This window comes from Paenibacillus sp. 32352 (assembly GCF_002042965.1).
GTDB lineage: Bacteria > Bacillota > Bacilli > Paenibacillales > NBRC-103111 > Paenibacillus_S > Paenibacillus_S vulneris.
Genome location: NZ_MZNT01000009.1, coordinates 173,015 through 230,685, shown reverse-complemented (window position 1 = coordinate 230,685; position 57,671 = coordinate 173,015). Strand labels below are relative to the sequence as shown.

51 protein-coding genes, 1 tRNA gene and 1 pseudogene (2 of these 53 running past the window's edge) are annotated in these 57,671 nt (G+C 50.2%); 13 read left to right on the top strand and 40 right to left on the bottom strand.

The annotated features are described in order from the left end of the window. The 6 genes from B1728_RS21495 to rpmG all read right to left on the bottom strand — a co-directional run. Nucleotides 1-866 carry the beginning of a VWA domain-containing protein gene (locus B1728_RS21495; RefSeq protein ID WP_079912450.1) on the bottom strand. 1,135 nt of this gene lie to the left of the window's left edge, so 866 of the gene's 2,001 nt are visible here — the first part of the coding sequence; it begins with the start codon at nucleotides 864-866; its stop codon lies off the left edge, out of view. Further along, nucleotides 856-1,785 (bottom strand): magnesium chelatase ATPase subunit I, encoded by a 930-nt coding sequence (locus B1728_RS21490; RefSeq protein ID WP_079912449.1) that lies wholly within the window; start codon nucleotides 1,783-1,785, stop codon nucleotides 856-858. The genes B1728_RS21495 and B1728_RS21490 overlap by 11 nt, the downstream gene beginning before the upstream one ends. A 32-nt stretch (nucleotides 1,786-1,817) precedes the next feature. Further along, nucleotides 1,818-2,657, bottom strand: a complete 840-nt coding sequence (locus tag B1728_RS21485) for an ABC transporter ATP-binding protein (RefSeq protein WP_079912448.1) — start codon at nucleotides 2,655-2,657, stop codon at nucleotides 1,818-1,820. Further along, the gene (locus tag B1728_RS21480; protein ID WP_079912447.1) at nucleotides 2,654-3,655 is read right to left on the bottom strand and encodes a FecCD family ABC transporter permease; all 1,002 of its coding nucleotides are present in this window, start codon (nucleotides 3,653-3,655) and stop codon (nucleotides 2,654-2,656) included. The genes B1728_RS21485 and B1728_RS21480 overlap by 4 nt, the downstream gene beginning before the upstream one ends. Continuing rightward, nucleotides 3,645-4,658: an ABC transporter substrate-binding protein gene (locus tag B1728_RS21475; RefSeq protein ID WP_144027953.1), complete on the bottom strand. Its 1,014-nt coding sequence runs from the start codon at nucleotides 4,656-4,658 to the stop codon at nucleotides 3,645-3,647. Before B1728_RS21475 ends, B1728_RS21480 begins: the two co-directional genes overlap by 11 nt. A gap of 104 nt (nucleotides 4,659-4,762) precedes the next feature. Continuing rightward, on the bottom strand, nucleotides 4,763-4,912 hold the full coding sequence (gene rpmG / locus B1728_RS21470) for a 50S ribosomal protein L33 (RefSeq protein ID WP_079912445.1): 150 nt from the start codon (nucleotides 4,910-4,912) through the stop codon (nucleotides 4,763-4,765). 455 nt (nucleotides 4,913-5,367) lie between these two features. Here rpmG and B1728_RS21465 point away from each other — a divergent pair, with 455 nt between their 5' ends. Together B1728_RS21465 and B1728_RS21460 are read left to right on the top strand one after the other, a co-directional pair. Next, entirely contained in the window at nucleotides 5,368-6,258 is an 891-nt protein-coding gene (locus tag B1728_RS21465; protein WP_179136130.1) for a DMT family transporter, read from the top strand. A gap of 235 nt (nucleotides 6,259-6,493) precedes the next feature. Next, nucleotides 6,494-7,426, top strand: coding sequence for an aromatic acid exporter family protein (locus tag B1728_RS21460; RefSeq protein WP_079912443.1), 933 nt, complete (start codon nucleotides 6,494-6,496; stop codon nucleotides 7,424-7,426). Between the two features lie 282 nt (nucleotides 7,427-7,708). Here the strand turns inward: B1728_RS21460 and B1728_RS21455 are convergent, their stop codons facing one another. The 9 genes from B1728_RS21455 to B1728_RS21415 form a co-directional block, all read right to left on the bottom strand. Continuing rightward, complete coding sequence (locus B1728_RS21455; protein ID WP_079912442.1) at nucleotides 7,709-9,766, bottom strand: beta-galactosidase; 2,058 nt, start codon at nucleotides 9,764-9,766, stop codon at nucleotides 7,709-7,711. 252 nt (nucleotides 9,767-10,018) lie between these two features. Further along, nucleotides 10,019-12,082 carry a glycosyl hydrolase 115 family protein gene (locus B1728_RS21450; RefSeq protein WP_079912568.1) on the bottom strand — a complete coding sequence of 688 codons (2,064 nt, stop codon included), beginning with the start codon at nucleotides 12,080-12,082 and terminating at the stop codon, nucleotides 10,019-10,021. Between the two features lie 52 nt (nucleotides 12,083-12,134). Continuing rightward, a complete protein-coding gene (locus B1728_RS21445) occupies nucleotides 12,135-14,369 on the bottom strand; it encodes a helix-turn-helix domain-containing protein (RefSeq protein WP_079912441.1) in 2,235 nt (744 codons plus the stop codon). A gap of 71 nt (nucleotides 14,370-14,440) precedes the next feature. Beyond that, complete coding sequence (locus B1728_RS21440; RefSeq protein ID WP_079912440.1) at nucleotides 14,441-16,027, bottom strand: extracellular solute-binding protein; 1,587 nt, start codon at nucleotides 16,025-16,027, stop codon at nucleotides 14,441-14,443. A 105-nt stretch (nucleotides 16,028-16,132) separates the two neighbouring features. Next, complete coding sequence (locus B1728_RS21435) at nucleotides 16,133-17,020, bottom strand: carbohydrate ABC transporter permease (RefSeq protein WP_079912439.1); 888 nt, start codon at nucleotides 17,018-17,020, stop codon at nucleotides 16,133-16,135. A gap of 11 nt (nucleotides 17,021-17,031) precedes the next feature. Beyond that, nucleotides 17,032-17,988, bottom strand: a complete 957-nt coding sequence (locus B1728_RS21430; RefSeq protein ID WP_079912438.1) for an ABC transporter permease — start codon at nucleotides 17,986-17,988, stop codon at nucleotides 17,032-17,034. A 551-nt stretch (nucleotides 17,989-18,539) separates the two neighbouring features. Beyond that, a complete protein-coding gene (locus B1728_RS21425; RefSeq protein WP_079912437.1) occupies nucleotides 18,540-19,031 on the bottom strand; it encodes a GNAT family N-acetyltransferase in 492 nt (163 codons plus the stop codon). A gap of 20 nt (nucleotides 19,032-19,051) precedes the next feature. Further along, nucleotides 19,052-19,702 carry an HAD family hydrolase gene (locus B1728_RS21420; protein ID WP_179136147.1) on the bottom strand — a complete coding sequence of 217 codons (651 nt, stop codon included), beginning with the start codon at nucleotides 19,700-19,702 and terminating at the stop codon, nucleotides 19,052-19,054. A gap of 16 nt (nucleotides 19,703-19,718) precedes the next feature. After that, nucleotides 19,719-20,345 carry a YdcF family protein gene (locus B1728_RS21415; protein WP_256865450.1) on the bottom strand — a complete coding sequence of 209 codons (627 nt, stop codon included), beginning with the start codon at nucleotides 20,343-20,345 and terminating at the stop codon, nucleotides 19,719-19,721. 219 nt (nucleotides 20,346-20,564) lie between these two features. On the opposite strand from B1728_RS21415, the gene B1728_RS21410 reads away from it, so the two are divergent. Then, a complete protein-coding gene (locus tag B1728_RS21410) occupies nucleotides 20,565-20,990 on the top strand; it encodes a VOC family protein (protein ID WP_079912435.1) in 426 nt (141 codons plus the stop codon). Between the two features lie 447 nt (nucleotides 20,991-21,437). Here B1728_RS21410 and B1728_RS21405 read toward each other — a convergent pair whose 3' ends face one another. Continuing rightward, nucleotides 21,438-21,866, bottom strand: coding sequence for an HIT family protein (locus B1728_RS21405; protein WP_079912434.1), 429 nt, complete (start codon nucleotides 21,864-21,866; stop codon nucleotides 21,438-21,440). Next, entirely contained in the window at nucleotides 21,866-22,423 is a 558-nt protein-coding gene (locus tag B1728_RS21400) for a GNAT family N-acetyltransferase (RefSeq protein ID WP_079912433.1), read from the bottom strand. Before B1728_RS21400 ends, B1728_RS21405 begins: the two co-directional genes overlap by 1 nt. 268 nt (nucleotides 22,424-22,691) lie before the next feature. On the opposite strand from B1728_RS21400, the gene B1728_RS21395 reads away from it, so the two are divergent. After that, on the top strand, nucleotides 22,692-23,606 hold the full coding sequence (locus B1728_RS21395; RefSeq protein WP_079912566.1) for an SDR family NAD(P)-dependent oxidoreductase: 915 nt from the start codon (nucleotides 22,692-22,694) through the stop codon (nucleotides 23,604-23,606). 2 nt (nucleotides 23,607-23,608) lie between these two features. Next, the gene (locus B1728_RS21390; RefSeq protein WP_144027952.1) at nucleotides 23,609-24,196 is read left to right on the top strand and encodes a TetR/AcrR family transcriptional regulator; all 588 of its coding nucleotides are present in this window, start codon (nucleotides 23,609-23,611) and stop codon (nucleotides 24,194-24,196) included. A gap of 178 nt (nucleotides 24,197-24,374) precedes the next feature. On the opposite strand, the gene B1728_RS21385 is transcribed toward B1728_RS21390, so the two are convergent. The 9 genes and pseudogenes from B1728_RS21385 to B1728_RS36910 form a co-directional block, all read right to left on the bottom strand. Next, nucleotides 24,375-25,859, bottom strand: a complete 1,485-nt coding sequence (locus B1728_RS21385; protein ID WP_079912431.1) for a sensor histidine kinase — start codon at nucleotides 25,857-25,859, stop codon at nucleotides 24,375-24,377. An 82-nt stretch (nucleotides 25,860-25,941) separates the two neighbouring features. Continuing rightward, nucleotides 25,942-26,184 carry a helix-hairpin-helix domain-containing protein gene (locus B1728_RS21380; protein WP_079912565.1) on the bottom strand — a complete coding sequence of 81 codons (243 nt, stop codon included), beginning with the start codon at nucleotides 26,182-26,184 and terminating at the stop codon, nucleotides 25,942-25,944. Nucleotides 26,185-26,225: 41 nt separating this feature from the next. Continuing rightward, the gene (locus B1728_RS21375) at nucleotides 26,226-27,146 is read right to left on the bottom strand and encodes a GNAT family N-acetyltransferase (RefSeq protein ID WP_179136129.1); all 921 of its coding nucleotides are present in this window, start codon (nucleotides 27,144-27,146) and stop codon (nucleotides 26,226-26,228) included. A gap of 86 nt (nucleotides 27,147-27,232) precedes the next feature. Then, complete coding sequence (locus tag B1728_RS21370; protein WP_079912429.1) at nucleotides 27,233-27,658, bottom strand: GNAT family N-acetyltransferase; 426 nt, start codon at nucleotides 27,656-27,658, stop codon at nucleotides 27,233-27,235. Nucleotides 27,659-27,954: 296 nt separating this feature from the next. Then, a complete protein-coding gene (locus B1728_RS21365) occupies nucleotides 27,955-28,629 on the bottom strand; it encodes a VOC family protein (protein WP_256865458.1) in 675 nt (224 codons plus the stop codon). 177 nt (nucleotides 28,630-28,806) lie between these two features. Beyond that, entirely contained in the window at nucleotides 28,807-29,175 is a 369-nt protein-coding gene (locus B1728_RS21360; protein ID WP_079912427.1) for a VOC family protein, read from the bottom strand. Nucleotides 29,176-29,195: 20 nt separating this feature from the next. Continuing rightward, nucleotides 29,196-29,876 (bottom strand): HAD family hydrolase, encoded by a 681-nt coding sequence (locus tag B1728_RS21355; protein ID WP_179136127.1) that lies wholly within the window; start codon nucleotides 29,874-29,876, stop codon nucleotides 29,196-29,198. Nucleotides 29,877-29,913: 37 nt separating this feature from the next. Then, complete coding sequence (locus tag B1728_RS21350; RefSeq protein WP_079912425.1) at nucleotides 29,914-30,339, bottom strand: GNAT family N-acetyltransferase; 426 nt, start codon at nucleotides 30,337-30,339, stop codon at nucleotides 29,914-29,916. 155 nt (nucleotides 30,340-30,494) lie between these two features. Next, nucleotides 30,495-31,037, bottom strand: a pseudogene (locus B1728_RS36910) (GNAT family N-acetyltransferase). A gap of 141 nt (nucleotides 31,038-31,178) precedes the next feature. Between B1728_RS36910 and B1728_RS21335 the strand changes: the two are divergent. Further along, complete coding sequence (locus B1728_RS21335; RefSeq protein WP_144027950.1) at nucleotides 31,179-31,490, top strand: hypothetical protein; 312 nt, start codon at nucleotides 31,179-31,181, stop codon at nucleotides 31,488-31,490. Nucleotides 31,491-31,543: 53 nt separating this feature from the next. Here the strand turns inward: B1728_RS21335 and B1728_RS21330 are convergent, their stop codons facing one another. Further along, nucleotides 31,544-32,314 carry an AAA family ATPase gene (locus tag B1728_RS21330; protein WP_079912421.1) on the bottom strand — a complete coding sequence of 257 codons (771 nt, stop codon included), beginning with the start codon at nucleotides 32,312-32,314 and terminating at the stop codon, nucleotides 31,544-31,546. Between the two features lie 43 nt (nucleotides 32,315-32,357). Then, on the bottom strand, nucleotides 32,358-32,846 hold the full coding sequence (locus tag B1728_RS21325; RefSeq protein WP_079912420.1) for a GyrI-like domain-containing protein: 489 nt from the start codon (nucleotides 32,844-32,846) through the stop codon (nucleotides 32,358-32,360). Between the two features lie 261 nt (nucleotides 32,847-33,107). Here B1728_RS21325 and B1728_RS21320 point away from each other — a divergent pair. Then, nucleotides 33,108-33,184 (top strand) — tRNA-Asp (locus B1728_RS21320). Nucleotides 33,185-33,292: 108 nt separating this feature from the next. Further along, a complete protein-coding gene (gluQRS, locus tag B1728_RS21315; protein ID WP_079912419.1) occupies nucleotides 33,293-34,258 on the top strand; it encodes a tRNA glutamyl-Q(34) synthetase GluQRS in 966 nt (321 codons plus the stop codon). Nucleotides 34,259-34,379: 121 nt separating this feature from the next. Here the strand turns inward: gluQRS and B1728_RS21310 are convergent, their stop codons facing one another. Continuing rightward, nucleotides 34,380-37,532 (bottom strand): alpha-mannosidase, encoded by a 3,153-nt coding sequence (locus B1728_RS21310; RefSeq protein ID WP_079912418.1) that lies wholly within the window; start codon nucleotides 37,530-37,532, stop codon nucleotides 34,380-34,382. A 488-nt stretch (nucleotides 37,533-38,020) separates the two neighbouring features. Next, the gene (locus tag B1728_RS21305) at nucleotides 38,021-41,068 is read right to left on the bottom strand and encodes a glycoside hydrolase family 2 TIM barrel-domain containing protein (RefSeq protein ID WP_079912417.1); all 3,048 of its coding nucleotides are present in this window, start codon (nucleotides 41,066-41,068) and stop codon (nucleotides 38,021-38,023) included. 130 nt (nucleotides 41,069-41,198) lie between these two features. Here B1728_RS21305 and B1728_RS21300 point away from each other — a divergent pair, with 130 nt between their 5' ends. Then, complete coding sequence (locus tag B1728_RS21300; protein ID WP_256865449.1) at nucleotides 41,199-42,092, top strand: AraC family transcriptional regulator; 894 nt, start codon at nucleotides 41,199-41,201, stop codon at nucleotides 42,090-42,092. Nucleotides 42,093-42,124: 32 nt separating this feature from the next. Here the strand turns inward: B1728_RS21300 and B1728_RS21295 are convergent, their stop codons facing one another. The 5 genes from B1728_RS21295 to B1728_RS21275 all read right to left on the bottom strand — a co-directional run bounded on the left by B1728_RS21295 (nucleotide 42,125) and on the right by B1728_RS21275 (nucleotide 49,344). Next, nucleotides 42,125-43,513, bottom strand: coding sequence for an ABC transporter substrate-binding protein (locus B1728_RS21295; protein WP_079912415.1), 1,389 nt, complete (start codon nucleotides 43,511-43,513; stop codon nucleotides 42,125-42,127). Nucleotides 43,514-43,595: 82 nt separating this feature from the next. Next, entirely contained in the window at nucleotides 43,596-45,386 is a 1,791-nt protein-coding gene (locus B1728_RS21290; protein ID WP_079912414.1) for a sensor histidine kinase, read from the bottom strand. A 369-nt stretch (nucleotides 45,387-45,755) separates the two neighbouring features. After that, nucleotides 45,756-46,652, bottom strand: a complete 897-nt coding sequence (locus B1728_RS21285; protein ID WP_079912413.1) for a carbohydrate ABC transporter permease — start codon at nucleotides 46,650-46,652, stop codon at nucleotides 45,756-45,758. Between the two features lie 30 nt (nucleotides 46,653-46,682). Then, a complete protein-coding gene (locus B1728_RS21280) occupies nucleotides 46,683-47,582 on the bottom strand; it encodes a carbohydrate ABC transporter permease (RefSeq protein WP_256865448.1) in 900 nt (299 codons plus the stop codon). Between the two features lie 139 nt (nucleotides 47,583-47,721). Then, nucleotides 47,722-49,344, bottom strand: a complete 1,623-nt coding sequence (locus B1728_RS21275) for a response regulator (protein WP_144027949.1) — start codon at nucleotides 49,342-49,344, stop codon at nucleotides 47,722-47,724. A gap of 251 nt (nucleotides 49,345-49,595) precedes the next feature. On the opposite strand from B1728_RS21275, the gene B1728_RS21270 reads away from it, so the two are divergent. From B1728_RS21270 to B1728_RS21255, 4 genes are all read left to right on the top strand, one after another. Next, complete coding sequence (locus B1728_RS21270) at nucleotides 49,596-49,904, top strand: hypothetical protein (RefSeq protein WP_079912411.1); 309 nt, start codon at nucleotides 49,596-49,598, stop codon at nucleotides 49,902-49,904. A 257-nt stretch (nucleotides 49,905-50,161) separates the two neighbouring features. Next, the gene (locus B1728_RS21265; protein ID WP_079912410.1) at nucleotides 50,162-50,533 is read left to right on the top strand and encodes an ArsR/SmtB family transcription factor; all 372 of its coding nucleotides are present in this window, start codon (nucleotides 50,162-50,164) and stop codon (nucleotides 50,531-50,533) included. Between the two features lie 2 nt (nucleotides 50,534-50,535). Next, nucleotides 50,536-51,051 carry an SRPBCC domain-containing protein gene (locus tag B1728_RS21260; RefSeq protein WP_079912409.1) on the top strand — a complete coding sequence of 172 codons (516 nt, stop codon included), beginning with the start codon at nucleotides 50,536-50,538 and terminating at the stop codon, nucleotides 51,049-51,051. A 210-nt stretch (nucleotides 51,052-51,261) separates the two neighbouring features. Further along, the gene (locus tag B1728_RS21255) at nucleotides 51,262-52,716 is read left to right on the top strand and encodes a DUF3221 domain-containing protein (protein WP_144027948.1); all 1,455 of its coding nucleotides are present in this window, start codon (nucleotides 51,262-51,264) and stop codon (nucleotides 52,714-52,716) included. A gap of 8 nt (nucleotides 52,717-52,724) precedes the next feature. Here B1728_RS21255 and B1728_RS21250 read toward each other — a convergent pair whose 3' ends face one another. The 5 genes from B1728_RS21250 to B1728_RS21230 all read right to left on the bottom strand — a co-directional run. After that, nucleotides 52,725-54,311: an AraC family transcriptional regulator gene (locus B1728_RS21250; protein WP_179136124.1), complete on the bottom strand. Its 1,587-nt coding sequence runs from the start codon at nucleotides 54,309-54,311 to the stop codon at nucleotides 52,725-52,727. A gap of 97 nt (nucleotides 54,312-54,408) precedes the next feature. Continuing rightward, nucleotides 54,409-54,987, bottom strand: a complete 579-nt coding sequence (locus B1728_RS21245) for a nitroreductase family protein (RefSeq protein WP_079912406.1) — start codon at nucleotides 54,985-54,987, stop codon at nucleotides 54,409-54,411. Between the two features lie 31 nt (nucleotides 54,988-55,018). After that, entirely contained in the window at nucleotides 55,019-56,062 is a 1,044-nt protein-coding gene (locus B1728_RS21240; RefSeq protein WP_079912405.1) for a FecCD family ABC transporter permease, read from the bottom strand. Then, entirely contained in the window at nucleotides 56,059-57,072 is a 1,014-nt protein-coding gene (locus tag B1728_RS21235; protein ID WP_079912404.1) for a FecCD family ABC transporter permease, read from the bottom strand. The genes B1728_RS21240 and B1728_RS21235 overlap by 4 nt, the downstream gene beginning before the upstream one ends. Nucleotides 57,073-57,136: 64 nt before the next feature. Then, nucleotides 57,137-57,671 carry the 3' portion of an ABC transporter substrate-binding protein gene (locus B1728_RS21230; protein WP_079912403.1) on the bottom strand. The gene runs 461 nt beyond the window's last position, so 535 of the gene's 996 nt are visible here — the last part of the coding sequence; its start codon lies off the right edge, out of view; the stop codon is at nucleotides 57,137-57,139.

Genomic DNA, 57,671 nt, shown 5'->3' with positions numbered 1-57,671 from the left:
TCTCGCATCCGATGCGGGATCACGTATGGTGCCGCCTCCTGCACATGATGCGACTTCACTTCCGTCTGGCCCTCCCAAGCGGCGATAGCCGTTGCTGTTTGGACAAGTATCATTTCCGCCCGGTGCCCCTGGCACCCTGCTTCTCGCGATATTTCAGCTGCCAACCGCAGCATATCTTTGCCTACATGTACTGAAGAAAGAAGCAGCGATGCCTTCGTCACCTTGTTAAGCAGCTCTCTTGTTTCCGTCTCATATTCACTGACGAAAAGGGCTTTGTTTCGTTCGAAAGCGAGACAACGGCGAATGATTTGCTGTCTCTTTTCATGCTCTCGCACAGGTTCCATCTGGACAAAAAGCCCCCATTGATCGGACAATGGTTGCTTCAGCACATGGCTATACAGAGTATCCACATGTATCGTTCCGAACAGAAGAAACCGGGCCGTCTTGAACTCCGACAAGCCTTCCCGTTCGATCCGGTAGGAACCGTTCTCCGCCGTTTGCAGAATGGACCTCAGCAGGGGCTCGGACATCAGCTGCACATCGTCTACAGACATCATTTGTTCATCTGCTTCCGAGAGTAAGCCAGGGGCCAGCCTCCTCCCTTCCTGACGGAAAGCCGCGGCGCTATCCAATGACCCGAACAGGCGATCTTCGGTAACATGAATTGGCACGACGAGTCTTCTTCTTTGCGGCAGCAAGTCAGTAAGGCCACGCACTAGCGTCGTCTTGGCTGTCCCGGTTTCTCCACACAACAACACGCTGCCAATCCGGGGATTTATGGCATGAAGCAGCAAGGCCTTTTGTGCCCGTTCCTGCCCGACCACCGCACAAAATGGATAAGGAGCCGAGGCCTCATTAGGAAACATAATGACTCTCCAGCTGCATATTGTTCAGCAGCATACGGATGGATTCCGCTCCATGAACATGATCTTCAAAAGGCTGCTTGCGCATCCGATGGGGCATGACCAGCATGGCCGCTTCCATCATATCCTCCGCTGTAACCTGCGATCTTCCGTCAAACGCAGCTATCGCCATGGACGTCTTGATTAAGGTGATATCCGCACGGTGGCCATCTACTTCCAATCGGATTCCGATATGAGCAGCCCATTCCAGCATAGAATCCATAGGCTCCATCAGGCTCAGCATCCGGCGCGATTCCATAATCCGCTTTTGAAGCGCTGCCTGTTCCTGCTCGAACCGTCCTCGAAACCGATGAGGAGCGGATTCAAACGCAAGCCTTCTGCGAACGACCTCCATTCGGGTGTCCACCTCCTTCTCTCCGTTCACTTCGACGGAAAGAGCAAACCGGTCCAGCAGCTGCGGGCGAAGCTCGCCCTCCTCCGGATTCATCGTACCTATAAGAATGAATCGCGATGGATGCGAATAAGACACCCCCTCCCGTTCCACGGTATTAACTCCCATAGCCGCCGCATCCAGCAGCGCATCCACGATGGCGTCATCCAGCAAATTGATTTCATCCACATATAAAATATGTCCGTGGGCGGCTGCCAAAAGCCCCGGCTCGAAACGCTTTTCGCCTTGTTTGATCGCATGCTCAATATCCAGCGTCCCTACGACTCTGTCTTCGGTAGCGCTGACAGGCAGCGTAACCACATGGATATCCGGCATGAGCTCGGCCAGCGCGCGAACCGCCGTCGATTTGGCAGTCCCCTTCTCTCCGCGTATTAAAATGCCTCCAAGCCTAGGATTGACTAGATTGAGAAGCAGCCCCTGTTTCATTCTTTCCTGGCCAACAATGGCCGTAAACGGGAACATGTCCTGCATAGATCCTGAACCTCCTTTGATAATGGTTATCCCTATGAGCGGGAAAATGGTTGAAACAGCTCCTCTCGGTTGCGATCAGGCGCTTTTTTCTCGACTAGCCCCGTTATCAGGCAGGAGGGACGCCCGCTCTCGCTATCCCAGTCCATTCTGGCTCTGACGCCAAAGACGTCTGCGAGCATGGAAGCCGTGATCACTTCCTCCGGGGTACCGCTTGCATATAAACCGCCTTGCTTCATGACCGCTATTTCATCCGAGAAAGCAGCCGCATGGTTGATATCATGAAGCACCATGATGATCGTGACTCCATACGACCGGTTAATCTCTTTTATCAGTTCCATAATTTCGAGCTGATGGCTGACATCCAGATACGTTGTAGGCTCATCCAGGAGCAGAATACCGGGCTGCTGGGCAAGCGCCATCGCGATCCAGACCCGCTGCCGTTCTCCCCCTGATAACGAAGCAAGCTTGCGCCCTGCATAGGCTTCGGTGCCTGTCTGTGCCAGTGCCCAGTCAATGATCGCTTCATCCTCCTTACCGAGCCGCTCCCAAACCGGCTTATGGGGAAACCGCCCGTAGCCGACCAAGGTTTTTATAGTCAGCTCAGGCAGCTTTTCCTGACTCTGCTGGAGAACCGCCATTTGCCTGGCCAGCTGGCGAGGTGTGATGCTGTTCAGCGCCTTGCCATCCAGATGAATGAAGCCGGTCTGTACTTTCAGTTGGCTGGAAATGGATTTCAGCAAGGTGCTCTTCCCGCATCCGTTCGGTCCAAGAATGCTGTATATGTTCCCGGAGTCTATATGCCAATTCAGCTTGTTGATGACCGTTCGGCCGTTATACTGGACGGATATATCGTGCATCGCCATCGAGATCATTCCGCTTCTCTCCTCAACAAATATAAAAAGAACGGCCCTCCCAAGGCTCCCATCAGGATACCGACAGGCAGCTCTATCGGGGCAAAAAGAAGACGTGCCAACGTATCGCAGCATGTAACGACGATTACGCCCATCAGAGCTGACGCCGGAAGCAGAAACCGGTAATCACTGCCGATTAGGAGCCGCGTCGAATGAGGAACAATCAGGCCGACAAAACCGAGCAGGCCTACGACACTGACCGCGCTTGCCGCCAGTAGCGCAGCAACGGCCGTCATGACGAGACGGGTCGCCTCGACGCGAAGCCCCAATCCCTTGGCATTCGCATCGCCTAGCCCAAGAATGTTCATGTGGGCGGCACCTGCCAAAGCCAAGCTTGCGCCAATAACCGAATAAGGCAGCATGATGGATAATTGCGGCCAGCTTTTGGCTGCCAGCCCTCCCACAAGAAACACTAACGCCCCGTGGACTCGGTCGCTGTAGAAGGTCAGCAGTGCCGAAATGCCGGAACCGAGAAAAGCAGATACCGCTACGCCTGCCAAAATAATGCGTACAGGCTGAATACCGCCTTTCCAGGCCAGCAAATAAATAACGACGGCCGTTCCCGAGGCGCCGAGAAAAGCCATCGGAGTCAACAGCCAGGGCAAATTCGGGAATAAAATCAGAATCACGACGCCGACCAGCCCCGCACCGGAGGAAACGCCGATAATATGCGGATCCGCCAGCGGATTGCGCATAACTCCTTGCAGCAGCGCCCCTGACAACGCCAGATGAATCCCCACAAGAGCAGCAATCAGTGTTCTGGGCAGCCGGATATTCCAGATGACCTCCTTCATCGGACCCGCATTATCGTGAAACAAATAGCCCCATATGTCAGGCAAAGATATCGAGACCGCGCCGGAGCTAAGGCTGAACGCAATAGACAGACAAGCTGCTGCAAGGAGCAGCGCAAGGACAACCGTACTTCTTCGGCCTGAGATTCGTTCTCCCTTATTTGGCATTCTTATAAATCTCCGGATACACATATTCGGCTAAATAAGCGACGGATTCGTTCAACCGGAAACCGGGATTGGATAGCAGCAGGTCGGATGGAAGGACGGTCATGTGATTTTCCTTGACCGCTCGCAGGGAAGACCAAACTGGCTGTGCGGCGAGCTCGGATTTTATTTTCTTCTCACCGTCCCCACGGGCGCCATGAATCAGGATAAATAAGTAATCAGGATTCAGCTCCACCACCTTTTCCAAGCTATAGGGAGCCGTAGACTGGCTTTTGGAAGAAGCATCAAGCGCTTCAGCGACATTTTTCATCTTCAGCATTCCTGCGACTTCAAGCCCGACCGTATTGGTTCTTTGAACGGAGATGCTGGTCGGCGTGACATTCAGCATAATAAAGGTCGGCTTTTGATCCGGCAAGTTGGCCGTGAGAAGCTTGATCTTCTCATCCAGCTTGGCAAGCTCCTCATTCGCTCTGTTTGGCTTACCGGCAAGTTGACCGAACAGAGGGGCTTTTTCTTTTAAATCCTGATAAGTGCTGAGGCTGAAGAGAGCAAACGGAATGCCGCTTGCGTCCAATACATTGGCTAATTCACGATGAAATGAGGTGGAACCGATCACCAGATCCGGCTTCAAGGCCAGGAGCTTTTCCGTATTGACGGTTGTCATCCCCCCTACATCTTCGATGCCCTTTGCTTGTTCGGGGACGGCTGCGCTTGGTGAAGTAGTCTTGGCGATGGCGCTTCCATCAACAGCATAGAGAAGATCCAGCAGCTGCGGCGATAGCACGATGATTCTCTTCGGCTGCGTTTTCAGATCAATCGTACGTCCTATGTCATCCTTAAAGCTCATAAATCCCTTTTGGTCCGGAGCAGGAGATGACTTCATCGTGTCCGCAGCTGGCTGTGATTCGGTAGAGGCATTCCCGCTATTCAAGATCGCTTTCACGGAGCATCCCGCTGCGATAATCAAAACAAGGCTGGTCATTAGCCATTTGGATAAAGCTTTCATTGATTTCTTTCCTCCCGAAGAGATAGGTATCATGGATTTATTTCATCTGATCGAAACATAAAGACCGGAACCCAGATTCCGGCCTTACCCATCAAGATGATGTATTATCTCGTTTCGCGATGAAGCGTTACTCTTTTTAGACGAGGACTGTATTTGCGCAATTCCAGACGTTCCGGATGCGTCTTTTTGTTCTTCGTTGTGGTGTAGTTACGATCACCCGTTTCTGTGCACGCCAATGTGACAACGACTCGCATGCGATCACCTCCCTTCATTGGAACTTTGCTAACACTCAGACAACTCCATTACTTATATGTAATTTTTACGATTATTAAAAATAATAAAAACCATCTACCAAGATAGCAGCCCCTCTTCTTACCATTTATCATTTCCTATGATTTTCATCATTTAAGTACTCTTGCCTTTATTTAAACGTAATAATTACACATAAGGAGTGTACCAAATATTTATTTATCCGTCAAAGCCTTTTCTAGAATCGCCTGTTAATGAGTATCCTGCTCAACCTTTTTCCAGGGAAAGCGGGTTTAGCATTATCGATTGGCACTAATCGTAAGAACAGCCGATGCTCTATCGCTGCAACAGAAGTATACGTTCGAATTTCTGTTATTTTTAGCTTATTTCTGGTTTTACAATAAAACGGACCGCTGATAATGGACGAATCATGTGTGAAATCGAAAGGAATTCTGCTGTCATGGCCCATCAGGCTGTTTTTTTGCGTTTGCTCGGCGTCTCGCTGCTATGGGGATGCAACTATGTCGCAAGCGCCTATTTGCTGAGAGATTTTTCTCCTATCTTCTTGTCTTACTCCCGTCTTGTACTAACCTCACTCTTCTTAATTTCGGTAGCTTTGATTAACCGGAGGATGAAGCGCCCGACCGTCCAAGAGTGGCTTATCCTGCTATTTGCGGGCCTGTTCGGCACCCTGTTCAACCAGTTCTTTTATTTCATCGGTCTTCAGCACTCTACGGCCGGTAATGCCTCGCTCATCATAGCGCTCTCTCCTGTCGCTACTACTTTGCTTGCCCGCATTTTCTTGAGGGAAGCCATCACAGTGAACAAGCTGACCGGAGCAGGCCTTGCGCTTATCGGCGTCGTTCTTATCGTGCTGTTCGGAGGCAAATCCATCGGCATTTCGCAAGGCGATATTTTGCTGCTGATGGCTATGCTAGCTCTGTCCGTCAGCCTGCTGTTCATCCGCAAACTAACGACCAGCATGCCATCCTATGACATCACTATTTTTGCAACCGTCATGGGAACGGTCCTGATGACTCCCGCGGCCCTATGGGAAGCGAGTCAAGGCCATATGCACTTCAGCCTTCACCTCACGATGTGGCTGCTGCTGGCTTGCGCCGCTATTTTCGGCCAAGGCTTGGCGGGCTTTTGGTGGAATCAGAGCATTTCCGAGGTAGGCGCATCCACTAGCTCCATGTTTATGAATATCCCCCCGTTCATCGCTATTATCGTGGCTTATCTCGTTCTTGGGGATACGATCCAGATGGTTCAAATCGTCGGCGGGATTCTTATTCTGGTTGGCGTAGCCGTATCCAATCGCAGATCAGCTGCACAGGCTGCTGCTTCCTAGAAGCTACAGGTTCAAGGCGTTCCGCTGCGGAACGCCTTTTTTCTGCTTTTCAGCCCACTTTTATGTAATGTAATACAACATTTTTTTCGTATTTCGTGAACCTTCTCACTGCAGCGACAATGTTTTCAATTATTTTTCAAAAATGCTGTTGAATGATGTTGTTTTTGTGTGAATTACATTTACACTCCAACCCGAGCACTATACAATATAGCAAAATGCTATTGGTGGTGACAGCATGACGAAGATGAAAATCGGCTTCCGTACTCTAAAAACTGCCGTCGGCGTCAGCATTTCCATTCTGCTTGCCCAGCTGCTGCAGCTCGAATACTACTCTGCGGCGGGGATACTGACCCTGCTGTGCATTCAAAAATCACGCAAGCAATCAACGCAAGCCGTCGTCAGCCGATTGTTTGCTTGTCTATCCGGCCTTTTATTCTCGAGCCTGCTGTTTGCTATCATCGGCTATCATCCGTATTCCTTTCTCGTTTATCTGCTGCTGTTTATCCCGTTCTGCGTCCGGTTTCGCATGCAGGAAGGCATCGCAAGCAGTTCGGTCATCGTCATGCATGTCTATATGCATCGAGGCATTGAACCGGCCTTTTTCCTTAATGAGTTTTTGGTGATAGTAATCGGCTTAGGTGTCGCCCTGCTTGTTAATTGGTACATGCCCAGCATCGATAAGGAGTTAAACCGCCGTAAGGAGGAAGTGGACCGGCTCATTTCCGTTATTTTGAAAGAGATGGCCGCCTATCTCAAGGAAGGCTATACGCTGTGGGACGGGAAGGAACTGCTGCAGCTTGGCGACGAGCTTCAGCAAGCCAAGAGGCTCGCAGTGCTCGATGCGGAGAATAATTTACTGCGCAAAACGAACTCCTACGAGAGTTATTTTGATACAAAACGCCAGCAGTACGAAATCCTGGAGCGAATGCTCCCGTATATTTCAAGAATTTCGGTTAAGATGGACCAGGGCATCCGGATAGGAGACTTTATTCTTGAGGTCAGCAGCCTGAAACCTGGAAGCTCAACAGCCCATCTGCGCGAAACGCTGCGTGCCATCCGTGAATACCATAAGCTGCTTCCCTTGCCGGAAACGCGCCATGAATTCGAAAATCGCGCCAGCCTTTATGCCGTAGCGAACGAGCTGGAACGGTTTATTCATACGATGTGATCAGGCTATGGTTTGATGCCGGTGAATCTGAGGAAAAACCTATAGAGCTCGAACTTTGCCAATATACTCCGGTGGGTATGCCCCTCCAGCCACTATTGAAATCCGTGAAAAGTAAATCTAATGCAGCGGTACTTCACAGGTTTCAAAGGTCGAAGTAACCTCCTCCGGGCTTACCCACCTTCGTAGGCAGCATAGTTCCCACAAAACATTTTTTTCAACAGTATGCCGGAACCGGAGCATAGCGCTCCGGTTTTTCTTTTCTACGGCACCCCGCTCCACACTTCACGCCTCTCGCTTCAGCACCGCTATACCGTGAACCGGCAGACTTACACTATCCCCTGCAGGATCTCCGCTTTCCAGATCGGTATATCCGCGCCCATCAAGCGGAATCTGCTGCTCCATCTCGCTGAAATTCATTACGAACACATAGTCCGTTTCCCCATCCGTCCTCCACGTGGCCGTAACACCCCGCGGCAGGTCGGTATTCAATGTGCGGGTAAGCCCCGCTTCCTCAACGATCCGTTGGTAAAAAGCGGAAAGGAAGTCCGCCTTCAGCCGGGCAGCCATATAGTACGCGCGTCCTTGGCCCAGACTGTTCACTGTTAAAGCCGGGCGCCCGGCATAGAAGCTGTCCGTATAAAGCCCCAGCACCTCTGCGCTCTCCACATGAATCAGCTCGCAAATTTCATGAGCCTCGAAGGTTCCTGTCAGACCAAGAGCGTTATCCGGCGACAACGCCAGCCCGTTCCGGTCTTCCTCGTACAGTCCTTCGATTTCCTCCGCCCAGATACCGAGCACCTTGCGAAGCGGTCCGGGGAAGCCTCCTATATGGCATAGATCATGCTCATCGACAATGCCTGACCAATAGGTAGCCACCAAGGTACCGCCGTTCTCAACGAATCGCTCCAGCTTCCTGCCTGTCTCTTCACGGCACATATACAGCATGGGGGCGATAATCACTTTATACGGTGCGAAATCGTCTTCGCTGCCAATGACGTCCGTCGGCACTCCCTGCTCCCAGAAGGCCTGATGATGGTCCAGGACCGTCTGCTCATAATGGATCCCCATATTTCGGGGACCCTGGGCATTCTTTACGGTCCAACGGTTATCCCAATCAAACAGAATCGCCGTCTCCGCCGGAGTCGAAGTGCCCGTGACTTCCGAGATGGCCGCCAGCGACCTCCCCAGCTCCGCCACATCCCGGAAGACTCGCGTGTGCTCATGGCCCGCATGATCCACTACAGCTCCGTGAAACTTCTCGCTGGAGCCGCGGCTCTTGCGCCACTGGAAGTACTGCACGGAATCCGATCCATGGGCTACCGCCTGCAGCGAGGACAGACGATGCATGCCCGGCTGCTTCAGCTTGCTGACCGGCTGCCAGTTCGTCAAGCTTGGCGTACTTTCCATAAGAAGAAACGGCTTCTTCCGGATGGAGCGGAATAAATCGTGGTAGAACGCTACGGATGCGCCGAGCTTGATATCGTTCGTCCCTTGATGCCAGGTCGGGTAAGCATCCCAGGAGATCACATCCAGCACATCTGCAAATTTGCGGTAATCCAGGCCTTCGATCATATGCATGTTCGTGGTGGCCGGAAGCTCGGGATTGGCTCTCTTCACCGATTCTATCTCATGCCGACAGAAATCGACGGTTTGATCCGTTACGAACCGGCGCCAGTCCAGATTCATGCCGTGAACCATGTTCTCCCCGTGGGGAGCTGGAGATTCCACCTGCGACCAATCCGTGTAGGTGTGTGCCCAGAAGGTCGTCCACCAAGCCGCATTCAGAGCCTCCAGCGTCCCGTACTTCTTCTTCAGCCAGCTGCGGAAGGCATCCTGACAGAGGCCGCAGTGGCAATCTCCGCCGAATTCATTGGAGATATGCCAGCCGAGTACGGCCGGATGCTTGGCGTAGCGTTCAGCCAGCTTGCCGTTGATGATGGCCGTCTTCTCCCGATAGACCGGCGACGTGTAGCAGTGATTATGCCGCATTCCATGCAGGTTGCGGACCCGATTGGCTCCTACGCGCAGCACCTCCGGGTATTTGGCGGACATCCAGGCGGGACGTGCCCCGCTCGGCGTGGCAAGCCAGGCATAAATCCCGTTCTGTGCAAAACGCTCCAGCACCTGATCCATCCATTCGAAGGAAAACACGCCTTCCTGAGGCTCCAGCGAAGCCCAGGAGAATATGCCGATGGCCATGACATTGCAGCCGGCCAGCTTCATAAGCCGGATATCTTCCTCCAGCACCTTCGGATCATGCAGCCATTGCTCGGGATTATAATCCGCGCCGTGCATCAGGACGGGCAGCTTACTGCTTATAGGGGAATGTTTTCCTGTCATCTCTATCGCTCCTATAGGAATCGTCATATTTGCTTATATCTCTTTGATAATAGACCACTAGCAGCTGGCAAGCATAGAACAGAAGCAGCAAAAAATCGTCCGTTCTTAACATACAGTCCTGCATCCATAGTGGCAGCAAACAAAAAAACTGCACCTTCAACTGTTGGATGGTGTCTAACAATTGGGGTGCAGTCAGAATCGCTCGCTCAGGGACTTTTTTATTGCATGTACCCTTCTCACAGACCGCAGGCTCTACAGAAGCTCCCTTTGCTGAAAATAAGCTTTAAGCCTTTGAGCCAGCTCATCATCGGATAAAGGATTGCGGTGGGTATTTTCCAAATAAATGTATTTTTCCGTTTCCGGCATCAGGAACTCCTTATACCATAAGAAAAAGTCGGGACTGTCTCCATGGATGCGAAGGAACCTTCTTACAGTATCCACATTTTGGACGGTGCTCTGAATGTTCGTAAGCCAATCCGCCCGGTAAAACCGGTCCCACTTGCCATGCTCGGAAGCTCTTAATTGGTCGAGTCCTTTCTGATAGCTCCACATCGATTCGGAGGCGCAGACGAACGCTTGCGGGTAACGCTTCTCGCTATACTCTCTGTAAGCGCGGCACAGCCAATAAAACCCTTCGCAGCCGGACAAATGAAGGGCACCATGGAACTGCAGCTGATCGCCGGCTCTGCGCCTATCGTCCGTTCCAAGCTGATTCAGCACTTCGCCGCACCGCTTGAGCCATGCGCCCCATTTCTGCATGCCGCTCTCCAGCCGTTCCTCGAACCCCTTCACCTGCTTCAGGAAAGAATCCGCCTCCGCAGCCCAGAATAATCTCGGATTCGGTTGATCTCCCTTCCCCTGCAGCCAATGGCCGATGATAACCCTGGCCGGATGGTGATAATATTCGTCTCCAGCCCAATCATCGTCATGCGGTCCGTACGACAGGGCCGCCTCCGCATAGCTGCCGTATAATTCCTCCAGCTCATCATGATGGGAGCCATAATAGCTGCGTACGAATTCAGTTAAATGCTTGCCAACATCCACCGTGCCGGCGCTCCACAGCTCTCGGATCACATCCAGCGGATAGATATGAGGCCTAATATTGCCGCAATTGAGCAGCAAATATTCATCTGCGCCGGAGGAGAAGGAGTTCTCAAGCTCCTGCTTCAAAAATTCCGCCGGTCCCGGGAACATCGTCAGATGGTTGGAGGCTTGCAGGTCATGAAACGTCACGTGATAGTACAGGCCGTGCTTGCCTCTATCGTCAGCCGCCGGGAGCGCCGGTACCCTAAGATTGTGATTGCCGTGCCGGCGGGAAACCATCTTGCCGTACCCGTTATCGGCCCATATCTTGATCACGTCCTCCGGAAGCTCCACGAACCCTCCCTTGTACAATTCAGCGATTTCTCCATATAGTGCTGCGCAATAAACCGGATTGGAGACAGCGCTGCCGATCATGTAATACTGCTTGCGAATCACCTTGCTTATCATCGCCCCGCGTTTTTCGGGAGTGTCAAAAGCAGGATCATCAATCCAAAACGGCTTATCTCCTTGCCCGCGGAACGAGAGCACCCAGAGAACCTTCTTGTCCTTTTGCTTCTCTATAGCCTTCTGCCACAAGCTTTCGAACAGCCCCGGATGCTCGTGATAACTGGCCGTTCTGCCCGGGAAGGCACGAAGGAACATTTCCGCTCCCAACGGCTCCGCATGATGATGCGTTACCCATAGCCCCATCTCGGAAGCAAGCTCATAATGAATTCCATGCTTCGGCAAATCCGTGCCGGGAATGACCACATTCCCCCCGCAACGGAGCAGCGCTTCAAATACGGGTTCCCACACTTCCCTGGAAGGCGGATATGGGTCTTTCCAGCCGATCAGGCATACCTCGTCGTTGACAAACCAGCCCCGGTACCGAACCCTAGGCTCAGGAGCATCATAATCGACGCATGGAATCACGAGCTCTTGGCACCTGGTTAACGACTGGTCCGCCCAAAACCAGAACGGCTGGATGCCCAGGAATTCCCTGCTGAATGCTAATATGCCATACACAAGGCCCAAATCATCATAGCCGATTATTTCCATGCGAGGGGTGCCGCCATTGCTGCAGAAACGAAAGCCGAACGCTTCCGGACGCTGCTGGCAGCCATCCTTCTCCCCGGCTATACGGATACCGATTTCCGCTGCCTCCGTTGCTTCCGTCACTAGCTCGGGTTTGGCTCCCAGCACGGCCTCAAAGTCTCTGATCAGCATCCGGATTGCATGCTCGACCGGAGAAGTCCGTAATTCGGGAATTTGGATACGCACTTGCCCTTTTATTACCAGCGGGCCTTTAACATGCTGCTTCACCAGCCAACCTCCTGTTCATCTTTTATTTACTTTCGTTACGAAGCTGAGACTCCCGATATTGTCCCGGAGACACTCCGACGATTTTCTTAAAAATCCTTATAAACGACGTCGTATTTGCATACCCCATAAGGTCTGAGATGTCCTGTACCGAAACATCCGACTCGCGAAGCAGTTTTTTGGCATGTTCGATTCGTAAGCCGATCAGGAAATCCGAGAAGTTTTGGCCGATGCTTTCCTTAAACAGTTGGCTTAAATACTTGGAGCCGATTTGAAACCGATCACTCAGCATGGTGAGCGAAAGATTCGGGTCCATGAAGTGCTTCGTCACGAAGTCGCGTATCTCTATCATCTGTGCATTGTAACGCCTGCTCTGCACAAGCTCTCCGATGCGCCCGGATAGCTGCTCCAGCTCCTTAAGGAAGCAGGACTCGAGCTGGGCCAGCGTATCCGATTGCTCCAGCGCAAGAAGCAGGACCGGCTTGGCATCCTGAAGCCATAGCTTGGCTGCTTCAGGCAGCGTTCCCTCCATCTCGTATTCCAGATGAAAGATGAAATAATGCAGCAGCCGTTCAACATCATCCTTGCCAAGCCGGTGAACGGTCATCTCGTTGAATAGCTGATTCAGCTCACTCAGCCATTCGGGATCCGACATGCGGAGCTTGCGTACGATCGTGCGGATCATTTCCAGATAGGCGAACCATTCTCCGTCAGGTCTCCCCTTGACTTCTACCGCGTCGATAATTTGATTTACGCCAAGCGTCACTTTCCGGCTGACGGCCGCCGCCGCCTCATCAAACGAACGCCCTATCTCCGATTCCTGAGTGGCTGCCGAGCCGATGCCGATCGTAACCGTAAAATCCAGATGCTTCTCTATCCAGGCTCTGATCTGGTCCGACAGCTGAAGCATGTGATGCTCCAAAGCCTTGCCTTCCTTCGAGAGAAGAAGAATAACAAGCTGGTGCTTCGAAATCCACTCCGCTACAATGCTCTGGCCGTTTTGTTCGGCTATCTCGACAGTGACACTGCTGATAATGAATTTGAACAATGATTGATCGTTAGGACTGTACTTCAGACCGAACTGCACATAGTGATCAAGCTCCAGCAGCCCTACGATAAAGTGGCCCGCCGATAGTCCGAAATGGTGCCATTCCTGCTCCCACGCAGCCCGGTCGTCATCATATTCGCCCTTTAACAAAATTTGCAGAAACTGCTGTCTTCGAATGACCAGATGCTCCTGCTGCTTTTCCTGAAACGCCATGTTGTTCGTTATTAACCGCTCGATCGCATGATCGATAAACGCAAACTCATTGCTCTTATCCCTTTGATCGGAAGGCTTGATAGCCGTTGAAAAGCGGTCGATCCGATGCAGAATGGCTTCAATCGGTTTGTAGCTTCTCCGTGTCACGTAGAAGGTCGAGCCGATCGCAAAGACGATGGCCCCAAGGCCCAGCATGACCCACACCGTGCTTCCGTGGAACAAAAGATCGAATAGCTTGCCGCCTTTAATGCTCATTCGATACTTCCAGCCCGTGTAATCCGAGACGATATCCGCATTCAGACTGTTGTTGTACGAAACCAGACGGCTATCCTCGAAGAAAGGCTTTCCTTGGGCATCATACAGCTGCGTCTCCGTAATTTTTTGGTCGATCATCTGACGGATGTAGGAATCTAACGAGGAAACCTTGATGTTAATGATCATATAGCCGAGACTTCCGGAATCGCGCGGAATTTTCAACCCCAAGGAGGTAACGCTCACAGACGTCGATGCGTTCAGCCCTTCGTTCTCCTTAAGCCGTGGCGAAGACCAGACTCCCGCCAGCATGCGGTCCAGTGAGCTGCGGATATAGCTCTGGTCCGGAAATTGTTCTATCGAACGTATCGTGCTTTGATCAAGAACCTTGCCATCCTTGGCCCGATATAAGTAAATCGAATCGACGAGCCCGTATCGAACCATGAGACTGCTCAGCATATTGGACACATCGAATTCCTGAGCCCTGTCGGAGGGACCGTCGAGGAATTGCTGCAGCTCACCGCTCGTTTCTATCATTTTCTGAGCATCAAAAGAGATGCCTTTTAACGAGCTGTCCACCATATTCACAATATACGCAGCCGTGAGCCGGTTCGCCTGAATAGCATTTCGAACATTAATTTCATTGATGATGGAAATAAAAATAAATATCAGCACACTGACAGTAACAAACAGAATGGGGAGGTATGACAGCAGCATCCGCTTAATGTAGTTGTTGTTGATATTCATGTTCCCCACCCTTTTATAGTAAACATTCAGGCAACCCCCTCTACATTAGAAGGGATTGCCGTACATCCTGCTTATTTCTTTTTCATTTCCTTGTAGGCGGCTCTGCGTTCATCCATCACAGCCTGCCCGCCCAGCTTCAAATATTCCTCCACTTTCGAGTCAAACAGCTTATTGAATTCTTCCGGCTTGGCCAGAATGCTCTTCACTACAGCTTCCTGCGCCTTGTCTCCCAGCGTCTTGCTGTATTTGATCTCGGAGTCGATCGGCCGCTCGAAGCGCGGATTCGTGTACCCGTCATTAAGAGCATTGATCATCGTTTGCTTGGCAAGCTCTTTGTAGTTCGGGAACTGAAGGGCACCGGCCTCGATATTTTTATCCTTGGAACCAAAATCTCTTCCGTTGCTGATAATTGCAATATCGGTGTTGTTATAGTACGTTTTCTTCGCTTCATCGGTCGTAATGGCCTTCGGGAAGCCGTTCTCCAGCGTATAATGCTGGCCCTCGATACCGTTCTGCAGCGTAAACAGCACGTCCGGCTTCGACATCCAGTCCAGATACTTGATCGCCTCCACCGCATGCTTGCTCGACTTCGGAATCATGATATGCATGCCGATCGGGTCGTAAATCACTTTCGGATGCTTGCCTTCCTCATTCGTAAATGGATCCATAGCCACATACTCGGCGCCTGGAACATTTTTCTTAAGCGTATCGAATACGTTCCCTGGTCCCATCAGGTTTTGGTGAGCCGCCAGCGCCGTGAAGGCGCCGACATAGCCGTTCGCCACGTCCCGCTCGAAGCTTTTGCCGTCTTTGTCCAGAGCGAAATCCGGGTTGATCAAGCCCTCTTGATTCATCTTATTCAAGAACTGGACGCCGTCCTTGTAGCCCGGCTTCAGCAGCTCCGGCATCGCGTAAAAATCTTCCTCCGACAGCTTTTTAACGAATGAGCTGATCAAAACACCGGGAGTCGTAATATTCGTGCCGTTCGAAGCGCTGAAATCGTAAGGAATGACTTTGCCGCCGGTTTGCCCGGGGTCCTTCTCCTTAAACGCTTTCATAGTTTGGTAAAACTCCTCTGTCGTCTTCGGAACCGGCAATCCCAGCTTATCCAGCCAATCTTTTCGGATGTAGGACGATTGAGTGAATTGAAGCGGCCTCTTCGCCGGGATCGTATACTGCTTGCCGCTAAAGATGCCGTAGTTGAGAACCTCCTGACCCAGGAACTTCTTCAGATTCGGCCCGTTCTCGTCGATCAGCTTGCCGAGCTCGGTCAAGCCGCCGCCTTTGACATAATTGTAAATCGTGTTCATGTCATAAGTAAACACAAGATCGGGAGCATCGCCGGTGGACATCAGCACGTTAAGCTTATCTACCTCCTGATTGCGCGGAACCGGAATAAACTGCAGCTTGATATTGTTCGGGTCGCCGAAATTTTTCTGAATCCACTGCGTCCAGAAGTTGTTGTCGACCGGTCCTGCGCCTGCGGGCGCGTTGCCGCGATCGAATATCTCCACCTTCAAGGTGACAGGCTCCTTGCCTGCACCGTTGGATTGTCCCTGTGCAGAATCTTTTGCCGGACCGGAGCATGCCGACAGCATACTGGTCAGCATTAAAGCCGCCGTTGAAGCTCCTAACCACTTTCTTTGCTTTGCCTTCATGTTCAGAACTCCCCTTCATCTATGTTTTCGACTTTCAAATCATCTTCACCTCTAAACAACAGAGGTATTGCCAACTCCAGATTGATCCAAATCCAGAGGAACGGATCAGCCTTTGACCGCTCCGATCATGATACCGGAAACAAAATACCGTTGAAGCCATGGGTACACGATTAAAATCGGCGTAGTAGCGAACATGATGCTGGCCGCCTTGATTCCTTCCGGGACGACATCGATTTGAACCGCGCCTTCCTGAGCCGTTAAGTCCGTTACCATACTGTTCATCACGACCTGGTACAGCTTCAGCTGAATGGGATACAAATTCGCGTTCGTAATGTAGAAGAGCGCATCCATGAAGCCGTTCCATCTGGAGACCGCATAGAACAGACTGAGCGTCGCCAGCACCGGCAGCGAAAGCGGCAGAACAATACGCAGTAACGTGCCGATATGAGAGCTGCCGTCCAGGTACGCCGATTCTTCCAGGCTCGCCGGGATCGACGAGAAGAAGGTCCGCAAAATAATCAAGTTAAACGCACTGATCATTCCCGGTACGATGAGCGCTAACAAATTGTCCAGCAGACCGAGCTGCTTCACCAGCAAATATTCGGGAATCAAGCCGCCGCTGAAGAACATCGTAAAGACGATCAAGATCATGAAGACCGATCTTCCCTTCAATCGCTCCTTCGTCAATGGATACGCCGCACAGATGCTCATCGCCATACTGATTGTTGTATAGGCAGCCGTCAGGATGATGGTCAACCCCATCGACCACAGCATTCTTGTATCCTGAAACACAATCTCGTAAGCATGAAAATCAATTTCCCGCGGAAAAATCGTGACCAGATTGGACAAGACGGCATGCTTGGAGCTTAATGAGATCGAGATAATATGCAGGAACGGCAGGAGACAAAGGAGCATGGCTGCTCCCACGATCAGCATAATAACGACGTCTGTGATCCGTATCCTTGGCGGTCTCCGCTGTAATCCAGTTGTCATATCGTTCCCTCCTACCATATTCCTTGCTCCCCGAAGCGCTTGGCGATCGTGTTCGCTAATATGACGAAAACAAGTCCAACCAACGCCTGGAACAAGCCCATCGCCGTCGCCAGCGAGAATTGTGCCGATTGGAGTCCCGCCTTGTATACGAAGGTGCTGATCACTTCCGCATAATCCATAACCAGCGGGTTGCCCATCACATACGGCCGTTCAAAGCCGATCGTCATAATATGGCCAAGCTGCATAATAAGCATCACGACAATCGTCGAACGGATACCCGGAAGCGTTATATGCCATATTTTCTTCATTCTTCCTGCGCCATCAACTTCCGCTGCCTCATAAAGCTCCTTGTTGATTCCTGTTAGCGCTGCCAAGTAAATGATAGTCCCCCAGCCAGCACTGTGCCATATCCCTGTTCCCAGGTACACGAGCACCCAGTTATTTTTTTCCGTCAAGAATGGAATGGGCTGCAAGCCAAGACTCGTAACCAGGTTATTGACGAGACCTCCGTTGGTAGAAAACATCTGATACACGAGGCCGCCGATAATGATCCACGAGATAAAATGGGGCAGGTATAAAATGGTCTGCGCCATTTTTTTAAACCAGATGACCCTGAGCTCATTAAGCAGAAGCGCAAGAACAATAGGTGCGGGGAATGAAAAGAATAAATCCAGGAAATTGAGGATCAGCGTATTCCGAACAACCTGATAAAACTGACTCATCGCAAACAGCTGCCGGAAGTTATCGAAGCCGACCCACTCGCTGCCGGTTACCCCTTGGAAAATACTATAATCCTGAAAAGCAATGGCCGCTCCATACATCGGAACGTACTTGAAGACAATAAAATACAAAATGGGAAGAACAAGCAGTAAGTACAGCTGGTAATCCCGCCAAACCCCCGTTGCCTGCCGGCGCCTGACGGCCGTCTGCAATATATGCGGCTTGCTCTGTGTTGAACTTTGGTCCATGTGCATCCCTTCTTCCTGTGACGTACTTGTTGCTATATCATGATCATGCAAAACTATAGCATCTACGACCCTATGGTTTCGGCTCGGGCCGATTACCCAAACTATACGCGGCTGCTGTTTACAGCACAATAGACTTATTTCAGGGTAATTATCCGAATTCCGAAACCGTTGATACGCCTGGATTTATTGACTTGCTTCATGGGGGAAGCCGTTGTTATGGATAGTCTTTCTTTGGTACAATTTTGACGTTCTTGGACATTATTGCAGCTTGTGCTGTATTTGAAGCCGTTCATCCTTTCCTTGTTAGAAAACAGTTCATTAACAGAGAAAGGTCAACCGCTTTTTAGCTCAACACCAAGAGCCCTAGCCAGAGATGGTCCCCGTCTAAAGCTTTTATCACAAGATGATATATCCATAAATAGAAGTGGAAAAAGAGTGGTAAAAAAAGAGGCCTTCCAATGGAAAGCCTCTTCCTGTATTTGATGTATTCCTCTAGCCTACTCGATAAAATGAACGGTTTGTAAGAACCGTTTCAGCATCGTTAACCCCTCTTATTTGGCCTTTACTTCAAAATGCTGGGCTGGCTGATTTCCAAACTGTATAGATTGAAATACACCGTTCGTGTACTCGGCGACAATTTTGTTCCAGAATGCCCTTGCTGCCGCATTGTGTTCGATTTGGGATACGATCCATCGTCCCGGAAACCGATCGAAGGTCTTGAATGCCGCGGATCGGCCGATCCCCAGCTTCTGATATTTGCGAAGGATGAAGAATTCCGCCATCAGCCAGGTGACGGATTGATCGGGAGCCCGCTCCCACTCCCTGACCAGCACCAGCCCCGCCAATTTTCCCGACTCGCGAATGAAGAACGGATGCCGGCTCGAATCTGTCCAATAATGGTCCAGCATCCGATATTCGAATTGTCCGTATGGATTTAACTCCAGGCTATCCAGATACTCGCTTAATTCATATAAATAAAATTCCAGCAGATTGCGCAGAATCCCCTTTTCCTCATAAGCGACACGCTGCAGTTCTACCTCCATCTCCCCACCTCGGCCATCCGTTAATTGAAATGCTGAATGACTTGCTCCAGGCTCATTTCACCCATGGAAGATATCCGTAAATCATACTTCTCGAACGTAAGAAACTGCGTCAGCTCATTAGGTACGATAACGCACTTCATGCCCGCCCTGGTCGCCGCCTTGGCGCCATTAGAGGAATCCTCGAAGGCAACCGATTCATTAGCGGCCACCTCAAGAAGCTCCAACGTTCTCAAATAAAGAGTAGGATCCGGCTTCACCTTCTCCACCTGATCCCCTGTTGAAATGGCTTCAAAGTACTCACCGATCTGCAGCTTGTTCAAGAAAAACTCGATCCACTCCCGCTTGGAGCTGGAAGCAAGCCCTATTTTCAATCCTAATGATTTCGCTTCGTTCAAATAATCCTGAACTCCATCTCTCATAGGAACCGCTTTCATTTTCTGCTTATGCAGCTCTTTTGCCTGCCGCTTAATGTCATCCCGGCATACCCCCAGCTTCACCACCTTCTCATCGATATATTGGTTCAGCGCCGAATCGTCCGTCCCTACACAATTTACGAACAGCTCCCAATGAAAATCGATTTGGTACGCCTCGAAAACTTCTTTATACGATTCGTACCAAACGGTCTCCGTATCAATGATCAACCCGTCAAAATCAAATACGACCGCCTTTATCATGCTGAGTCCCCTCCTATGGTTTGGCTTGCGGCAATACGTCGTCTTCAATGGCGCCCGCTCTGATGTACATAATGATTTTACGGGATTCGGCTTCCACTCTGTTGGCCCCTTCAGCACTAAGCCACCAGTTATCCCGTTTGGTCGTTTGGTCGTCTACCGGACATAGGGTATATTGGACCCACCGGGGCATGTAAGTTTTCAGAGTCAGATGGGCTCTTCTCACATGATATGCTGAAGTAACGACCAATAGCCTGCGGACATTCTGAAGCATTAGGCCTCTATCAAGGACGAGCAGGGAGGCGAGAACATTTTCTTTCGTGTGCCTGGATTCCGTCTCCGTCAAAATATGCTCTGGAGGAACCCCAAGCTCAATAGCTCTCTCCCTCATAAGCATTGCCTCGCATTGATTGGATTGCGCCGGCCATACGGTTCCCCCCGACAGGAGAAGCTTCGGAGCCCTGCCTTGACGATACAGCTCGACTGCCGCAGGCAGCCTGTACCGTAAGCTTTTGTTGCTGCCAAATACAAAGATGCAGTCGCCGTGACTTCCATCGTCTGCAATGCCCTCGAACAATAGTGTCGTCATCTGCTGTCTCGTCAGACGATCAGGATCCAATTCTGAAATACGAATCGTAATCACCTCCGCTTCTCCATGCAAGCATCCAACTTACTTCCATTTTATCACAAAATAATAGGAACGACCGGACATAACCAATTTTCGGATTGCAAACATATGTTCTTTGTTATATAGTTTGATTATGGGTAATACTGGGAGGTGGTGCTGTTTCGCCGACAAGGAATCCGCGTCACGGAAGCATCATGAATTCCAACCATTCAACCAAAGGAGCTGACATTGATAATGACAGTTAGATTGCTGCCTTATTTTGTGATGAACGGTAACGCCAAGGAAGCTATTGCATTTTATGAAAAAGCATTGAATGCCCAGCTGCTCCACAGCCTTACGTTCGCCGATATGCCCGCTAATCCGGAGTTCCCGCTGCCTGACGCAGCCAAAGGACTGATCGCCTATTCCTTGCTGAAGGTCGGCGAGACGGACCTTATGCTCTCTGATACGTTCCCTGGTCAGCCCCACCAAAGCGGCAATCAGGTTACGGTCTGCATTTCCACCAAGGATGCGAGCGAAGCGAAGCAAATGTTCGAAGCTTTGTCGGAAGGCGGACAAGTTCATATGCCGCTGCAGGAAACCCATTTCAGCCCTGCTTACGGCAACCTGACCGATAAATTCGGCGTATCGTTCCAGGTTTTCACTGAAGGCGAGCATTAAGAAGCACACCGTCAAACGTTTATCGGGCAAACCTTTCATTTGGAAGGGACCTTCTAAGCCTTTGCTTGCTATATGCAGCAGAGGCTTTTTTTAACATGATGACTTTAGTGGCTCCTTGCAAAGTAATTGAACTAGCCTCGAAATCAATGCGCCGCTTTGCGGGGGTGTACTAATTACTCCCTTCAATGAGGTGCATCCCTTTGAAAATAAACCGTTGAATCTTTCATAGAGCAAGTGTACGTTTTTTTCCAATCCAAATTTGTACAGCCGTTAGCTGCCTTCCATTTCACCAAAAATCAATCACTTCAGTATATTCACCTTGTTAATGAAAGATTGGGAATCCTCCAAATCTCCATGAATGAATCGGATAGTAGTAAGCCTAAATACTATACCCACGATACCCTTGGATACATCCGGCTGCGGTGCCTCCTGTTTATTCATCTCAGGTTAAGTCTCGCTCCCATCCCGAATCAAGGCTTCTACGATCTTATCACAGGTTTCGCTTAACCGATCGCCTGCGTCATGGGGAGATAAGGGCTCGCTCCAGCTGAATCCATCATCCTTATACCTCGGGATCAAGTGCATATGATAATGCCTCAAGTCGTTGAATATGCCGCCATTCTGGCATATCGAGATCCCATCAGGATGAAATACTCGCTTGATTATCGAGGATAGCTTCATGGAGGCCTCCATAATGCGGTGTGCTGTTTCCATGTCCATTTCATCGACGTCCAGCACATGCCGTTTCGGAAGAATGAGCAGATGACCCTCGTTAAACGGAGCTATATCCAGAACACAGGTTAGATACTCATTCTCATAAACGACCTTCACGTCCGGCTCCGTCCCTTTGGCAATTCGACAGCCCAAGCAGTCCATTACCCGTGCCCCTCTCCGGGTCCGACTCGTTTGGCCATGAAGATATCCGGCTTGCCGAATCCGTTCGCATCCGGCAGGACACCGACCACTTCAAACCCCAGCTTCTTGTAAAATCCAAAAGGATGTCTGTTCCGATCCGTCAGCTGCATCACCTTCCCCAGCACATCCGGATAAAGCTCTTGTCCGTATAAACTCGTACCGTTCGACTCATCGTCTGTTCCCAAGTAGATCGTGATGCCTCCTCTAGCTTGGACGCATGCTTCAAAATCAGTCACTAACGCCCTGCCGATCCCGCGTTCCCGATAGCTCTCCGCTACCACCAACGGATGCAGCTCCCACACATGGCCGCTGTAGCTGCTCTGACCGCCGATCCAGCCTACGACAGTGCCGTCTTCATCAACCGCCACTCGGCTGATCCTGTCCTCCTGCAAGCTCTCCTCTACTTCTAACAAGGCGTCCTCCATGGTTGCCCAGGCTTCTGTGAAGTTTACCATCAAGAGGGCAGCGGCCCCCTGTATTCGTGCCATGTCTTCTCTACGTAAGTCCACGATTTGCATTAGCTATTCCCTCCGCATCTTATGTTATAGGGTTCTTTCACTTAAAATCAGCCGTTGCGTTTACTAAGCACATTCTTATTTTCATTATTTTACCACACCCATCCATGTCCCGGAGTGAAAAAACAACTACGATTATACTCTCTTCAAAGAAACTTCCGAGCTGCTCGGTATAGTGTCTGATAAAAGTCTATTGACAACAACTGCATTCGAAGTTACCATGAATAAAAAATGAATGAATCATTCATTCACTAATGGAGGCGTTGTAATGATGCACAAAATAATGAATAATAATCAATGGACAGCACAAGGCAAATATATTGTGATCACCGGAGCTACCAGCGGAATCGGATTGGCGGCAGCCAAGGAACTGGCCGCTCGTGGCGCTAACTTGGGCATTGTGGCTCGCAATCAAGCCAAGGCGAACGAGGTGGCAGCCCAGCTCCGTGCTATCGCCAAGGATAATACGGTAGATGTTTTCCTTGCTGATATGGCTTCTCAAGCATCCATACGCCAGGCGGCGAACGAGATTTTGAGCCGGTGGTCCAGGCTGGATATGTTGATCAACAATGCCGGGGCTATGTACGAGACGCGCCAGCTTACAGTGGACGGTTTGGAAATGACTTGGGCGGTTAATCATCTGGCCCCTTTTCTGTTAACCGGCCTGCTGCTTGACCGTTTGAAGCAAAGCGGGAATGCCCGTATCATTACAACCGCCTCCCACGGGCACAAGATGGCTAGGCGTGGAATCCGTTTCGAGGATATTAGCGCAAAACAATTGTTCACCTTCCCGCTCAATCTGTTAGGCGGAGCTACCCTCCGCTATGCCGAGACGAAGCTGGCAAATATATTATTTACCGCTGCATTAGCCCGACGCTTGGAGGGAACGGGGGTCTCCTCATACTGTTTCGATCCCGGCCTGGTGGCCACCAATTTCAACCAAAATAACGGGGCGGTAGTTCGCCTGTCGATGAGCGTGATGAAATTATTTTCCCGTACTCCCGAGAAGGGTGCTGAGACGCTGGTCTGGCTCGCCGACTCCGACGACGTTACGGGGCAAAGCGGTCTCTATTACGCGGATATGCGGCAAAAGACACCGGCAGCACCAGGTCTTAACAGAGCTGCGGCCGAGAAATTGTGGAGCATCAGCGAAGAACAAACATCCTATTCATGGGAGCGTGTATGACTATGGTACCATCAGGCGAAACCAAAACAGAACCTATTCCAGATGAACGGAAGGAGCAAATCAAAAAAGCCGCACTCAAAGTATTCGCAGAACGGGGCATCTCGGGTACAAAGATGAGTATGATCGCCGCCGAAGCCGGCGTAAGCCAAGGTCTTTCTTACCGGTATTTTGAATCGAAAGAGGAAATTTTCACCTTACTTGTACAGGAAGCGATGGAGGCGGCCCAAACCGCTATTCACAGCCTTCACCAGCTGCCCGGTACTCCCTTGGAGCAAATCCGGACATTGACGGCTCAAATGCTGGAGGACAATCATAAATATAGCTTTCTTCTGCTGCAGCATGCGCGGCAATCCGATGATGTGCCCGGTAAGGTTAAAGAAATCCTAGGGCAGTATTCGCCTCAAGAAACGATCCAGCAGCTGGCTCCTATTTTAATAAAGGGACAGGAGTCCGGGGAATTTTGCGCAGGGGATCCTTCCGAGCTGTTAATGCTCTACTTCTCCGTTATCACGGGATTGATGCTTCAGGAAGCGCCGGAACAAGGCTGGTTCAGCCAGATCGATATTCTTATGAAGATTTTGACGAAATAGCTCTTCAGAGTAATCGGTTATTTTTCAAAATAGAAATAAACGCTTCGTCATCCTGCACATCTTGAAACTCCGGCTGCGCCATAAACCTATGGATATATCTCGCCCTCAAGCCTTTGTTGCCTTTTACCTTCACTTCAGACAAATGCAGATGGCGCAGCGTTTCTCCTTATTTGGGCATTCATACGCTATCCCCTTCCGTCAGTGCGGCCGAACCGCAAGCATTGCCAACATAAATAGGAAGCCAAATCGAAAAAGCCGATCCCGCACCCTTCGTGCTTCTAACGTGAACCGTCCCGCCGTGCTCTTCAAGAATCCATTTGGCGATCGATAACCCTAATCCGCTGCCAGGCGTCATTCCTCTGGAGGAGTCCGCCCGGTAAAACCGGTCGAAAATATGAGCAATCTCCTCCTCACTCATGCCGATTCCTGTATCCTCTATCCTGAATCCTATTCTGTACTCCTCCTTCTCGATACTCAGCTTGACAGCCCCTTGGGACGTGAACTTAAAGGCGTTTTCGATAAAAAGAAGCAGCATCCGCTGTAGGTAATCTCTATCTCCAACGATACGAAGCCCCTGCGTGAGCTCTGCCTTCTCTACAGCCCAATTGACATGCTTCGGAATGGACTCGACTTTGCCTAGGACGGTTTCAATAATTGACCGCAGCTCCCATACGTCCTTGCTCATTTGTAAACCGGAATCAGCTCTGGCGAGAGAGAGCAGATCGTTGACGAGTCTCCCCATCCTCTCGGAGGCATCCGTAATATCCTGCAGTGCTTCCAAAGAGATTTCAATTTCCTCTGGAGATTGAGGCCGCTCGCGGTTCGAGGCTCCCCATACGTTTTTCAAAAATTCGGCATTTCCTTGAATGGACGTCAACGGGGTTCTCAGCTCATGCGACGCGTCGGCTACAAATCTGCGCTGCATCATCGACGATTGATCCAGCTTGGCATATATGGTCTGAATGCGTTCAAGCATCTGATTCATGGTTTCGCTTAAAAGACCTATTTCATCTATTGGCCCCTGATATTGGATTCGCGTCCCGAAGTCGTCACTATGCCGGATTTTCCTAGCCGCAGCCGCTAACGAAAAGATCGGCTTAAGCGCCTTGCGTGAAAAGAGCCAGCCTATATAAGCGGCGAGGGTCACTACAATGATGGCTAAGAGGCCAAGAATCCAACGCAAATTCGCGAGGAACCTTTCCATTACGCCGACATTATAAGCGGCCTGCAGCACTCCGACGGTGCTTCCATTCCAAACTAATGGCTCGCTATAGATTAAAAAGGACGTATTATGGATCGGAACGACGGAATACTCCTCTTCTTGATTTCTCGTCAAAGCCTGTGAAGAATAGGGAAGCTCAGCATGGCTCAAATTGACTGTCTTGCTCTTGGTGCCGCTAAGGAAGTTGGTAATCTGAATGTACATTCCCGAGCTGACGGTATCCAGATCATCAAGCCCGATGACCAAATTCGAGCCTCGCGGGGAAATTTCCAGCTGGTAAGCAATATGTTGATGAATTTGTGCTGTCTGAGCCTTCAACGATTTTTTCAAATCATTGTATATGGAAGCCTCCAAAAAAATATAGAGAGCAGCACTAAACAATAATAAAACGCAGGTCAAAATGCCCGAATAAAGCAGGGTTAATCTCATACCGATCGTCAAGGTAAATCACTTCCATCCAGGTAGTCGATATACCTTAATTATCCATACGCAGATTAACATGAAGTTAAAATAACCTAAATCTTCAGGAGCCGTCAGCGAAGCTGAGCCCCTTCTCTGCCAAGGCGCGGCGAAGCAGCTCCATCGCTTTGGGACCCATGCCGTGAAGTTGAAGAACCTCGGATTCCTTCAGCTTGGCGAACTGTTCCAGACGTACATAACCGGCACCTGTAAGAGCTCTTACAGCCGGCTTCGCCAACCCCGCAGGAAGGTCAGATTCCGGCACAGCGCGCTGCACTTCCTTGCTATCGTTTCTCTTTTTGGTCATGAAATTTTCACCTTTCATTCGTTAAAATGCATTCCTTAAGACTATGGCAAGAACTTTGTCGCGTAATGGATTCTTCTGTAATCCTGCTGAAAACCAAACATGCTGTACAGCGACCTGGCCGCTGCGTTAGCAGTATCAACAGACAATCGAACATCCTCCGCCCCTTGGACCGTTAATCTTTGCAGGATTAGGGATAGCATCGCCTTACCGATACCCCGCTTTTGATGCTCGTGCCGTACCGCAATGGTAGGTATTCGCCCTTGGGTCCCTCTGAGAGTAGCTGAGACGAAGCCCAAGGGCTCTCCTGACAGAGTAGTACACAACAGATACAGTTCCGGTGAAAATCCTGTCCCCTCGAACTCATGGACAACGCTTGCCGTACTTTTATTACCTCCAAACGCATCGTTATAAATTTCAGCCCAGGCTTGGGCATCTGCAAGGGTCGGGGCACGGAACAGCCATTCCTTTGACGGAGCTCTGTGCCTCAAATCCTCAACGGCCTTCCAACGAAGAACCTCCAAGCTTTGCTGCTCCTGCATGCGGAACCGAATGCCCAGTGCAGTTTCACCAGGAATACGTGTTATGGCGCGATGAATGAAATGAATCGGAGTCGACTCTTCTAATGCAATCTTTTCAAGTTTCGAGAAAATAAAGTCAAATATAGCAGTGCCAATACCCTGTCTGCGCCAATCAGGGTCAACCGTTCCGTAGCAATAAACCGCCGTATGAGAGTTCCTTTTGACGAAACACAAGGAAAAATACGCAGCCATGTCTGCACCAGCCTCAACGACAAAAGTATGCTCGCGAATGCGTTCGCCCGGTTCATCCAGATCACGCTCAAACTCTTCTGCTGTTACTCCGTACATGAAATGATACGGTTCGCGGCTAATCAAGGATACGATAGCATGGGTATCGGACGGCGTATGTAACCGAAAAGATATTTTTTCTCTCGGCGTCTTCATATCACTTACCTCCATATTTGGTATTTCTCCGTCAGCTTTGTCCATAAAATTCATATAATTCAAGACTCCCCCAGCGTAATCCGCGTCTAACACGTTAGGTCTTTTTTTAAATAATAATGAGTGTGTCCTCCCGCGTTAGGAATCGTTCCGTAAATATCAAAACCGAGCTTTTGATAAAATCCCAACGCCTGAAAGCTTAATGTATCCAGCTTGATGAAATCGCACTGCTTCTCTTGGGCCATGCGTTCAGCTTGGTCGAGCAGCTGTTTACCATAACCCGATCTACGGTATGCTTCCTCTACAAACACATAGTGGACCTCCAGCCAGTTCCAGCATACTTCCCCTACTAGTCCTCCCAAAATATGATCCTCGCCATCTTTCAGAAACAGGTTTACCTCTTGATATCGGTTCCTTAGCTCAGCAGGAAAATGACGCCAGTTAAACTCGATCAGCTTATTTCTTACCCAGGCTTTGCCTTCGCTGTCGATTTCTTGTGATAGGTACAATTCCACCGAGATCCCCCCTTTTCGTTGCATTTCCAAACCCTTTACCATACAAAAATACAATTTTTTTCTGGAAAGTGGATGATAAAAATCATCTATATACAAACATTCCACCGTTATTGGAAAGTTTAGAGCAGGACAACCTCTCCCTTCTGAGATAAAAATCTATAGGTATGAATCCCAGTCACGCGTTGCATACTACGGGGTGGTCGGTCGAATCCCTCTGTTCTACCCGAAATCTTATAAACTCTAGCATGTTCAAAAAACGGCTGCCGAAGCAACCGTTCTCTTTGCAAATTGTTAAATTAACGAGTTATAATTTCCGCACGTTTGTCCGGATGGGCTTCATTATGCTTCTCAAGCCTTTGCATCAGTTCCATTGCTTGCTCCGGCCAGTTGACGCGGAATTCATCCCAACCGTGAAGCACGACTCGGCAAGGCAGACGTTTGTTATGGCCAAGCGCATCCGATACAGCATCCCAATCGGCCATTGCTTCCTTAGAACCGACCTTGCGCTTGAGCAGAACAAACAGATCCTCTTCCTTCTTCACTCTATCCAAAGGAACAAAAATCCGGTGATCATCATTAACATCAAAATAGTTGCCATCCGGATCGTAGAACTGAAAGTTGATCCCGCAATCGTCACGGTCCCGCAATTTCGTAACCTGTACGCCATGCGCTTTCAAGTGCTCATATAACCCTTCGATGTTCTTGACGCTAAAGCACCATGCCGCTTCCGGTTCCCCGCCTTCTTGCTTATAAAAGTTGACTGTCGATTCCAGATCGGTATGCACCAGGAATAAGCCCATTCCGGGCATCGATAGCATTGCATGGCTTCCGGGTTCAAGAATACTGGATTTCATTCCCAGCATCCTATCGTACCAATCAGCAGCTTTAACTACATCCCTGGTTGGAATATAGACACACGCGAGCCCCTTCCATTCAAATGCTGTTCTTTGAGATGGGTCCTCTGTCTTCATCTGTACGCTCATCATAAGCCTCCTGATATTTTATTGGTTCAGGGCAATATGCCTGATCACAATAGGATGCCATTACAAGGTGCTAATCTGACATGAGCCCAAACTTTTTTTCGGCTAAACGAAATGGAATTTATTACCTAGGAAATAACGATTTAAATCTTCACCCGTTCTCACTTATCAGGACGGTACAGTCATTTCGGCAAGATGCCAGCAAACACCGGCCGGGTCGATTAGATGGATCTCCCGCTTCCCCCATGGATATAAGGTCGGTTCCTTAACCTTAATAGGGAATCTTTCGGCAAGCTCCGCTTCCTGTATATGCCTCCACCAGCCGTCAAGATCATCGACGAGCAATTCAACCATGAAATTATCCTGCAGCTCTTGATTGTGGATATTTTGCAGGTAGAAGTCCTGACCTTCCTTTCGAAAAATGCTCAAGCCATTATCCGAATATACCTTCTCAAAGCTCAGTGCTTCGAAAAATCGTTGGGCCAGTGCATAATCCTTTCCGGAAGGAATAAACGGACGAAGCTGAAATGCTTTCATATTTGTCCCTCCTTATCCCCTTAGCAAGGTAAATAGTCGAACAATGCGTCCAAGGAACGGATCTCCCGCTGTACCGGCACAACCGGAGATTCATTTTTTCTATTAAGCCATATGCCGTAAATCCCGAGCTTCTCGCAAGGAACAATATCCGTACGAACATCATCGCCTACATAGGTCGCCTTCATAACATCTTCCCCTGCAAACTGACAAGCGTATGTGAATATTGCCGCATCCGGCTTCGATACCCCGATGTCTCCCGAGGCGACCACAACATCAAAATAATCCTTCAACCCCATTCGCTCCAGCTTCATCCTTTGTTGACGGGAATCCCCGTTCGTAATGACACCCAATTTGTATCCAGAGAGCTTTTGGAGGCAGGGGAGCACATCGTCATAAGGCTTCCAGTGCTGTTCAAAATGATGAATATAGGTATCGAAGAAAGATGACGCTTCCTTATCGCTGATTTCCCCTTTTACAAGCTCCTTCATTCTTTCCGCCTGCTGCTGCCCAAAGGTCAGCTCTCCCTTTAAATAACGCGAATAATGCTTTACCGCTACGCGGCACCATTCCACATAAAATGACTCACAAGGCACGTCTTGAAGCTTGAGCCTCTCTCCGAATTGCCGATGGAAGCCTTGAACTCCCATGAATTCCGCAGCTTTGAAATCCAATAAGGTTCCGTCCAAATCAAAAAAGATCAACCGCACTCACCTCCTAAGACAATATAGCGATGAGGGTTTACTGCTCCCCGGTGTTTTTCGAATAGACGAAAAATCCGCTTCTCTTTTCCCAGCCTGCCGCCTTCCAAAAGCGATTGCCGATCTCATTATCCTCGATAACGAAAATATGACATTTATCGATCCCTTGCTCCCTCAGCTTGGTTAAGCTTGTTTCTACCAAGCGATGGCCGATTCTTTGCTGGCGATACTCCGGATTTACCGCAACGTGATAAATAAAGCCCCGCCTTCCGTCATGCCCGCACAATATCGTCCCCACTACCGTCTCCTTATCGACACATATGTAGCTAAGCCCCTGGTTCCGGTGCAAATAAGCCGCAATACTATCCTTCGAATCCGCCTCGCTTAAAGCCAGCCCGTCGATCCGCTCCCATAATTCGATCATCTGCTCATAATCCCGCAGCTTCATTTCTCTGATTGTAGTCATAAGATGTACCTTCATTCGTTTGTTAGTTTATCTCCAAGCATATCGCTGGAATGGTTAGCTTCATTATAGGTTTCGTCTGGCTGGAACCGCAAGCTATGTAAATTGCAACCGGCCGGCTTCCAGCATGGCCCTAGCGTTCGGAATCTCCTTAGGATTCAAGGCTCCCCTCCTTCAATCCGTCTTCGATTCGGTGAGAGGCGCATAATCTGATTATCTTTCCGCTCCCCGTCGAACCATTCGCGTCCGTAGAGCACCTTCACTTTTTCAAAGCCGCATTTCTCATAGCTTCTAATGGCCCTGGTATTCCAGGTTTGAGGGGCGATATAGATCTCGTCTGCTCCCTTTACATCGAACAAATAGGAAGTAACCAATCGCAGAGCTGCTGTCCCAATCCCTTTATTCTAATACATGCTTTCTCCGATAAACAGATCTATCCCGAAGATCCGACTATCCTCCTGAGCACCATAAGCCTTGATTTCTTCCTGCTGCAGAGGGTAAAACTGAATATATCCAATTGATGTCGATTCCATCTCGATCATACATGGGGTTACATAGTGCTCGCCCTTTGCCCGCGGGCCATACTTATCCTTAATCCGTTCTAGTGTGTACCGGGCACTGGGCCCCTCAATGAAACGAAGCACTTGCTCGTCGTTAAGCCATCTCAAAAGACTTGCATAATCTTCATCGGCATCCTTCATCAAACGGATCAAGACTCGGCTATCCTTAATAAGCAACATAGCACCTCGTTCCGTATTTTATAAATCTGCATAGTGGGAGATTCTGAAGCTCATTGCAAGTATAATAGAAGATGTATTATGAATGGATTAGGGGGTATCAGAATGAAGGATATAGTAACTAAGGAGTTGGACACCGCTTTAAGCCATTGGAATGCCATGTCCCGATCGGATCAGGAAGAGGCGGAAGAGATGGCGAATGCATTTGAAGCAGCCTTCTATCGTTTCATCGACGCGCTGCGCGAATGGGTCTATGCACTAAACCCTCGTCCGCAAACTTTGGATGAATTGTTGGAGATGCCCTTTATCCAGGACATCACGGATCGCCTGCCTGCTCCGCTTTACTTGAACTTCGAAACGGAGGCCGAGCAGATTATGGAGAATAGGAGCAGAATCGACGACGAGAAATATGATTAAAGGCCGGACATCAGAAGAAAACCAATGGTCTACTTCGGGCTGAATCAGCCGGTTTACTCCTCGTCGTAGCCATTAAAAAGCTCATCGATCATCCGGTCCTTGTTATTGAGAAACTGCTTCATGATAATAAAGTGATCGGTCTCTTCCAACCGCCGCTCCTCAATTCCCTCCGGCGTCAAATAATAAATAATGGAGTCAGGGTACGCCATTAATATTGGAGAATGCGTGGAGATAATGAACTGGGAGCTCTGCCCGACCAGCTCATGAATACGCGACAGCATCGCCATCTGCCGGAACGGGGACAGGGCTGCTTCCGGCTCGTCCAGAATGTACAAGCCTTGTCCTCCAAATCGATGCAGGAATGCGGCGAAGAAGGATTCTCCGTGGGACTGCTCATGCAGAGACTTTCCTCCATAGGAGTTTTTGATCGGCGGCCCGAAAGAGAATTCGTTATCCAGCTCCTCGATATGAGTAGCCAGATTATAATAGCTCTCGGCACGGAAAAAGAATCCGTCCCGCGGCTTGCGCCCTCCGCTGACCAACCGAATATGCTCATGCAAATTCGAATGGGTGGCTTGCGTTGAAAATGTAAAATTTTTCGTGCCGCCCTCCGGATTGAAGCCCCAGGCAACGGCAATGGATTCCATTAATGTTGATTTGCCCATTCCGTTCTCGCCGATAATGTAGGTCACTTTGGGATGAAAAGATAATGTATGCAATCGTTGAATAGAGCCTAGATGAAATGGATAATGATCAAAGGAAGGAACACTTTCCCTTATTAACTCTATCCGTCTCAAATAAGGTTCTCGGGTTATTGGTTTCATTCGCCGCATCATCTCCGCTGCAATTCTGGTAATGCCATATAGGTCAGGCTATAGAGGCCGCATTGTTTATGGTGACAGGGACCCAGATTTCCACTATCGATTCTTCGTTGAAAGGTCCCAGGAACCTCTCATCATAGACTTCCATATGATACCCTGCCCGAACGCTCCACTTGGGGGACAACCAATCCCTATATATGCGGTCGATAAAGGTCCGAATAAAGCTTAATGTTCCTCTGTATGTAAAAACGGCATAGCTTCCCGCTTCCGCAACAAATGTAGTCATTCCCTCAGGTATAGCCAAGCTCTCCGTCATGACTTCAGCTCCCGCTACGAACTCAAAACCGTCTTCCCTTGTTGAACCTGATGGTACCAGTTCCACACCGAAGGTTCGTCCAGGGATCACCTGATCAACCTCGTTAGCCCGCTCCGCCCATTGACCGTACAACTGCGGAATCGCGTTATCATAGGGAAGCACACGCTGCTGGAAACCAACGATCACCAATCGTTCTTTCTTAACCAAAACAGGTTCCATCGGTCAATCGCTCCCACATGAAAGATTGCTTAAAATCCCTATTATTTGTAAGTTATCCCCATTTTACCAAACATAAGTTCTTATTACAAGTAAAATCCTCTGTTATGAAAAAAAGGCTGCGAGCCCTATTTATCTTCTAATGATCCGATACAGGCCGCAAAAGGGAATGATGAAGCTGTAGAAATTTTCCTGAATGGCTTGTCAGACGGCACGGCTTCATGATAGTATACTATTTGTACTAAGAACACTGGTTTGCAACGCGGAGCCGTGGTGTAGAGGCCTAACATGCCTGCCTGTCACGCAGGAGACCGCGGGTTCGAATCCCGTCGGCTCCGCCATTTATCACATCCGATTTCAATTGGTACATAAGCAATCGAAAGCATAGAGCGGCCTAGCTGCTCTTTTTTTGCATTCCAGGTCGGCATTACCAGGAGAGTGTGATCTATATGCTTCGACGCGGACGGTTCGCCCCTACCCCCTCTGGACAGCTTCATATCGGAAATGCCTTTACGGCGCTGTGCTCATGGCTGCAAATCCGCCAAGCCGGCGGACAATTCCTGCTGCGGATTGAGGATATCGACAAGCTAAGATCCCGCCCCGCCTTGGCGGAACAAATGCAGGAGGATCTGCAATGGCTCGGCCTTGATTGGGACGAAGGACCTGGCATCGGCGGTCCCTTCGGCCCTTATGAGCAAAGCCGCCGCGAGCTGCTCTATGACAAGGCGCTGGAGCGGCTGAAAGCGGATGGGCTTACTTATCCGTGCTATTGCAGCCGCGCGGACCTGGCCCGAATTGCCAGCGCGCCGCATGGCCTCTCTTCAGAAGGGGAAGCATACCCTGGCCTATGCCGCCATTTAACGGACGAGGAGCGACGCGCGAAGGAGGCGGTTAAAACCCCTTCACTTCGGTTTAGGATGCCTGATGACCCGATCAGCTTCGTGGATGGCATCACAGGTACGCAAACGTATGGAGCTGAAACGTTAGGGGATTTTGTCGTCAAGCGGGCTGACGGGATGTTCAGCTATCAGCTGGCCGTAACGGTGGATGATTCAGCGATGGGGATTACGGATGTGCTGCGGGGAAGCGATCTGCTCGACTCTACGCCGAGACAGCTTGCTCTGTACGGGGCGCTCGGCCGGAAGCCTCCGCGTTTCTCACATATTCCTCTGCTGGTCGATGCGGATGGCAACCGATTCTCCAAACGGGACAAAAGCCTGTCTCTCACAGCGCTGCGTGCTGAAGGGGTTGCACCAGAGCGATTAAGCGGGTTGATCGGCTATTTGGCAGGCTGGCTCGATCATCTGGAGCCCGTCCCGGCGCAAGCCCTAATCCCGCGCTTCCATACAAAGCGTTTGAACAAGCGGCTCATTCCGGTCAGCGGTGAACAGCTTCGTTGGCTTCGAAGCAGATAAGGGATCCTGGCATAGCCTTACATGTTGAACACAACTACAGACTTTCATTAAGCAAATCCGCTCATGAATATAAAAGGCTGCCAGCGATGCTGGCAGCCTGCTTCTTCCATTCATGCAAAGATTAATCCCTCAAATAGAGCAAAATCGATTTGATCTCATAAGGGCTGATCTCCAACGAGATCGTCCCCTCTTCCTGCAACCCGTCGATAGGACGTTCCATCAAGTCCGTCTCCTGCCAGCCTGCAATACAGGCATCGCTTGTCAGCGTTACCTTGCCTCTCATCCCTGCGAATTCATGCATCCGCACGATGACGGCATTGCTGTCCTCCGCCTTTTTCACCGCATCGATCATCACATGGTCCGCAGACAGCCCCAAGAGAGAAAATTGCGGCTTCTCCGGCTTGCCGCTAATCGCTTGCACCGGATTGTTCAACGCCCAGGCGGATGGCACGGTGCCGCCCTGCAGCCAATCGCCCTCATGCGGATATAACGAATAGATGAATTCATGCTCACCTTGATCCGCCTTAGGGTCCGGCACCATCGCCGACTTAATCAGCGACAGGCGAAGCACGTTATCCTTGATATCATAGCCGTATTTGCAATCGTTCAATAAGCTGACCCCATAGCTGCGCTCGGATAAATCCGCCCATTGATGCCCTACCGACTCGAATCTGGCATAATCCCAGCTTGTATTCCAATGTGTCGGCCGTTTTACATTACCGAATTGAATGTCATAGGTAGCCTCGGCAGCATGAATTTGGACGGGGAAAGCCGCTTTCAGCAGCTGGCGCTGCTCGTGCCAGTCAACCTTCGTTTCAAAATCAATCCGCCGATGCGCGGCATAGACGATCATCCTTTGGCAGATGCTGGAGCTTCTATACTTCCACTCCATCCGGACTACAGCTCGAACCGGTCCGGCCTCCTCCACTTCCACGAAGATCAGCTGCTCGACCTCACGCATTTTTTCCTGATAAAAAATATCGATGTCCCACGCCTCGTGGCGCCCCTTGGGTTTATCCTCGAATACTTGAAGCACGTTGGCGCGAGCGTCCTTAGCCAGCACCTCACGGTCTGCCGCGAGATCGTACAGCCTTGTCAGCTGCCCCTTCTCATTCCACACGATTTCATAGAATGGTGTCTTAAGCCCGCTCTCCGTAACACGGAACGGCTTAGGCTGGCTCGCATGACCGCTCGAGACCGCGGTGAATCTCACCGTTGTATACCCCATCGCCGGCATACCCGGCACGTAAACATGCCATTGCCCGCCGCTAAGCTGAGCCTGGAGCGCATTCCCTTCGGTATCCGTCCATATGCCTTGTTCCATTCCGGCCAAAGCCTCAATACAGACTACATCGCTGCGCTGCCAAGAAGCGCTGTTAAATAAAGTGAAGTGCTTCTCTTCCGCCCCTTCTTCCCCTGCAACAAGCCGTTCTCCCGCTTCCTGCCACGCCTGACGGGCAATGGCAAAGGCTTCGGCGTATTCTTCTCTGCTGTCCTGATACACTTCGCCGATCGAAGAGCCAGGGATGATATCGTGGAACTGATTGCGCAGGATGATTTTCCAGCCTTCGTACAGCTTCTGCTGCGGATAGAGGCTCCAGACGGACTGCAGGCCGCTTCCCAAAACGGACATCCATTCCGTCTCCCGGTACAACAGCTCCAGCTTGCGGTTTGCGCGTTTGTTGTAGGCCTGGCTCGTATAAGTGCCGCGGTGAAGCTCCAGATACAGCTCGCCATTCCACGTATGAACATAGCGGTCCGTGAGGGCTATCTCCTCCTTCAGCCGGTCAAAATATTCATCAGCCCGTCCCGTCTTGGCTTGCGGAAGCCCCGGCATGCTTTCCAGCCTGCGGCGCATCTCCAGCATTTCGCGGTTAACCCCGCCGCCTCCGTCTCCATAGCCGTAAGAGAGCAGCAGCTCCTGATTGATTTCCTTATCCCGGTAACCGTCCCAGATTCCTTGAATGGAAGCCGGAGTGATGCTGCCGTTATAAGTGTAGTAAAAGGCTCCCTCGCTCGTCCCCGGGTCCGGCGTCGTAATGAAATGGGTCAGCACTTCGCTGCCGTCGATGCCTCTCCAGACGAACGTATCATGAGGCATCCGGTTATATTGGTTCCAGCTGATTTTGGTCGTCATGAACATGTCGATACCAGATTTCCGCAGGATTTGCGGCAGCGCCCAGCTGTAGCCGAACACATCGGGCAGCCACAAGTAGCGGCATTCTACGCCGAACTCATCGCGGAAGAAACGTGTGCCGTACAAGAGCTGCCGCACAAGCGATTCCCCCGAAGCCAGATTGCAGTCCGCTTCAAGCCACATCGCCCCTCCGGCTTCCCAACGCCCCTCTGCCACACGCTTTTTGATTTGCTCATAAATGGCCGGGTAATCCTGCTTCATATACTCATACAGCTGCGGCTGAGTTTGCAGAAACACATAATCCGGATACTGCTCCATTAATCTAAGGACGGTGGAAAACGACCTCGCCGCCTTCTCACGCGTATGCTTTAAGCGCCATAGCCAGGCCACATCGATATGGGTGTGCCCGATGCAATAAACGTGAACCGGATGGTTATTGGGCATCCGATTGAGCTCCGAGCGCAAAAGTCCCAGCGCTTCCGCCAGCGAAGCATAGAACGCTTCTGAGCCCGGCTCGCTCCAATCAATGAGCAGATAGGCGCGGTCCAAAGCCGATAGAAGCTCGTGGCGCTCCGGACGGTTTTCTTCGAGCTGCTCCACCGTTTCAAGCACAGCCCGGCTCGTATAATAAAGATCGTCCGCCGTTTCGTCCAGCCAGCTCAGCTCAGCGCATTGAAGCTGATTTTCGATAGGCTCGGCTTTGCCGTACCCGTTCAGCCCCGACCAAAGGCGAAACTGAAATTTCACTTCGGTTCCCGCTGTTTCCGGAGCCAGGAATACTTCCTCGTGATTGGAATCCACTCCTTGATACGGCTGGCCGTTCAAGAACAATAGCGATTCGAAGCCGCTGTTGTTGCCTCCGCCCGTCCGGCCGAAATCGAACCGGCCGACGATTCTTTTTCCCTGCCAGCTTGCAGGAACGTCCGCTGTGAAGGCGAGCCACCTGTACAGGTCCCGGCCTGTCCACCGATCGCCTATCGATACCTCCTTCCACTCGCCGTCTTCAGTCGGGTAAGCACCGATCCGTCCCTCCTCGTCCTGCTTCATCTTCATGCCGGTGATCTGTATGCTTTCACGATACCGGAAGCCCTCGATATCCTTGATTCGCGCGGCCAGCTTTTCCTTCGTCCATAACATGCCTTGTCACCCTTCCCTTGATGGTATCTGCCATGACAAAATACCCACACAAAGTGGGGTGAGTCTGTTGGTAAACCTATAGAGCCTGAACTATTGCCAATATACTCCGGTGGGGTACACCTCTCCGGCCACTATTGAAACCCGTGAATTGGATTAGATTTAGCGGTATTTTCACGGATTTCAAAGGCGGACGTAAACTCCTCCGAGGCATACCCCTCCTCCATATTTAGCATACTTCGCGCAGAATAGGGTTACCCAACAAGTTCCCCCACCAAGTGGGGCCATGGCTTCGAAGCTAAATCTATAAACGCCACATTGTCAAAAAACGACAGTCCTTCCAATGAATCAAAGTTCATTTTCTAGGACTGTCCTTTTTGTGCTGCTTTCGTTAACAAGTACTGGTTTTATTATAGACCAGCCTCGATTCCATGAAGGAAGGGCAAATCAACTATCCGTGGCGGAGGAATTCGCTTTTTTCACACCGTTCTTCAAATCCCACCATAGCCGTCCTCTTTAAAGACTGGCTGCAGCTTAAGCTTATATTGAAATTCTTTCTCGTTGAAACGGTATGGCTCGAGCAATTCAGGTCCACATGAGGCTGACCCTACCCCGCTCATTTTATAGTCAAGATGGACGATTGTTTCCTTTCTTTTGACCAGCTCGTAGGTATGCTCCGCTTTCGTTAGATCCTCCGGCGTATAGTGGGACGCTTGGAAGGAGAACGGTTGAGAAGCTTGAAAAGCTAGACCCATACCGAGTGCGTTCGAGACAACCGCCCATTCCGTTCCGAACCGCGAGCCGTTCTCCTGCGGCATAATGTAATTCTCGAACATCTCGTCTACCGTTAGCTGATAACGGCCTTTTTTCACGCTCTGGCGTTTGTCTATATAGCTCTCATGAGGTCCGTTCCCGAAATATTCGACTTGCCCCATCCCTTTAGGCATCGTCAGCTGCAGTCCAAAGCGGGGCAGAAACTCCAGATCTTCTCTAACCTTCACCTGCACATCCAGCTCGATCGCTCCCGTTCCAGCGATGATCCAGCTGGCTTCCCCATGCAGATACGGATAACGGTTATACCCCGTCAGCGAAAAGCTGACGGCAATTTCTACCGCTTGGGATCCTTGAGCTTTCCATTCGGCACGATATACCTTGGTCTTGGCCCCATCGAGCCCCTTGTCCTGCCACTTTTTCCTCATATACATGTCATTGTCTATGGGAGCGCGCCAAATTTGGAAGTGGGTCGGAGCGGCGAGCATAGGAACTCCTTGCTTGCTGATCTCAACAAAAGCTCCGGCATTCAGGTCGAATACATGGCGGAAATCAAAGCCTTCCACAACAAGCCTTCCGGCTTCTTCCCGTACCTGAATATCGGAAGCACCCCATCCGTCGCCTCCCGCAATTGGAGCATCGATCGAATCCTGCTCAAGCTCGAACTGCTCGAACATGATCTCGTAGCCTGCTTCCGCCCAACGCGTTTCCTCTTTGAGCCAGCAGGATAGCGTCAGGAAAAACCTTCCTGCCTGATTCGCCGGTACTTCATAAGGAAGCTTCAAGACTTGTGCTGCATGCGGAGCAGCTGTAAGCTCCCATACGGTTCCTTGCTGGATGATCTCTCCATCCTTCTCCAGCTTCCACCGCAGAGCCAGATGCGACAAATCTGCAAAATCATACAGGTTCGTTACCTTCACTAAGCCTGTCGTCAGGTCATCCGCTTCGATTCGAACAGGTGCGATCACCTGCTTGAGCTCAAGCAGCCCCGTATGAGGAGTCCGATCGGGTGTGACAAGACCGTCGATACAGAAATTGCCGTCATGCGGCACCTCGCCGAAGTCTCCGCCATAGGCAAAGAACGGAACGCCATCCGCCGTCTCGGTCTTGATGCCGTGATCGCACCATTCCCACACGCAGCCGCCCATTAATTTGGGATAGCGGTAGATCACTTCCCAATAGTCCTTCAAATCCCCGGGTCCATTCCCCATCGCATGGCTGTACTCGCATAGGAACAGCGGCTTCGTATTGCTTTCATCCTCGGCATACCCGCGAATATCGTCTACCGAAGCATACATGCGGCTCTCCAGATCGAGACATTCCACATTCGGATTTCCTTTATAAACCGGCGCCGCTCCTTCGTAATGAACCGGTCTGGAGCTGTCGCGTCCGCGGGTCCATTCTGCCATAGCCATATGATTTTCGGCATAACCGGATTCGTTCCCCATCGACCACATGATCACGCAAGGCTGGTTTTTGTCGCGCTCCACCATGCGTTCGGCCCGTTCTACAAAAGCCGCTCTCCACTCGGGATTAGCGGACAATTTGTGAAAAGCTCCTTCCGCCCAATCCTCCGCTCTTCCGATCCCATGGCATTCCAGATCAGCTTCATCGATAACATAGAAACCGAACTCATTGCAGAGCTCAAGAAACCGCGGATCGTTCGGGTAGTGGGAGGCGCGGATCGTATTTACATTATGCCGCTTCATTAAACGCAAATCCTGAATCATATGAGCTATAGGGATGGTCTGCCCCAGCTCCGGGTGGGAGTCATGACGATTGACCCCCTTCAGCTTGATGGCCTGATTGTTGATCTTAAATACGCCGTCCACAATGTCTATCCGCCGGAATCCGACCGGAAAACGAAGAACTTCCTCACCGGAGCACACGTACAGCTGATACAAGTAAGGCTGCTCCGCGTTCCACAGCATCGGATTGTCTACGGTTAACTGCACGCTGCCCCGTCCATCAACGATCGCCACGCCGTCAACCACCGGTTTGCCCTGAGCGTCCTGAAGCTCCAGCTTCACTTCCGCGCTTCCCGATGCTTCCAGCTCCACCTGCAGAACCGCCTGGCTGAAATCCTCGGCCAATTGCTGTCTAACGAATACATCGCGAATATGAGAGGCGTCCCTAGCCAGCAGGTACACGTCCCGGAAAATGCCTGTATACCGCCACAAATCCTGATCCTCCAGATAAGTGCCGTCACACCATTTGAGCACCATAACGGCTATGCGGTTGCGGCCGCGCTTCACATGGGAGCTTATATCGAATTCCGAAGGAATCCGGCTGCCTTGGCTGTAACCGACAAATACGCCGTTCACCCATAAATAGAAGCAGGCATTGACTCCTTCGAACACAATGTACTTGTCCTTCTCATCCCACTGTTCCTTCAGATTGAATTCACGGACATATACGCCTGCAGGATTCTTATCCGGAACATACGGAGGATCCACAGGAATCGGATACCGGACATTCACATATTGAAGCTGGTCGTATCCGTTCACCTGCCAGCAGGACGGCACCAGCAGATCATCCCAGCCGCTAATGTCAGCCTGCTCCTGATAAAAGCCTTCCTGCACCTGAGTCACACTCGGATAGTATTGAAACTTCCAGCTGCCGTTCAATGTCTGATAAAAAGGCGATCCTCCCCTTTTACCTGCTTTCGCAGTTTCCTTGCCGGAATAGGGGATATAGTAGGACCTCGCCTTCTGGCGATTAACATGGAGGACATTCGGGTCCTCCCAATATTTGTTCACAAATGACATAGTGATGAGCTCCTTTTCTTATTTCATTGTCAAAGCAATAAAATTACCTATATTATATAAAGGTATCGCCCTGCCGCTAAGATCATAAAGCGGACAACATCTAGTACAAAATGGACATTCAGAGGTATATATGATGCAGCATTTACAGCTTCGAAGCAGCTTGTTCTCCTCACTTGAGGGAGAGATCCCTTTTGCCGTTTATACCGTCGGTGCCGATGAACAGAAGCCTATGAACCGCTGGGAAGGCTTCTCTGCCAGTCAGCTGCTGCTGTCCTTCTCGGGGACAGGCCTCTTTCGCTTGACAGGTGAGGACAAATGGGACACTGTACCACCCCGTACGTTGCTATACATCCCTGCCGGGCTCCCTCATGAGTACCGGCCGCAGGATGCCGAGCCTTGGCTCGTGGGCTATGTTACGTTCATGGAAAGAGCGTCCGGTCCGTTGTCTCATTGGGGGTTCGGTTCCACATTTTCCCGTATGCAGCTTCAGGAAATAACCCGCTTGGACGAGCTGCTCTATGCGATTTGGAGCCACTCCGGACCGGACTATGATCCTTGGCAATCCGCGGAGCTGCTCTTCTCCTTTTGCCTTGAGGTCAAAAAGCAGGCAGCCGCGGCAGGAAACCCTCCAAGTACAAGCCTGCCCAAACCGATGCGGTATCGTAATGCGGTCGTCCACACGGCTACCCGCTTCTTGCAGGATCATCTGCAGCGGAATCTGGGGATGGCTGAGCTCTCCGCTCATGTCGGCTATTCTTCTAAGCAGCTTACTCGATTGTTTCAAGAAACGCTGGGAACGACACCGCTTCAATATTTGCAAAAGCTGCGTCTCCAGACGGCAGCCCAGCTGCTGGAGCAGAATCCGAACATGACCGTTCAGCAGGCAGCCATGCATGTCGGGATGGAGGCCGTTTATTTCACCCGTCTATTCCGCCGGTTGTTCGGCGTCACTCCTACCCAGCACCGGGAGCATAAAAGCTTGCCAGCTCAGCTTCAAAATAAAACAACCCTTAAAAAGGAATAATTCCATTTTCAAGGGTTGTTCCGTGACTCGGCTTACTTGGCCAAAGTGCCCTGCAGCTTGGCCGAATCGAAGTTCGGGTCTGCTTTGGCCTGCGTGTCTCCGGAAGCTTTCGCTTTGTCCAGAGCCGCATTATATCGCGTATTCAAATCTTTAATCACTTGATCCAGGTCTCCGCCTTGAATCATATATTTCGTCAGCGCATCCGATTTCTTCATTCCTTCGACCTTGCTTTCAATAATCAGCGTAGGGGCCGCAGGATAGAGAGCGTCATATTTCGTAGGGTTAAAGCCCTCTATGCCTGGAATATTGGCTTTCTTGGCCGTAGCAGTAATATGCGGCAGAATGGATACACCGAAGCCGTTCTCCTGGTAACCGGATTGAACCTCGTCGCTGTACATGTACTCAAGGAATCTCCAAGCTTTTTCCTTATTCTCGGAATCCTTGCTGATGGACAAATACGCGCCCCCGTTAACCAGCGAAGCGCCCTTCACCGTACCGTCAATGGTCGGAACCTGTGCGGCAGCCCATTTGATTTGGGCAGGGAATTGGCTCTTGTATACAGCCGGCTCCGCCGAGTGGTTAATGTACATACCGATCTTGCCTTGAGCGAATTGCGCGCGCAGCGGATCGATATCCAGCCCTTCCGAACCTGGCAGCATGCTGCCGTCAACCTTCATTTGGCGCAAAGCTTCCGCAATTTCTTTATAAGCGCCGAAATCAAATTGTCCTGTCTTCAGATTGTATCCTTCAACAACTCCTGTACCGCTCAACGTTGCAATCGGATAAGCGACGCGGTCGATAGCCGAGGTATTCTTGAAGTTGCCCGCGAATCCGTAAGCTCCGATGCCTTTGCCCGCTTCCGTAAGCTTCTTGGAGACTTCAACTAGTTCCTTCAGTGTTTTTGGCGGTTCTTTAATGCCCGCTTTCTCGAACAGATCGACGTTATAAATTAAACGCCAAATCTGGCCTACGTTAGGCAGACTGTAAATCTTGCCTTCATACAGGTTCTTTTCCTCGATTAACGTGCCGGAGAACTTCTTCTTCATATCCTCGCTCATATAAGGATCCAGCGGCGTCAAGAAGCCTTTCTTTACCCAAGGCACCACTTTGTTAAAGTCAACACGCAAAATGTCAGGCGCCTGCTTGCTGGCAAAAGCGATATCTACGGACTGGTCGTAATTATCGGCCATCACCGTCATCTCAACTTCTACGTTATCCTTGTTCGTTTCATTGTATTTCGCAATCACTTGTTTAATATAGTCGGCATCGGAACGGTCATTGGTCCAATAGGTCAGCTTGGTTTTGCCTCCGGTTTTGGCGCCTCCGTTCGTTGCAGAAGAACTGTCCGGCTGAGTCGAGCAAGCGCTTAGCGATACTGCCAGCAGCATGCTTAAGGCCGGTACGTACACTTTCTTATTCATCTAAAATCCTCCCCCATGCAGGTTAAAGTCAGGTTTGCTTGTTTATTATAGTTCATTCCGAACGAACCGCAGGAAGGACAAATCAACTATCCATAGAGGATGAAATCGCTTTTTTTCCATCGAGTGGAAGCCATATCGTAACAACAGTGCGTTCCATGGGTTCACTGGCAAGCTTCAGTCTCGCCTCGGAGCCGTAATACAGCTGAAGCCGGCTGTACACATTGGATAATGCATAGGATGACCTTGCCGTGCCGGGAGAGGTAAGCTGACTATAGACCTCCCCTGCATCCATTCCGCACCCGTTATCCTCTACACTTAGCTTCAGATAGTCGCCTTCCTGCTCAATACAGATATAAATAAACCCGCCCTGCTCCATCTGCTGAAAGCCGTGCAGAATACTGTTCTCCACCAGGGGCTGTAAAAGAATTTTGATCATAGGCAGCCGGGCCAGCTCCGGATTCTTCAGCTCGATAATATAAGTAAACAGACCCTCGTAGCATTTTTGCTGAATATCCAGGTACTGTCTGACATGCTCCAATTCCTTCTCCAATGTCGTCATTTCATTTCCATTGTTTAACCCAAGCTGGAACAGCTTCGAGAGAGAAATAATCATTTCCCTTACATCCTGCTGCTCGGCCGTTTCGGACTTCCAGAGAATCGTATTTAACGTGTTGTATAGAAAATGCGGATCAATCTGGGCTTGAAGCGCCTTAACTTCGGATTTCCTCTTCTCCTGCTCCGACAGCTTCACCTCTTCGATCAAGGCCGCCAGCTGCGTCAGCATCCGGTTAAAGCTATGGCCGACCTTGGTGACCTCATCATTGAACTGGCTCTCGAAACGAACGTCCAATGTATTATCCCGCTCCACCTTATGCATCAGTCCCTGCAGCTTGTACAAAGGCCTGAGCAGCCGTTCGGACAGCACATTGGAGAACACAAACGCGATCACTACGCACACGCCCATAATCAGCACAATCCACCATTTGATTAACGTGATTTGGCTTAGCAGCTCCGACTTCGACTGCAGGCTGATCAGCGTCCAATCTTCGACCAGCCGCAGACGTGAATAGTTGACCAGCAGCTTATTATGCGGTTGACCCATCGTATATTCAAAATGCCCCACCTTCTGGTCCGCCAGCAGCTTTAAGAAACCGGGGTCATTTCTTAGAGAAGAGGAGGCTGCAGTCATCGGTACGGCCTCCCGCCCCTCGCTGCCTAGCAAGAGAAACTCCGCTCCCTTGCTGTTAAAATTTTGGTAAATGTCCTGCTTAATGTCCTCTTCCTTCACATTGATCACAATATACACATCCGAGCCCGAGCCCTCGGTAAACGGCTTGAGCAGCAAGGAGATGACGCGGCTGCGCCCCGTGAACAGGGTATCCTCATGTCCTTCCATCCAGACAGCAGGGCTGCTGCGCTCTTCTAACAGGTTGTACATTGAAGTGCTCTTGAACGGAATCTGCGTATTACGCACCGCATTGGTAGGGTAGAAGTCTCCGATGGGCGTGCTGATCAGTACAGACTCAATCGATGACTCGTTCAGCTTGATTTGCGTGAAGGGAGACTGCAGCGCGGATAAATGCTGGTAATAGCTATCCACGTTACGCATGGCGGAATCCTCCATCATCCGCTTGAACGGCTCGCTGATCATTATCGTCGAAGACGATACCACAATATGCCTCAGCCGTTCATCGAGCACTTGAGCGGATTTGTTCAATGTGTTCTGACTCAGCTGAAACGCATTATTTTCCGTTACCTTGGAGGCAATGTAGTACGACATGATCCCCGTAGCCGCGATGCACAGCACCGTTAAGAAAATACAGGTAATCCAAATTCTTCTCTTCAAGGATGAGCGATAAAAAAAACGATTCATCTCTTAGCTTCACCGCCTGCTGTATGAAAATCAAAATCGATAAGTCCCCGATCATTCCGTAACTATTCGTTCTCTTCATGATTTCCTGTCTAAACGAAAATAACTCTAGCCTGAGCTAGAGTGAATCTGTTTAGAAACCTATAGAGCTTGAACTATTGCCAATATACTCCGATGGGACATGCCCCTCCAGCCGCTATTGAAACCCGTGAAAGGTGATTCTATTTAGCGGTATTTTCACGGGTTTCAAAGGCGGACGTAAACTCCTCCGAGGCATACCCCACCTCCATATGTAGCATAGTTCTCGCAAAACAGGTTTTCTCAACAATCTAACCTAGCCTGAGCTAGAGGTTATTTTCGTTTAGAAATCATTTATCCTTTTAAGGAGCCGGCCGTCACCTGCATGAACGATTTGTTCGCGAAAATATAGACGACAAGCATCGGTACGATCGAAATGCACGCCCCGGCCAACATCAGCTGCAATTCGGCGGCTGCGCCGACGCCATATTTCAGGTTCGTCAGTCCGACCGTCAAGGTCTGCAGCTTCGGATTGCTCATGGTAAATACGAAAGGAAGAATATATTCGTTCCAGGCATTCCGGAAAGTGAATAACGCCGTTACGCCAATGGCTGGTTTAAGCAACGGCAGTATAATTCGCCAGTATACCGTGTAATAATTGCATCCGTCAATATAAGCGGCCTCGTCCAGATCTTTAGGTATCCCTTTGAAAAAGCCGATCAGCATGAAAAAGGCAGTCGCATGAGCACTTATGAGTATCAGAATAACTCCCCAGAGCGATTGATTCAAGTGCAGTGCGACCATCAAGTCGAACTGAGGGCGCAAAACTACCGCGCCGATTGAGATAAACATGGTGCTCGCCTGCAGCGCTACGTACGCTTTTTTCCCCGGGAAATTTCCGCGGTCAACAGAATAGGCGGCCATGGAAGTTACCAGCAGAGTCCCGACGGTAGCGGCTGCACTGACGAACACGCTGTTCCAGGTAAACAGGGCGAAGTTCGCCTTTTTCCAAGCCTCGATGTAGTTGGAAAAATGCCATTTCTCAGGAAGCAGCGTCGCTCCAACCGTCACTTCCATGTTCGTTTTGAAAGAACCCAGAATAGCCACCACTACCGGGAACAAAGTCATGATCGCGAGGGCAAGCAAAAATACCCATAAAATCGTGAAAGAGATGTATTTGTACAATCGTAATTGCCGTTTCGTTTGGTTAGCGGCATTTAAACCGCCGGGTGCAGATACATTCGTATTCATCGGTTGATTCCCCTCTCTCCTGAAGAATGATTAGTACATCTTGTTAAGTCTGCGGGAGGCAGCAAAGTACACCAGGGTGATGATGCCTACAATAACCGCCGTTACAAAGCCTACGGCACTCCCGTAACCAATCTGTTGTACGTTCGCATTCGTCGTGGAAACCGGGAAGAAGAGCTTATACACATACAGGAACATGACTTCCGTCTTGCCGAAAGGACCGCCTTCCGTCAAGACCATAATGTTCTCGTAGCCTTTCAGAGAAACCGTGATGACGAGCATCATAATCATTTGCAGGATAGGGCCGAGCATCGGAACGGTAATAAACCAAAATTTTTGCACCGTATTGGCTCCATCGATGGAGGCTGCTTCATACAGATCGTCCGGAATATTTTGCAGACCTGCGATAAACAGAAGCATATAGTTCCCGACCGCCCCCCAAATGGCAATAATAATGACGGTGAGCATGGCATGGTCAGGGCCTAGCCACTCAATCGGCTTGGAGATGATGCCAAGCTTCATTAAATATTGGTTCAGAATCCCGTTGTACGAATTAAATACAATCCCGAAAACAACGGACATGACCGATGCGCTGATGATCGTCGGCATGAAATAAATGGCCCGCAGCAGCTGCCTGCCCTTCAGCGCCTGATTCAGAATGACCGCCAAAATCAGGGATAAGGGGACCGTGACCACAATTTTGCCTGCGGCATACAGGAACGTATTGTACACTGACTGCCAGAACTGATCGTCCTTCATGACGCGGGTAAAGTTATCTATACCGATAAAATTCGGGACACCGTAACCCTGATAATCGTAGAACATAAACCGGAACGCCCACAGTATCGGATAAATACCGAGAACCAGCGTGAGCACCAGACTAGGTATAATGAACACATAGGAATTGAAATAGCTTAATGACCTCTTAGACACGCGTGATCCTCTCCTTATGAACTTTCTTCCTCTTAACTATAAGAGAAACATTGCAGGCTCAAGGAGAGAGAAACTCACTTTTGAGAGGGGATAATGCAACTGTGATCGTCCGCCCCATGCATCGCAAGGTCCATATGACTTACTTGGGAAGGCCATACAGCTGCTTGAACTCCGACGGCGTCATGCCGGTATGCCTTTTGAACAGCTCGGTAAAATACGGTCTGTCCTCGTAGCCGAGCGCAAGGGAAATTTCCTGCACCTGCATGCCCTGCGACAGCAGCTCCTTCGCCCGCTCCATCCGTTCCATCGTAACGAACTGTGTAACCGTCATCCCGGTCACCTTCTTGAACAGGTTGGAAAAATAGCTGGCGCTCAAATACACCATTTTGGCATATTCCCCGACTGTAAGGTTCAAGTCCAGATGCTCCCGGATGTACGCAATCACTTCATCTACCTGCTGGCTCGCCTCTTTGCTCTGCTGCCTGCGGATTTTTTGGCAGCCTACCCGGCACAGCCGTTTAAGCTGCTCCTGCAGCTCACCAAGGTTGATGGAAGGGTCGTTCTTCATATCCAGCATCAGGGCTTCCATCTCGGCCATTTCTTCAGGCGGCACTTTCTCAGCCAGCACCCTGTTAATCAGAAAGGTCAGCTCAAAATACACCGATTTCATCGATTCCGGATTCGGAGGAGTTGACATCGACATCGCTTGGCTCTCCTGAAAAAACTCCTCCAGGCTTTGCAGAGCCTTCTGCTCGTTGCCCAAACGGATGCAATACAGCAGCTCTTTTTCTTTTTCCGTAGAATACCTCGGAGACAATCCATTATGCTCGGGAACGTTGCTGAAGCTGTAGACGCTGTCGCCCCCCGTATAAAAGTTGTACGACAGAGCGGTTATGGCCTGTTGATACGAATGCGCGATTTCATGAATTTCCTGAACCTCGCTGCCTAATCCGATAGAGACGGTTTCGCGGGTGTAGCGGCTAATATGCTCCCGGCATTTTTCCGCTATAACTTCCATTTTCTCAGTGGGTGAAGGGTTCAAAATCGCCGCAAACTGATGCACATCCTCCCGGAACACCAGCCCCGTCGTATAGGTAGCGATCGTTTCCTCCATTATATTTTGAATGGCAAAGCGGATTAGCTCCACCTCACTCACCGGGAGGGACTGGCTCCGCTCTGTGAAATGATCAATCTCCACGAGCATGACGGTAAAATGCTGCTTCGCAATCGGGATCTGCAAAAAATCCCATCGTTTGCTTGCGCTAATCGGGCTTGTCGGGTAACGCATCAGCAATCGAAAATACTCCTGGCGAAGCAGCGGCATGCTCTCGCGAACCTTACTTTCCATGTCCTTCATCCGTTCGAGCTCGGAAAGCTCCGTCTCCAGCGCTTTCTTGGCTTTCAAGACGACCTCCAATATTTGTGAAGGGGTAAACGGCTTCTGAATGAAATCAAATGCCCCTAACCGGATCGCTTGCTGGGCATAGTCAAAATCGGTATAACCGCTCAAAAAAATAATTTTGGTCAAATCCCCTTGCTTAACGACCGAGCGGGTCATTTCCAACCCATCCAGCTTCGGCATGCGAATATCGGATAAGATCAAATGGGGCTTCGTTGTTCGGATCAGCTCAATCCCCTTTTCTCCATTCGAGGCCGTGCCGACAATCTGAATTCCATGCTCCTCCCAAGGAATATGATGAACAATGCCGTTCACAATGGTTTTAATATCATCAATAACGCACATGCGCAGTAATGGTTCCAAAGCCGTAAGACACCTCTCTTATACGCCAAGACACATTGAATTTACTTTCAGTTTATCCATATGGATGACATTATAATGAACCTCCTCTCCTTTTTACAGCCGGTAATTTCACTCTTGTCCAGGGACAAAGCAATGGTTTTTCCAATGTTCTAACGCTGCCTTGCGGACAGGAATAGTGAAATTCAAACCGTCATGGTAGAATAGGGGGGCATGGGACAAATAGCAATCGAAACCTATGGAGGCACTTTAGCATGAATAAACGCTATCGTATTACAAGAACCTTGCAGGACAACAACCCATCGGAGTCAACCATTACCTTGGAAGAGTGCAAGCAGTACTTTTCATCCAAGCCTGATTTTGCCTATACATCCGTGTTTACGGTGAAGGGCACCACCAGCATGTCCATTGAGGGCGACTTTTTCATGTGGAGCTATGGCGATGCGAAGATTCCTTTCCGTCATTATCAAGGGGACCTTTATGTATCCGGGACCAATGAAGCCGTGATCCCCACAATGATGGAGGTTGCAAGCGATTTGAGGGCAGATATAGTGGAAGAATAGTGCGGGAGCGATTAAGACGCTCTTCTTGCTAACAGGTCAATCAGGGGTTCTGGTTGGCCTGTTTTGTTAACTGGCATTGTTAACAAATGTTCAATAGCCCTATAGTTCACTCCATCCCCTAAAAAAGCAGCATTGCACCAATAATATTCCTTGACAGGAATATTCCCTTTGCGGTATATTTAATTCATAAGAAGTCGATCCTAATAAAAAAGGAGATGGGATATTCCGGCAGACCATCATGTAACGAGGTGAACGACATGTCAGGTAAACATCCGGACATGAACATGAAGACGCTGAGCGCTTTAGCCGAGCCGAATCGGATGGACATCGTCGAGCTGCTGCGAGACGGTCCCCTGACCGTTGGAGAAATCGCCGACCGGCTGGGACTCCGCCAGCCCCAAGCCTCGAAGCATTTGAAGGTGCTTAGCGAGAGCGGGATTTTGGAGGTGAAGGCCGAAGCCAATCGCCGGATCTACAAGCTGCGGCCTGAGCCCTTCCAAGCTTTGGATTCTTGGGTGGACTCTTTCCGACGCGTCATGGAAGAAAGATTCGATAATCTGGATAACTACTTGCGTGAACTGCAAAGCAAGGAACAATCATTAAAGCATTCAAATCATGAGGAGGAATGACCATGTCAAGCAACGCAATGGTTTCGAGGGTGGAAAATGATACGGTGCTGGTACTGGAGCGTGTTTTCGACGCGCCGCGCGATCTCGTGTTCAAAATGTTTAAAGAGCCGGAGCATCTTAAGCACTGGTGGGGACCTAGAGGCTGGGAGGTTCCGGTATGCCGCATCGATTTCCGTCCCGGGGGCGTATGGCACTACTGTATGAAGTGTGTCGATCAGAACCAGGGGCAATTTTATGGTATGGAATCATGGGGCAAAGCAGTGTACAAGGAAATTGTCGAGCCGGAGAGAATCGTCTACACGGATTATTTCTCCGATGCAGAAGGCAATTCGAACGATTCTATGCCGTCGACCAAGGTCGTATTGGAATTTATCGATTTGGGCGGTAAGACGAAGCTGGTCAATCGTGGTGAATATGTGTCTGCGGAAGCGCTCAAGACCGTTATGGATATGGGCATGCTGCAGGGCATCACCGAAACTTGGGATCGTCTGGAAGAGCGTCTGAACGAGGTTAAGTAAAACATTGCCGCCTGGCTCCGAGAGCCGGCGGCTTTTTTGATGCCTGATACGGGGAACGGCTATCGCCGTCAGATTGCTTTATCCATAGTAATCAATGTGTCAATCATCTTTTTCGCATAGCCAGTACATAAGTAGGTATCTCGAATTTACCCTGAGGGGGAAACTTTCATCCATCCCATGCGTCTAAACACGTGGAAGGGAGTGGTAATTTTGACAAAAATAAATGGATTTCAGCGATTCTGCTCCATCATCATCGCAATATTCATTACTTGTTTAACCATATACACGGCAGAAGCTCAAGCCGATACGAGTGTAAATGAACAGCCGGGAAAGCTTACACTGCTTGCTGACACCCCTGTTTATAATGGGGCCTCAACAAACGACGGGCCGGTCGGAATTATATCAGCCTTCCAGTCGGTTCAGGTAGTTAAAACAAGCAATGCTCTCCCGGAATCACCTAATCAGCTGGAAAATAACCGGTATATTGTAAAAACATGGCTTGGCGAGAAATGGCTGCAAAACGGGCCAGCGGTCATCAAAGAAAAATATTATGCAGTCCAGATGGATGTCACGTTGAAGGATATTGAGGACATTTATGACTTACCTGGGGACATTGAACGAACCGTGGGAACACTTTCCCCACAGACAGTAAGAGTGCTCGGTGAACTTTATACTTGCAGTGACGAAACTCTTGGCAGTGTCCAACCGGAATCAGAACGCTGCAGGCCATGGTATCGCGTAGTAACCTATTTAGGAGAAAAGTGGATTCACCCGGCTAGAGCTATTGAACATTACGAGGATAAAGAGGCTGCAGCTCACCTCACCGCTTCAGAAGCGAACTACCGGGATAAATTCCGTTCATCAGGTATGAAAGAGTTTGAGCCTCTTTTCACCAAATTGTCCCTGGAGCCTGTTTCACTCCACACCGAAAACGATATAGAGCGGCTTGAAGTGCGAAGGCTCTATCGCCACAGAGACATGTTAAATTACGATGAGATCGAAGCGTTAAAAAACGCCATATTCAATGAAATCGGAGGTTCCTTCCCTCTCTCCATCACCACCTTCACTATTTCACACCAGGCGGATGTTGAGGGGAATATTATGTCAATCGATCATTCAAGGAAACGTATTCTTGTTATTAATTACAATAAAAGAACTGGATTGATAAATCCTACTCCTGAGGCGAGTTGGTTTAGTGTTGCCGGCGATTCGAACATTCATAGAAAGGGGCAGGATTCAAAGCTCCGCTTCGATGACCTTACCATTGGCCAGACCGTAGAAGTTTGGAAAGCGAGGTTTAGCTTAATGAGTTATCCTGGGCAGACCACCGCCTATGAAATAGCTATCGCTGGAGAAAACAAACCAAGTGAAGAAGGTATTCCGCTAAGCACCATACTTGATTTTGATGTGACCCGCATCGATAAAATTGAACTGGAATTTAAACAAGGAAAGCGGATCACCCTTCAAGAACCCGACATCATCCAGGCCATATCCGAACGATTACAACGCATCCGCTTGGATCTAACCGATCAATACCAGGGACAGGATGAGGATTCATACACCATGACGTTGTATCAGGGGGGGCAGGAAAGCCTCTTATTCCAGCGATCTGCTCCTTCTAATGCTTTCATACAAGCAAACCCCTTTAACCATCGAGTTGGATGAATTTATCCTTAAGCTCTTACCGAAGAATAAGCTGCCAGCAGATAATCGATGATCTCGTTCTGCCCGGTAGGCGACCAGCTCATGCCGATCCAATTCGGAGTGAAATGAACCTGATGATTCCGAACGGCCTTCATCGTACTCCATTCTTCACCAGCCAGCATGGCCGCAAAATTAGCTTCGTCCTTCGGCCCCACGTGATGCTTGTAGATCATCAGGTGGTCGGTCTCGAAAGGCGGCATATTCTCCATCGAATACTCCTTGCTCCGTTCATGCTGCGGGACACAGCTCCCCGGCTTCAGCCCAAGCTCCTTATACAGCAAATGATTCAAGGGATGATCGGTCATGCCGTACACGCGGAATTTGCCGTAATAAAAGCGCATGACCGATAGCGTCTCATTCCCGAGCCGTTGAGACAGCACTTTTTTGGCATAATTCACTTTAAGCTCCATCTGATCGAAATTATGTCTGGCTTCCTTCTCCCGGCCTACAAGCTCCGCTATTCTCCAATGATGTTGGCGCCAATCCATCGTAAAATCCAGACAAATCGTCGGGGCAATATCCTTTAGACGATCGTAGAAGGGCAGATGCCGATAATCGGATAAAATAATATCCGGCTGGGCTTCCCGTAAAGCATCCAGCTGTACCTGGACAAATCTTCGATGCTCCTCCGGGCTCAGCTGCTCAATGGTATAGCCGTTCATTTCATATAAGGCCTCAGTCCCCAAGGTGCGAAGATTTTCCCTATATCTATAGCAGGATGCCACTCCCACTCTCAATTGCTTGCGTTTCATATAAACGGTGGGAGATAGACCGATCGTCCTTTTGAACATGCGGCTAAAATAAAATTCATTTCCGAAGCCGACGGATTCGGCAACCTCCTGAATGGAGCAATCCTGCTTCAAAAGCTCCTTAGAGCTCTCAATCCGAATCTGGTTCAAATATTGAACCGGTGTGATCCCTTTGGCTTTTTTGAAGCTCCTGGAGTAGGAGGTCCTGGTTAAACCGGCTATATCCGCTAACGTATCCAGCTTAATTTTCTCGGAGTAATGCTTGTACATATACCCGATGCTTTCGTCGATGCCATTGCTCGATGGCTCTGTCCCTTCCTGCTCAGGCAGCTCCTGAAGAAGCTCTTGAACAAGTCTTTGAAAAAGCTGATGAGCCTCTAAGGAAGCGGTTTTGGACCCGGACTTGCTGAGAGCGTACAGCTGCTCGACTTGTTGAATCCATCCTTTGGCGTGCTGGAAAGGCAGCCTGCCGGTTGGCAAAAGGTCTATAGTGCCGTTCGAATCTTGGCATGACCATTCGCCTTTTTGCCTGGTAACAGTCACTGGCCGCAGCATTAACAAATAGTAATCCGCATAATCGGACTCCAGCATTACCTCAATTTCCATGGAGGGCTTCAAATAAAACAGTTGGTTGGGACCTAGGGGAATCATTTGATTTTGTATTCGTACCATCCCTTTCCCGCCGGTTACTACGCACAATAGGTCAGCAGGAATTGCCGGAAATTGCGGCGTATGGTACTTGGGATAGCGGCGCTTATGTATGGAGGAGAGGAAAACAAGAGGATATTGGCATTTCAGCATCTGCATTTCACCTTCCCCAACAGCATTGAGAATCATTATCATTACTTTGTAGTATAGATGGTTTTTTCACTGTTGGGAAGGGTTATTCCGCTGCATTCTTTATTTAACTATGCTCTACGATAGTCAATCGCTCTTCAGCCGCAGTACGAGGTCTTGCCGGTGGAATGATCTCCGGGTACCCGACATGAAGCACGCCTACAATCTTCTCTCCCGGCCGGATGCCGATCGCTGTCCTGAAATCAGGGTCATAGCTGTAATGGTTGGTTTTCCAAACGACGCCAAGCCCCTGCTCCCAAGCTGCAAGCTGGAAGTTCTGAATCAGGCTGCAGACAGCGGCATAGTCCTCCTCCCATACTTTTTGCCGGGGATCCTCTTGCATGACGATCACAAGATGGGCCGGTACCCGCAGGAAGTAGTCCATCTTCTTATTGCCGTACTTCTCCCGCTCCTCTGCCGAATAGGTCTGTACCATTGCCTGAGCAAGCCTGGCTCTCCCTTCTCCCTGAAACAGGATGAATCTCCAAGGCTCCCGGTATTCATGATTCGGGGCCCAAACCGCCACATTCAGAAGCTCCGTCAACAGCTCGGTCGGGACCGCATCGCTTTTAAATAATCTGACCGTTCTTCTTTGTTTGATCAATTCGGCCACACTTCCTGCCGGCTTCGTATCTGTTCTTGTCATACAACAATCCTCCCTGTTCTAATGCATAGTCTTATCTCGAGTTTCGTCTTGCGTACAGCAAATAAATAAAAAATGGAGCTCCTACAGCGGAAGTGAAGATGCCTACAGGCACATCCAACGGGAGAAAGCAGGTTCTCCCTACAAGATCGGCCAGCATGACGATGGCGCCTCCCAGCAGCGCGGAGACGGGCAGCACATTCTCGAAGCTGGAGCCGACCAGCTTGCGCGCCATATGCGGTGCAATAAGTCCGATGAAGCCTATAGCGCCCGCCACGGCGACGGCAGCTCCTGCCAGCGCCACACTGACCAGCAGCAGGAGCATCCGGTTCAGCTCTACAGAGCTTCCGACCCCTGCCGAGATGTCGTCCCCAAGCTGGCTGATGTTGACATGGCGGGCCAGAATGAAAGAAAGCGGCAGCAGGACGGCTGCCCAAGGCAAGATGGTCAGAACGTTCTCCCAGTTGGCGGCATACACAGACCCGGTCAGCCACAGATAGGCTTGACCCGCATCATTGCTGGGGCTAAACATAATCATCATCGAGGTTGCTGCAGACATAAGAGAAGACATGCCGACGCCCACCAGAATAAGCCGAAAAGGGGTTATGCCCCGCTTCCACGCCAGCAAGTACAGCACAATGGAGACGGCCGCCCCTCCTATTAATGCTGCAACCGGCAGCCAGCGAATGCTCAAGCTGCCTGCAAAATAAGTAAGAAAGCCTACGGCGGCTACGGAAGCCCCGCCCGTTACTCCCATGATATCCGGCGAAGCCAACGGATTGCGGACGATGCCCTGCAGCATCGCTCCGGCTGCGGCCAGCGATGCTCCCGCAAGCAAGCCGACCAAAATCCTCGGCAGCCTCAGCTTCTGAATCACCATGGAATAGTCATCAGAGCCTGCTCCGAGCAGGCTTAGAACCACGTTCCACGGAGAGATATACAGCTCTCCCATCCCGGTGCTCAGGATGGCTATCAGCAAACAAGCTGATAAAAGCGCAAGCGACACCCACATCGTTTTCTTGTGCATCAGCATGGAGAGACGGCCTTGCTTAGTGCGCAAAGGGACATATTGCTTCATGATCGAGCCAACCCCTTCCGCGCGATATACATGAAGAACGGGGCTCCGATTAACGCGGTCATGACACCTACGGGCATCTCTTCCGGAATCATGATGAACCGGGCGACCAGATCCGCCGCAAGGAGAAGAATGGCTCCCAGTACAGCGCAGTACGGGATCACCCACCGGTGGTCCACCCCGGTAAAAAATCGCGAAATATGCGGGATGACAATCCCGATGAAGCCGATCGGTCCGGCAACGGATACGGAGCCGCCGGCCAGTACAACGATAATGAGCCCGGCCGTCACTTTAACCCACATCGTCCTCTGTCCCAAGCCTTTCGCCGTGTCCTCTCCCATCATCAGAAGATTCATATCCTTGGCTATGGCCCATGCCGCTATCCAACAAAGGATCATGTAAGGCAGAACTGCGATTAAATTATCGGGGGACCGGCCGGCGATCGTGCCTGTCAGCCAGTAGAGCACCGTATTCAAGCCCTGCTTATTCAAGACGAGAATGGCCTGGGTAAAAGAAGAAAATAAAGCGGTCATTGCCGCACCGGCCAAAACAATCTTCAAAGGCGTTAACCCGTCGCGTCCGGCCGAACCCAATACATACACGATAATGGCGGCGCCGGCCGCTCCAATAAAGGCCAGCACCATAAGCATCTGCATGGATGTGACAGAGAATACCACTGCTCCTAATACGACAAGGAAGGAGGCACCGGCATTCACCCCGAGTACGCTTGGTGCCGCCAGCGGATTACGAGTCAGCGTCTGCATGATCGCGCCTGCTATCGCGAGACTTGCACCGATCGACGCAGCAATAAACGCCCTCGGTATCCGGGTTGTGCGGACAATGACCTGCTCGGTAATTTCCTCATTGTAATGAAAAGCTGCATCCCACGCCGTATGCCAGCTGTAGTTCGTCGCTCCGAACAGGATGCTTGAGGCAGCGCACAGCAGCATAAGGATACATCCTGCCAATAATCCGAACCACTTCCATCCGGTTGTTGATTTGCTTGCTATCATCTGAGAATCTCCCTGTGATGCACAAATGAATGAGCACCCCGGCTCATTCATAGGCATGTATTAGCTATTTGATATCGAAGTATTTGTACAGATCTTCGAGCATCGCTTTTGCTGCCGTAGCACCGCCGCTTAAATTCCATGTAATGACATCTACTTTGAAATATTTAGCGTTCTTGACGCCTTTCAAGCCTTTCCATAGCGGATGCGATGTCCAGTCGCCTTGTGTTTTCGCGTGGTTCGCATCACTTGTGATCTGGGTGATGTCGAATATGTAGTCCCCGTCAAGCTGAGACATCTGTTCTTTCGAAGTTAAGTTGACGACGTTCTTGCCTTCCACCTGCTGAGCTTTTGGCCGGTTAAGTCCCAGCTCTTTAAATATCGTCCCTGCAAAACCCGTGACATATATCCGCGCGCTGCCGTCCTTCTCAAACCGGATCAGCGACACTTCCGTATTCGCAAGCTTATTGCCCACCTTTTGCTTGAATTCGGCGACACGCTTATCCCAATCGCTCAAGAATTTGGCCGCTTCGTCTTCTTTATCCAGAGCATCCGCAGCCATCTTCAAGTTTTCCTTCCAATCAAACAATTCCTCCATAATG

Coding starts and splice junctions, on each gene's coding strand:
- B1728_RS21490 (WP_079912449.1), bottom strand. CDS start 1,785: ATGCAGGACATGTTCCCGTTTACGGCCATTGTTGGCCAGGAAAGAATG.
- B1728_RS21485 (WP_079912448.1), bottom strand. CDS start 2,657: ATGATCTCGATGGCGATGCACGATATATCCGTCCAGTATAACGGCCGA.
- B1728_RS21480 (WP_079912447.1), bottom strand. CDS start 3,655: ATGCCAAATAAGGGAGAACGAATCTCAGGCCGAAGAAGTACGGTTGTC.
- B1728_RS21475 (WP_144027953.1), bottom strand. CDS start 4,658: ATGAAAGCTTTATCCAAATGGCTAATGACCAGCCTTGTTTTGATTATC.
- rpmG (WP_079912445.1), bottom strand. CDS start 4,912: ATGCGAGTCGTTGTCACATTGGCGTGCACAGAAACGGGTGATCGTAAC.
- B1728_RS21465 (WP_179136130.1), top strand. CDS start 5,368: ATGGCCCATCAGGCTGTTTTTTTGCGTTTGCTCGGCGTCTCGCTGCTA.
- B1728_RS21460 (WP_079912443.1), top strand. CDS start 6,494: ATGACGAAGATGAAAATCGGCTTCCGTACTCTAAAAACTGCCGTCGGC.
- B1728_RS21455 (WP_079912442.1), bottom strand. CDS start 9,766: ATGACAGGAAAACATTCCCCTATAAGCAGTAAGCTGCCCGTCCTGATG.
- B1728_RS21445 (WP_079912441.1), bottom strand. CDS start 14,369: ATGAATATCAACAACAACTACATTAAGCGGATGCTGCTGTCATACCTC.
- B1728_RS21440 (WP_079912440.1), bottom strand. CDS start 16,027: ATGAAGGCAAAGCAAAGAAAGTGGTTAGGAGCTTCAACGGCGGCTTTA.
- B1728_RS21435 (WP_079912439.1), bottom strand. CDS start 17,020: ATGACAACTGGATTACAGCGGAGACCGCCAAGGATACGGATCACAGAC.
- B1728_RS21430 (WP_079912438.1), bottom strand. CDS start 17,988: ATGGACCAAAGTTCAACACAGAGCAAGCCGCATATATTGCAGACGGCC.
- B1728_RS21425 (WP_079912437.1), bottom strand. CDS start 19,031: ATGGAGGTAGAACTGCAGCGTGTCGCTTATGAGGAAAAGGGGATTCTG.
- B1728_RS21410 (WP_079912435.1), top strand. CDS start 20,565: ATGACAGTTAGATTGCTGCCTTATTTTGTGATGAACGGTAACGCCAAG.
- B1728_RS21405 (WP_079912434.1), bottom strand. CDS start 21,866: ATGGACTGCTTGGGCTGTCGAATTGCCAAAGGGACGGAGCCGGACGTG.
- B1728_RS21400 (WP_079912433.1), bottom strand. CDS start 22,423: ATGCAAATCGTGGACTTACGTAGAGAAGACATGGCACGAATACAGGGG.
- B1728_RS21395 (WP_079912566.1), top strand. CDS start 22,692: ATGCACAAAATAATGAATAATAATCAATGGACAGCACAAGGCAAATAT.
- B1728_RS21390 (WP_144027952.1), top strand. CDS start 23,609: ATGGTACCATCAGGCGAAACCAAAACAGAACCTATTCCAGATGAACGG.
- B1728_RS21380 (WP_079912565.1), bottom strand. CDS start 26,184: ATGACCAAAAAGAGAAACGATAGCAAGGAAGTGCAGCGCGCTGTGCCG.
- B1728_RS21375 (WP_179136129.1), bottom strand. CDS start 27,146: ATGAAGACGCCGAGAGAAAAAATATCTTTTCGGTTACATACGCCGTCC.
- B1728_RS21365 (WP_256865458.1), bottom strand. CDS start 28,629: ATGAAGACAGAGGACCCATCTCAAAGAACAGCATTTGAATGGAAGGGG.
- B1728_RS21360 (WP_079912427.1), bottom strand. CDS start 29,175: ATGAAAGCATTTCAGCTTCGTCCGTTTATTCCTTCCGGAAAGGATTAT.
- B1728_RS21350 (WP_079912425.1), bottom strand. CDS start 30,339: ATGACTACAATCAGAGAAATGAAGCTGCGGGATTATGAGCAGATGATC.
- B1728_RS21335 (WP_144027950.1), top strand. CDS start 31,179: ATGAAGGATATAGTAACTAAGGAGTTGGACACCGCTTTAAGCCATTGG.
- B1728_RS21330 (WP_079912421.1), bottom strand. CDS start 32,314: ATGAAACCAATAACCCGAGAACCTTATTTGAGACGGATAGAGTTAATA.
- B1728_RS21325 (WP_079912420.1), bottom strand. CDS start 32,846: ATGGAACCTGTTTTGGTTAAGAAAGAACGATTGGTGATCGTTGGTTTC.
- gluQRS (WP_079912419.1), top strand. CDS start 33,293: ATGCTTCGACGCGGACGGTTCGCCCCTACCCCCTCTGGACAGCTTCAT.
- B1728_RS21310 (WP_079912418.1), bottom strand. CDS start 37,532: ATGTTATGGACGAAGGAAAAGCTGGCCGCGCGAATCAAGGATATCGAG.
- B1728_RS21305 (WP_079912417.1), bottom strand. CDS start 41,068: ATGTCATTTGTGAACAAATATTGGGAGGACCCGAATGTCCTCCATGTT.
- B1728_RS21300 (WP_256865449.1), top strand. CDS start 41,199: ATGATGCAGCATTTACAGCTTCGAAGCAGCTTGTTCTCCTCACTTGAG.
- B1728_RS21295 (WP_079912415.1), bottom strand. CDS start 43,513: ATGAATAAGAAAGTGTACGTACCGGCCTTAAGCATGCTGCTGGCAGTA.
- B1728_RS21290 (WP_079912414.1), bottom strand. CDS start 45,386: ATGAATCGTTTTTTTTATCGCTCATCCTTGAAGAGAAGAATTTGGATT.
- B1728_RS21285 (WP_079912413.1), bottom strand. CDS start 46,652: ATGAATACGAATGTATCTGCACCCGGCGGTTTAAATGCCGCTAACCAA.
- B1728_RS21270 (WP_079912411.1), top strand. CDS start 49,596: ATGAATAAACGCTATCGTATTACAAGAACCTTGCAGGACAACAACCCA.
- B1728_RS21265 (WP_079912410.1), top strand. CDS start 50,162: ATGTCAGGTAAACATCCGGACATGAACATGAAGACGCTGAGCGCTTTA.
- B1728_RS21260 (WP_079912409.1), top strand. CDS start 50,536: ATGTCAAGCAACGCAATGGTTTCGAGGGTGGAAAATGATACGGTGCTG.
- B1728_RS21250 (WP_179136124.1), bottom strand. CDS start 54,311: ATGCAGATGCTGAAATGCCAATATCCTCTTGTTTTCCTCTCCTCCATA.
- B1728_RS21245 (WP_079912406.1), bottom strand. CDS start 54,987: ATGACAAGAACAGATACGAAGCCGGCAGGAAGTGTGGCCGAATTGATC.
- B1728_RS21240 (WP_079912405.1), bottom strand. CDS start 56,062: ATGAAGCAATATGTCCCTTTGCGCACTAAGCAAGGCCGTCTCTCCATG.
- B1728_RS21235 (WP_079912404.1), bottom strand. CDS start 57,072: ATGATAGCAAGCAAATCAACAACCGGATGGAAGTGGTTCGGATTATTG.